This is a genomic window from Halorussus pelagicus (assembly GCF_004087835.1).
Lineage (GTDB): Archaea > Halobacteriota > Halobacteria > Halobacteriales > Haladaptataceae > Halorussus > Halorussus pelagicus.
The window spans coordinates 1116850-1173881 of the sequence record NZ_CP035119.1 but is presented as its reverse complement, the minus strand read 5'-3'; the positions used below and the strand labels follow the sequence as shown (position 1 = coordinate 1173881).

At 62.1% G+C, this 57032-nt stretch carries 57 protein-coding genes and 1 tRNA gene (2 of these 58 only partly in view); 33 read left to right on the top strand and 25 right to left on the bottom strand.

The features are described 5' to 3' along the window. Positions 1 to 42 carry the start of a polyprenyl synthetase family protein gene (locus EP007_RS06010; protein WP_128476784.1) on the bottom strand. The gene continues 801 nt to the left of window position 1, outside the view, so only the first 42 of its 843 coding nucleotides appear in the window; it begins with the start codon at positions 40 to 42; its stop codon lies beyond the left edge, outside the window. 158 nt (positions 43 to 200) lie between these two features. On the opposite strand from EP007_RS06010, the gene EP007_RS06005 reads away from it, so the two are divergent. Then, complete coding sequence (locus tag EP007_RS06005) at positions 201 to 1253, top strand: thrombospondin type 3 repeat-containing protein (RefSeq protein WP_128476783.1); 1053 nt, start codon at positions 201 to 203, stop codon at positions 1251 to 1253. 54 nt (positions 1254 to 1307) lie between these two features. Here EP007_RS06005 and EP007_RS06000 read toward each other — a convergent pair whose 3' ends face one another. The 3 genes from EP007_RS06000 to EP007_RS05990 all read right to left on the bottom strand — a co-directional run bounded on the left by EP007_RS06000 (position 1308) and on the right by EP007_RS05990 (position 4327). After that, positions 1308 to 2258, bottom strand: coding sequence for an electron transfer flavoprotein subunit alpha/FixB family protein (locus EP007_RS06000; protein ID WP_128476782.1), 951 nt, complete (start codon positions 2256 to 2258; stop codon positions 1308 to 1310). Next, a complete protein-coding gene (locus EP007_RS05995) occupies positions 2255 to 3046 on the bottom strand; it encodes an electron transfer flavoprotein subunit beta/FixA family protein (RefSeq protein WP_128476781.1) in 792 nt (263 codons plus the stop codon). Before EP007_RS05995 ends, EP007_RS06000 begins: the two co-directional genes overlap by 4 nt. Before the next feature lie 78 nt (positions 3047 to 3124). Next, positions 3125 to 4327, bottom strand: coding sequence for a helix-turn-helix transcriptional regulator (locus tag EP007_RS05990; RefSeq protein ID WP_128476780.1), 1203 nt, complete (start codon positions 4325 to 4327; stop codon positions 3125 to 3127). 130 nt (positions 4328 to 4457) lie between these two features. Between EP007_RS05990 and EP007_RS05980 the strand changes: the two genes are divergently transcribed. Further along, entirely contained in the window at positions 4458 to 5735 is a 1278-nt protein-coding gene (locus EP007_RS05980) for a DUF7094 domain-containing protein (RefSeq protein WP_449405017.1), read from the top strand. A 79-nt stretch (positions 5736 to 5814) separates the two neighbouring features. Continuing rightward, positions 5815 to 6300 (top strand): type IV pilin, encoded by a 486-nt coding sequence (locus EP007_RS05975; RefSeq protein WP_243700453.1) that lies wholly within the window; start codon positions 5815 to 5817, stop codon positions 6298 to 6300. 47 nt (positions 6301 to 6347) lie between these two features. On the opposite strand, the gene EP007_RS05970 is transcribed toward EP007_RS05975, so the two are convergent. Next, complete coding sequence (locus tag EP007_RS05970) at positions 6348 to 6974, bottom strand: methyltransferase domain-containing protein (RefSeq protein WP_128476777.1); 627 nt, start codon at positions 6972 to 6974, stop codon at positions 6348 to 6350. Positions 6975 to 7186: 212 nt separating this feature from the next. Here EP007_RS05970 and ahaH point away from each other — a divergent pair, with 212 nt between their 5' ends. From ahaH to EP007_RS05900, 14 genes are all read left to right on the top strand, one after another. Further along, positions 7187 to 7519 (top strand): ATP synthase archaeal subunit H, encoded by a 333-nt coding sequence (ahaH, locus tag EP007_RS05965; RefSeq protein ID WP_128476776.1) that lies wholly within the window; start codon positions 7187 to 7189, stop codon positions 7517 to 7519. Further along, the gene (locus tag EP007_RS05960) at positions 7506 to 9695 is read left to right on the top strand and encodes a V-type ATP synthase subunit I (RefSeq protein WP_128476775.1); all 2190 of its coding nucleotides are present in this window, start codon (positions 7506 to 7508) and stop codon (positions 9693 to 9695) included. Before ahaH ends, EP007_RS05960 begins: the two co-directional genes overlap by 14 nt. Before the next feature lie 189 nt (positions 9696 to 9884). Next, positions 9885 to 10154 (top strand): F0F1 ATP synthase subunit C, encoded by a 270-nt coding sequence (locus EP007_RS05955; RefSeq protein ID WP_128476774.1) that lies wholly within the window; start codon positions 9885 to 9887, stop codon positions 10152 to 10154. Between the two features lie 24 nt (positions 10155 to 10178). Further along, positions 10179 to 10760 (top strand): V-type ATP synthase subunit E, encoded by a 582-nt coding sequence (locus tag EP007_RS05950; RefSeq protein WP_128476773.1) that lies wholly within the window; start codon positions 10179 to 10181, stop codon positions 10758 to 10760. Further along, positions 10757 to 11818: a V-type ATP synthase subunit C gene (locus EP007_RS05945; RefSeq protein WP_128476772.1), complete on the top strand. Its 1062-nt coding sequence runs from the start codon at positions 10757 to 10759 to the stop codon at positions 11816 to 11818. The genes EP007_RS05950 and EP007_RS05945 overlap by 4 nt, the downstream gene beginning before the upstream one ends. Then, a complete protein-coding gene (locus EP007_RS05940; RefSeq protein WP_128476771.1) occupies positions 11815 to 12156 on the top strand; it encodes a V-type ATP synthase subunit F in 342 nt (113 codons plus the stop codon). Before EP007_RS05945 ends, EP007_RS05940 begins: the two co-directional genes overlap by 4 nt. Next, complete coding sequence (locus EP007_RS05935; protein ID WP_128476770.1) at positions 12153 to 13919, top strand: ATP synthase subunit A; 1767 nt, start codon at positions 12153 to 12155, stop codon at positions 13917 to 13919. The genes EP007_RS05940 and EP007_RS05935 overlap by 4 nt, the downstream gene beginning before the upstream one ends. 4 nt (positions 13920 to 13923) lie before the next feature. Then, on the top strand, positions 13924 to 15339 hold the full coding sequence (locus tag EP007_RS05930; protein WP_128476769.1) for an ATP synthase subunit B: 1416 nt from the start codon (positions 13924 to 13926) through the stop codon (positions 15337 to 15339). Between the two features lie 402 nt (positions 15340 to 15741). Continuing rightward, positions 15742 to 22482: a PKD domain-containing protein gene (locus EP007_RS05925; RefSeq protein WP_166035460.1), complete on the top strand. Its 6741-nt coding sequence runs from the start codon at positions 15742 to 15744 to the stop codon at positions 22480 to 22482. Positions 22483 to 22603: 121 nt separating this feature from the next. After that, complete coding sequence (locus EP007_RS05920; protein WP_128476767.1) at positions 22604 to 23302, top strand: V-type ATP synthase subunit D; 699 nt, start codon at positions 22604 to 22606, stop codon at positions 23300 to 23302. A 73-nt stretch (positions 23303 to 23375) separates the two neighbouring features. Next, positions 23376 to 23771, top strand: coding sequence for a DUF6276 family protein (locus EP007_RS05915; RefSeq protein WP_128476766.1), 396 nt, complete (start codon positions 23376 to 23378; stop codon positions 23769 to 23771). Between the two features lie 100 nt (positions 23772 to 23871). Then, positions 23872 to 24081 carry a DUF6684 family protein gene (locus tag EP007_RS05910; protein WP_128478518.1) on the top strand — a complete coding sequence of 70 codons (210 nt, stop codon included), beginning with the start codon at positions 23872 to 23874 and terminating at the stop codon, positions 24079 to 24081. Positions 24082 to 24182: 101 nt separating this feature from the next. Next, the gene (locus tag EP007_RS05905) at positions 24183 to 24695 is read left to right on the top strand and encodes a TRAM domain-containing protein (RefSeq protein ID WP_128476765.1); all 513 of its coding nucleotides are present in this window, start codon (positions 24183 to 24185) and stop codon (positions 24693 to 24695) included. Positions 24696 to 24934: 239 nt separating this feature from the next. After that, on the top strand, positions 24935 to 25417 hold the full coding sequence (locus EP007_RS05900) for a Tfx family DNA-binding protein (protein WP_128476764.1): 483 nt from the start codon (positions 24935 to 24937) through the stop codon (positions 25415 to 25417). Between the two features lie 183 nt (positions 25418 to 25600). Here EP007_RS05900 and EP007_RS05895 read toward each other — a convergent pair whose 3' ends face one another. Continuing rightward, complete coding sequence (locus EP007_RS05895; RefSeq protein ID WP_128476763.1) at positions 25601 to 26431, bottom strand: hypothetical protein; 831 nt, start codon at positions 26429 to 26431, stop codon at positions 25601 to 25603. 106 nt (positions 26432 to 26537) lie between these two features. Here EP007_RS05895 and EP007_RS05890 point away from each other — a divergent pair, with 106 nt between their 5' ends. Both EP007_RS05890 and EP007_RS05885 read left to right on the top strand, forming a co-directional pair. Continuing rightward, complete coding sequence (locus EP007_RS05890) at positions 26538 to 27323, top strand: SDR family oxidoreductase (RefSeq protein WP_128476762.1); 786 nt, start codon at positions 26538 to 26540, stop codon at positions 27321 to 27323. 1 nt (position 27324) lies between these two features. Further along, on the top strand, positions 27325 to 28035 hold the full coding sequence (locus EP007_RS05885) for a Dph6-related ATP pyrophosphatase (RefSeq protein WP_243700452.1): 711 nt from the start codon (positions 27325 to 27327) through the stop codon (positions 28033 to 28035). Between the two features lie 113 nt (positions 28036 to 28148). Here the strand turns inward: EP007_RS05885 and EP007_RS05880 are convergent, their stop codons facing one another. From EP007_RS05880 to EP007_RS05855, 6 genes are all read right to left on the bottom strand, one after another. Next, a complete protein-coding gene (locus EP007_RS05880; RefSeq protein ID WP_128476761.1) occupies positions 28149 to 29789 on the bottom strand; it encodes a methyl-accepting chemotaxis protein in 1641 nt (546 codons plus the stop codon). 1 nt (position 29790) lies between these two features. Then, a complete protein-coding gene (locus tag EP007_RS05875; RefSeq protein WP_128476760.1) occupies positions 29791 to 30066 on the bottom strand; it encodes a hypothetical protein in 276 nt (91 codons plus the stop codon). Between the two features lie 345 nt (positions 30067 to 30411). Beyond that, positions 30412 to 30681 (bottom strand): hypothetical protein, encoded by a 270-nt coding sequence (locus EP007_RS05870; RefSeq protein WP_128476759.1) that lies wholly within the window; start codon positions 30679 to 30681, stop codon positions 30412 to 30414. Between the two features lie 75 nt (positions 30682 to 30756). Then, the gene (locus tag EP007_RS05865) at positions 30757 to 31809 is read right to left on the bottom strand and encodes a mannose-1-phosphate guanylyltransferase (RefSeq protein ID WP_128476758.1); all 1053 of its coding nucleotides are present in this window, start codon (positions 31807 to 31809) and stop codon (positions 30757 to 30759) included. 2 nt (positions 31810 to 31811) lie between these two features. Continuing rightward, positions 31812 to 32090, bottom strand: a complete 279-nt coding sequence (locus tag EP007_RS05860; RefSeq protein WP_128476757.1) for a DUF7091 family protein — start codon at positions 32088 to 32090, stop codon at positions 31812 to 31814. 40 nt (positions 32091 to 32130) lie between these two features. Beyond that, entirely contained in the window at positions 32131 to 32529 is a 399-nt protein-coding gene (locus EP007_RS05855) for a DUF7322 domain-containing protein (protein WP_128476756.1), read from the bottom strand. Positions 32530 to 32624: 95 nt separating this feature from the next. On the opposite strand from EP007_RS05855, the gene EP007_RS05850 reads away from it, so the two are divergent. Both EP007_RS05850 and EP007_RS05845 read left to right on the top strand, forming a co-directional pair. Further along, entirely contained in the window at positions 32625 to 33563 is a 939-nt protein-coding gene (locus tag EP007_RS05850) for a replication factor A (RefSeq protein ID WP_128478516.1), read from the top strand. Position 33564: 1 nt separating this feature from the next. After that, positions 33565 to 34251, top strand: a complete 687-nt coding sequence (locus tag EP007_RS05845) for an RPA family protein (RefSeq protein ID WP_128476755.1) — start codon at positions 33565 to 33567, stop codon at positions 34249 to 34251. A 252-nt stretch (positions 34252 to 34503) separates the two neighbouring features. Here the strand turns inward: EP007_RS05845 and hutH are convergent, their stop codons facing one another. The 4 genes from hutH to hutU are packed head-to-tail and all read right to left on the bottom strand — an operon-like array spanning position 34504 to position 40193. Then, positions 34504 to 36126 (bottom strand): histidine ammonia-lyase, encoded by a 1623-nt coding sequence (hutH, locus tag EP007_RS05840; protein ID WP_128476754.1) that lies wholly within the window; start codon positions 36124 to 36126, stop codon positions 34504 to 34506. Beyond that, a complete protein-coding gene (gene hutI / locus EP007_RS05835) occupies positions 36119 to 37396 on the bottom strand; it encodes an imidazolonepropionase (RefSeq protein WP_128476753.1) in 1278 nt (425 codons plus the stop codon). The genes hutH and hutI overlap by 8 nt, the downstream gene beginning before the upstream one ends. Beyond that, positions 37393 to 38385 (bottom strand): formimidoylglutamase, encoded by a 993-nt coding sequence (hutG, locus tag EP007_RS05830; protein WP_128476752.1) that lies wholly within the window; start codon positions 38383 to 38385, stop codon positions 37393 to 37395. The genes hutI and hutG overlap by 4 nt, the downstream gene beginning before the upstream one ends. Continuing rightward, positions 38382 to 40193, bottom strand: coding sequence for a urocanate hydratase (hutU, locus tag EP007_RS05825; protein WP_128476751.1), 1812 nt, complete (start codon positions 40191 to 40193; stop codon positions 38382 to 38384). The genes hutG and hutU overlap by 4 nt, the downstream gene beginning before the upstream one ends. A gap of 88 nt (positions 40194 to 40281) precedes the next feature. On the opposite strand from hutU, the gene EP007_RS05820 reads away from it, so the two are divergent. Next, a complete protein-coding gene (locus tag EP007_RS05820) occupies positions 40282 to 40926 on the top strand; it encodes a helix-turn-helix domain-containing protein (protein WP_128476750.1) in 645 nt (214 codons plus the stop codon). Positions 40927 to 41446: 520 nt separating this feature from the next. Here EP007_RS05820 and EP007_RS05815 read toward each other — a convergent pair. Continuing rightward, positions 41447 to 42457, bottom strand: coding sequence for a hypothetical protein (locus EP007_RS05815; RefSeq protein ID WP_128476749.1), 1011 nt, complete (start codon positions 42455 to 42457; stop codon positions 41447 to 41449). Beyond that, entirely contained in the window at positions 42454 to 43275 is an 822-nt protein-coding gene (locus EP007_RS05810; protein WP_128476748.1) for a mechanosensitive ion channel family protein, read from the bottom strand. Before EP007_RS05810 ends, EP007_RS05815 begins: the two co-directional genes overlap by 4 nt. Positions 43276 to 43401: 126 nt before the next feature. Here EP007_RS05810 and EP007_RS05805 point away from each other — a divergent pair, with 126 nt between their 5' ends. Beyond that, entirely contained in the window at positions 43402 to 43812 is a 411-nt protein-coding gene (locus EP007_RS05805; protein ID WP_128476747.1) for a ribbon-helix-helix protein, CopG family, read from the top strand. A 311-nt stretch (positions 43813 to 44123) separates the two neighbouring features. Beyond that, a complete protein-coding gene (locus tag EP007_RS05800; RefSeq protein WP_128476746.1) occupies positions 44124 to 45227 on the top strand; it encodes a hypothetical protein in 1104 nt (367 codons plus the stop codon). 10 nt (positions 45228 to 45237) lie between these two features. Here the strand turns inward: EP007_RS05800 and EP007_RS05795 are convergent, their stop codons facing one another. Then, a complete protein-coding gene (locus EP007_RS05795; protein ID WP_128476745.1) occupies positions 45238 to 45693 on the bottom strand; it encodes a DUF5814 domain-containing protein in 456 nt (151 codons plus the stop codon). A gap of 140 nt (positions 45694 to 45833) precedes the next feature. On the opposite strand from EP007_RS05795, the gene EP007_RS05790 reads away from it, so the two are divergent. Together EP007_RS05790 and EP007_RS05785 are read left to right on the top strand one after the other, a co-directional pair. Then, a tRNA-His gene (locus EP007_RS05790) sits at positions 45834 to 45906 on the top strand. A gap of 109 nt (positions 45907 to 46015) precedes the next feature. Further along, complete coding sequence (locus EP007_RS05785) at positions 46016 to 46822, top strand: HNH endonuclease (RefSeq protein ID WP_128476744.1); 807 nt, start codon at positions 46016 to 46018, stop codon at positions 46820 to 46822. A gap of 315 nt (positions 46823 to 47137) precedes the next feature. Here EP007_RS05785 and EP007_RS05780 read toward each other — a convergent pair whose 3' ends face one another. Next, complete coding sequence (locus tag EP007_RS05780; RefSeq protein WP_128476743.1) at positions 47138 to 47827, bottom strand: SOS response-associated peptidase; 690 nt, start codon at positions 47825 to 47827, stop codon at positions 47138 to 47140. Next, a complete protein-coding gene (locus EP007_RS05775; RefSeq protein WP_128476742.1) occupies positions 47827 to 49011 on the bottom strand; it encodes a CBS domain-containing protein in 1185 nt (394 codons plus the stop codon). The genes EP007_RS05780 and EP007_RS05775 overlap by 1 nt, the downstream gene beginning before the upstream one ends. Before the next feature lie 207 nt (positions 49012 to 49218). On the opposite strand from EP007_RS05775, the gene EP007_RS05770 reads away from it, so the two are divergent. The 3 genes from EP007_RS05770 (at position 49219) to EP007_RS05760 (ending at position 52361) form a co-directional block, all read left to right on the top strand. Next, positions 49219 to 50430: an RNA-guided endonuclease InsQ/TnpB family protein gene (locus EP007_RS05770; protein WP_128476741.1), complete on the top strand. Its 1212-nt coding sequence runs from the start codon at positions 49219 to 49221 to the stop codon at positions 50428 to 50430. 90 nt (positions 50431 to 50520) lie between these two features. Continuing rightward, positions 50521 to 51453, top strand: coding sequence for an ATP-grasp domain-containing protein (locus EP007_RS05765; RefSeq protein ID WP_166035458.1), 933 nt, complete (start codon positions 50521 to 50523; stop codon positions 51451 to 51453). A 2-nt stretch (positions 51454 to 51455) separates the two neighbouring features. Then, positions 51456 to 52361, top strand: a complete 906-nt coding sequence (locus EP007_RS05760; protein ID WP_128476739.1) for a zinc metalloprotease — start codon at positions 51456 to 51458, stop codon at positions 52359 to 52361. A gap of 31 nt (positions 52362 to 52392) precedes the next feature. On the opposite strand, the gene EP007_RS18115 is transcribed toward EP007_RS05760, so the two are convergent. Beyond that, complete coding sequence (locus EP007_RS18115; protein ID WP_281062935.1) at positions 52393 to 52515, bottom strand: hypothetical protein; 123 nt, start codon at positions 52513 to 52515, stop codon at positions 52393 to 52395. A 129-nt stretch (positions 52516 to 52644) separates the two neighbouring features. Here EP007_RS18115 and EP007_RS05755 point away from each other — a divergent pair, with 129 nt between their 5' ends. Then, entirely contained in the window at positions 52645 to 53019 is a 375-nt protein-coding gene (locus tag EP007_RS05755; RefSeq protein WP_128476738.1) for a cupin domain-containing protein, read from the top strand. Between the two features lie 15 nt (positions 53020 to 53034). Here the strand turns inward: EP007_RS05755 and EP007_RS18110 are convergent, their stop codons facing one another. From EP007_RS18110 to EP007_RS05745, 3 genes are all read right to left on the bottom strand, one after another. After that, complete coding sequence (locus tag EP007_RS18110) at positions 53035 to 53160, bottom strand: hypothetical protein (RefSeq protein ID WP_281062934.1); 126 nt, start codon at positions 53158 to 53160, stop codon at positions 53035 to 53037. A 251-nt stretch (positions 53161 to 53411) separates the two neighbouring features. After that, positions 53412 to 53924: a hypothetical protein gene (locus EP007_RS17760; RefSeq protein ID WP_208023558.1), complete on the bottom strand. Its 513-nt coding sequence runs from the start codon at positions 53922 to 53924 to the stop codon at positions 53412 to 53414. A gap of 20 nt (positions 53925 to 53944) precedes the next feature. Then, positions 53945 to 54235 (bottom strand): UPF0175 family protein, encoded by a 291-nt coding sequence (locus tag EP007_RS05745; protein WP_128476737.1) that lies wholly within the window; start codon positions 54233 to 54235, stop codon positions 53945 to 53947. A gap of 128 nt (positions 54236 to 54363) precedes the next feature. On the opposite strand from EP007_RS05745, the gene EP007_RS05740 reads away from it, so the two are divergent. The 3 genes from EP007_RS05740 to EP007_RS05730 all read left to right on the top strand — a co-directional run. Then, entirely contained in the window at positions 54364 to 56418 is a 2055-nt protein-coding gene (locus EP007_RS05740; RefSeq protein ID WP_128476736.1) for a DEAD/DEAH box helicase, read from the top strand. 95 nt (positions 56419 to 56513) lie between these two features. Further along, a complete protein-coding gene (locus tag EP007_RS05735; RefSeq protein WP_166035456.1) occupies positions 56514 to 56804 on the top strand; it encodes a HalOD1 output domain-containing protein in 291 nt (96 codons plus the stop codon). Positions 56805 to 56885: 81 nt separating this feature from the next. Beyond that, positions 56886 to 57032, top strand: the start of a protein-coding gene (locus tag EP007_RS05730) for an SLC13 family permease (protein ID WP_128478514.1). It continues 1668 nt past the right edge of the window; the window shows 147 of its 1815 coding nt (coding positions 1–147); its start codon is at positions 56886 to 56888; its stop codon lies off the right edge, out of view.

The following is a 57032-nucleotide window of genomic DNA, read 5'->3' as shown; positions in this document are numbered from 1 at the left end:
ACGCTCCTCGACCATGGCCCTCCGGGACTCGGGATAATCCATCGGCCGGGACTCAGGACCGGCAAAACAAGTACGTGACGATACGTGGTGTCTCCTCGTCGTCACTTGAACGCGACTCGAAGCCGACGGTCGATACGAGACTCGATTTCCTGTGAACGACCGGAGAAGATATTACGGCCGACTAGCATGTCCAACAGGAGATGGTTCGGACTCTCCCCGCCGTCTGCTGTCTTCTCGTGGCGAGTGCGGTCGGCGTCGGCGTCGTCGATACGACGGTGACGAGCATCGACGGTGACGGTATCCCGGTCCTCGCCGAACTCGGTGCTGGAACGAACCCGCTGTCGGGCGACACCGATGGTGACGGCATCCCGGACAACCGCGAACGAGCGGTCGGGAGCGACCCGACCGCGACCAACGCGGACGCGGATGGCGACGGACTCGCAGACGACCGCGAGCGCGCGCTCGGGAGCGACCCGACCGACTCGGACACCGACGACGACGGACTCGGCGACGCCCGCGAGGTCGTCCTCGGCACGAGTCCCACGGACGCCGACACCGACAACGACCAGTTTTCCGACGTTCGGGAGCATCGCGTCGGGACCGACCCGACGAACCCGGACACCGACGGCGACAACCTGAAAGACGGGTGGGAGATACGCGACCGGACGCCCGAGGGGGCCGCTCTCCCCGACGCGAGCGCGTTCCGGATGGACCTTTACGTCCAGATAAACTACGCGAAGGGCGCGACGCCGATGGACCGCCGAACGCTCGACCGCATCGAGGAGCAGTGGGCCGCGATGCCCGTCGAGAATCCCGACGGGAGTACGGGCGTCTCGATACACCTCCGGAACGGGAGCTACACTGACGAACACTTCGTCTACGAGGGCGGCGACCCGACCCAGTTCGAACCGGAGTCGGCGGCGCTTCTCGGCGACCGGCGCGGCGTCTACCACCACGCGCTCGTGGTCTACTTCCACACATCGGTGGCCAGCAGAGGGAAGCTCGCCGGAAAGGGGGAAATCGGCGGCGACTTCGTCATCGTGGACAAAAAGCGACAAGGATGGGTTCGGCCCACCATCTTCACACACGAACTGCTCCACAACGTCGTCGGCCGCATCGAAGCGGACGGGCGGTGCAACGGCGACCCCCACCACTACTGCGACGGCGGTTGGTTGGAACCCGCGCCACGACAGTCAGACCAGTATCTCCCGGACCCACTCGGCGAGGAAATCGAAGAAAACGGATTCGAGTAAGTTAGCGGGCGAACGCCGACTTCGCTCACGAAGAGCGGAAAAAGACCGAAACCCTCACTCGAACTGCTCGATGAGTTCCGGAACGACCTCGAAGAGGTCGCCGACGATACCGTAGTCGGCGATGTCGAAGATGGGCGCGTTCGGGTCGGTGTTGACCGCGACGATGTTGTCTGCGCCCTTCATCCCGGCGACGTGCTGGACCGCGCCGGAGATACCGATGGCGAGGTACACCGTCGGCGTCACGACCTTGCCCGACTGGCCGACCTGCCGGTTCTTGGGAAGCCAGCCGTTGTCCACGATGGGCCGCGAGGACGCGAGGGTCGCATCGGTCGCTTCCACGAGGTCCTCGATGAGCGGGAGGTTCTCCTCCTCCTCGATACCGCGGCCGATGGAGACGATGAAGTCGGCTTCGCTGATGTCCACGTCGCCGCCGCCTACTTCTTCGAACCCGGTGACGGTCGAGCCAGCGTCGGCGTCGATGTCGGCATCGAACGCCGAAATGTCGGCGTCGCCGACGCCCTCCGCGGCGGGCCACTCCGCGCCCCGGATGGTGACGGCCTGCTGGTCGCCCGCCACGTCCACGGTCGTTTCGACCTTCGAACCGTACATCTCGCGGGTGACGGTCAGGCCGTCGTCGTAGTCGAGGGCCACCGCGTCGGTCACCAGCGGCAGGTCGAGGCGGTTGGCCACCGCGGGCGCGTAGTCGAGTCCGTTGACGCTGTTGGGCATCACGACGACTTCGGGGTCGAGTTCGGCGTGGAGCGCTTCGACCGCCTGCGCGTACACGTCGTGGTTGAACTCTTCGCCGTCCGCGACGGTGTGGATGGCGTCCACGCCCTCGCGGTTCAGGTCGTCGGCGAACGACTCGGTGTCGCCGCTCACGACGGCGACGTGGAGGTCGCCGCCGGTCTCGTCGGCGAGTTGACGGCCCGCGGTGAGCAGTTCGTAACTCACGTCGCGCAGGTCGCCGCGGCGGTGTTCGGCGACGGCCAGAATATCACTCATTCTGCCACCCCCAACTCGGTGAGGACTTCGGCAAGTTTCCCGGCCGTCTCGCTGGCGTCACCATCGAAGATTTCCACGTCGCTCTCGCTTTCGGGTTCGTACATCGAAGTCAAATCGAGGTCGCTCTCGATGGACCCCGAATCGAGACCGAGGTCGTCGAGGCTCTTCGGTGCGATTTCTTTGCTCTGGGCCTGTCGGATACCACGGAGGCTGGCGTATCGCGGTTCGTTGATACCGGTCTGAATCGTCAGGACCGCGGGTAGGTCGATGTCGGTGAGTTCCTCGACCCCGCCCTCCAGTTCGCGGTGAACGTGCGCGACGTTCTCCTCGTCGTCGTAGTCGAGCGCGTTGACGACCGCACCCCACTGGAAGCCGATTTCGTCGGCCAGCGAGACGCCGGTCGCGCCAAAGGCGTCGTCGCCCGCCTGCACGCCGGACAGGACGAGGTCGGGGTCTTCCGCTTCGACGACCGCTTTCAGCAAGTTCGTCTTCGTCTCCACGTCGAGGAGGTCAACGTCCTCTAGCGCGTCGTCCCAGACGCGGACCGCGCGGTCGGCTCCTTTCGCCAGCGCCATCCGGATGGTCTCTTCGGACCGCTCGGGACCGACGGTGACGGTCACGACCTCGTCGGCCGGGCCGTCCTCCTTCAACTGGACGGCCTCCTCGACGGCGTAGTCGTCCCATTCGTTCAGGTCGTACTCGAGGTAGCGCTCGTCTACCTCTGTGCCCGCTATCTCGAAGTCATCGGCGACTTCGGCGACCTCCTTCACAGTCACCAGAACCTTCATAATAGAAAGGTCGCCGTCTTGGGGGTAAACGTTTTCGAAACGAGCGACGCGAAACGACTGATAGGTTGGCGCGGGTTTCTAGCTCATCTCCGTCACGTCCTCGTCCGGGAGCGTGATGAGGTTCTCTCGGCCGATGCGAAGTTTGTCCACCTCGTCGTTGTCGTCCATCTTCGAGAGCAGTTGGGAGACCTTGGCGTTCGACCAGTTGGTTTCCTTGACGATTTGGCCCTGCTTCATCCGCCCGTCGTTGTCCCGTAGCAGGCGAAGGACCCGCTCTTCGTCGCTCAGCAACTCCGGCGCGGGTTCGTCGCTATCTCCGTCGTCCGCGTCTGCCGAATCGCCTTCGACGCCGTCGCTCGTCTGGGTCTCCGTCGCCGACGCCGGACTGTCGTCCCCGGACCCGCTCGACGACCCCGTGGCGGGCGTGGGGTCTACGTCGCGGCGTTGGGCCAGCGCGTATGCTCCGAAACTCCCCGTTAGGAGGACGAAGACGGCGACGAGACCGAACAGACTCGACCCTCCGGGGAAGAACCCTTCCGAGGGCGTTGGCGTCCCGATACTCTTCGGTGAGTACGTCACCTCGAAGTCGCCGCGAGTGAACTCCTGTGGACCCTCGTAGCGGAGGACGGTTCCGTTCACGATCTGTCCGCCCGACGGACTCGCACCCAAGATGTAGTAGTCGCTGGGCACCGTTATCACCAACGTCTGGTCCTCGCTCAGCGTCGGAAGCCACGTGTCCGACCCGACCCAGAACACGTCGCCGAGAACAATCTTGTTGTCGGTGAGTTGCGTGAAGTTCGTCCATGTGAACGAGAGCGTGAGAACGCCGACGCTGCCGTCGTTCCGAATCGCCGCCGACCGGCCGACTTCTCGGAGTTCCATCGAGCGATTCGACTCGGCGTTCACGCGCTCGACCACGCGCTCGAACGTGGGGGTAGTAAGTCCGGATTGGGAGCGTCCGTCCTCGTACTCCGACGCGAGTTGGCGGAAGGCCTCCGTCTCGTTGTTGTCCGCGAGGTGATACCGTGCCGTTACGTTCCACCGAGCGTCTCCGTTTTCCCGGAGTGTGATGTGCATTACCGTGTTTTCACGCACCGTCGCGTTCGACCCCGTCGAGGTCGTCACGTTCGCCGCGTCCGTCGTGTCCGTGACTACGGTCGCCCCCGAGGATGGGGAGAGCCGCATCTGGTCGTCCACTCTGTCTGCGGGCGAGTGGCTTGCCCCGACTCCGATTGCGGAGCCAACGAGGAGGACTACGAGGAGGGCGGCGAATAACCGCATACAATCGCGTGAATGCGCCGACAAGAAAATACTTTCCATCCGCAGATAAAACGTCAGCGGCGTCCGTAAAACGTCTCGCCTACTCTCGTCGGTTCTCGCCGCGTTTCACAGTTCCGGGGATATTTTAATCATGGGCCGTCGAGTACGCGTACGTATGCGATTCACCCCCGTTATGTTGGCATTGCTGCTCGCCCTCTCTCCCGGAGCAGTTGCGTCGGCACCGACCGCGCCAACGACGGTCCAAAACCCGGCGTCGGTCGCTTCGGCCGAAAGCGACGTGTCGGTCGCTCCGAGCGATACCGACACTGTCGGCATATCGACTAACGGCAACACGTCGGCGGTTATGACTCTCGGGACCGCTCCCGCGAGGACGGCGTTCGATTCGCCGTCGCTCTCGCTCGGAAGTTCGCTCTCCATGGACCGCAAGGAGTTCGAGACGCAATTCGACGCGAACGTGCTCGACCGTCAGGTCCGGTCGGCCGCGACCGTCGAGAAGCGCAAACAGATTCTCAACCGGTATCGCTACCGCATCGAGAATCGCATCATCTCGCTGAAGGCCACCGAACAACAGGCCACCCGAGAGTTCTCGAACGGAACGATTTCGAGGAGCGAGTACCTGCGAACGCTCGGCTATATCGACTCGAAAGCGCATCAAACTCGTCGCGCGATAGATACACTGGAACAGCAGGCGAGTCGAACGCAGTTCGGTTTCTACGCCCGTTCGTTGAAGACGAAGATGGTCGAACTGGAGGGTCCGGTCCGCGACCGAATCCGAAAATCGATGCAGGGTAAAACCGATCCGACGCGAATTCACGTCTCGACCACCGCTAACGGAGTCGTCCTCTCGATGGTTACGAACGGACAGTACGTCCGAGAAGTACATCGGATGGATAACCGCGACCCGAGCGTTAGCAGTCAGATATCTATCGACGAGGCCTATCGGAACGTAGTCAATCCGCGGTTCCCGTGGGCGACCATCGAGGAAAACCGACTCTCGGAGGCCAAGCGCCGCTACCCCTCGCTCAACGTTCTCCGATTCAGATACACGCACCCTCACGGTGATTTGACGGCGTACGTCGATAGAGGGACCGAGAAAATCTATCACACGGTGCAGTACAAACAGCTGACCGGCCAGACGCCGCTTCCGACGGGACCGTCGGTGAGTAACACCTCCAACAATGTTACGATCACCGCCGACCGCACGTACGCTGGCGGGCCGCTCCGCGTCAAGCTCACGAACGCCACGGGCGACCCGGTCCAAGGTGACGTTACGGTCAACGGCGAGCGTATCGGGCAAACGAACTCCGAGGGCCTCCTCTGGACGCTCTCGCCCGCCGAACAGTTCGAGGTCAGCGCGACCTACGACTTCCATCGGGTCAACGTGACGACGACGCCGGTCAAGTCGTAACGCGGCCGTCTCCGCTCGTCGGTTCAACTTCTCGCTCTCGGCCGAAGGTTAAAGCGTGAAGCCGGGACGAAGCCTCCCCGTGTCCAAGTGCGAACCGTCCTCCACCACCGACCGCGCGATGTCGCCCATCCTCGGTGTCGTCCTCCTGCTCGTCGTGACTGCGGCGCTCGCGGGGACCGTCGGGAGTGTCGCGCTCAGTACCTCGATGCCGTCCGATCCGTCGCGCGCCGCCATCGACCTGCGACTCGACGCCGACGAGAATCGCGTCACGCTACTCCACCGCGGTGGCGACGCCCTCGACGTGAACGCGCTGTCAATACGGGTTCGCATCGACGGAGCCGCGCTCGATGCTCAGCCGCCAGTGCCGTTCTTCTCGGCGGACGGATTCCGGCCCGGACCGACCGGCCCGTTCAACAGCGCGGCCGACCAGCGGTGGACCGCGGGCGAGACGGCGAGTTTCGCGCTCGCGGGGACGAACTCCCCGCTTCCGTCGTCCGGAAAGACGGTGACAGTGGCGATTTCGGTCGATGGAGTGGTTATCGCGGCGGTCGAGGAGGTGGCGTAATCGGAACGTCGCGTGCGTTCCGAGAAAATCGACTCGTTGCGCCCGACTTACCTGCCGTCGGGGTCTCGCGCAACGGTCGTGATTGCGATGTCGGGGTCGTAGGTCGGTCCCATCTCGCGGTGTTGGATGTCCGTGTAGCCTGCCTCGCGGAACATCCGGTCTGCCTCCTCGCGGTCGTAGAACAGCATGATTGCGTCGGCGACTTTCTGCATCACCGACGACTTGGGGTAGTTCGGGCCGACGACCAGCACCCGTCCGCCGGGCTTGACCACGCGGCGCATCTCCCGCAGGGCGACGACCGGGTTCGGCCAGTATTCGATGGACCCCGAGGACCACACCACGTCGAAGGCGTCATCGCGGAAGGGGAGGCGCTCGGCGTCCCCGCGGTGGAAACTCACCGGGTCGTGTTTGCCAAGTTTGTCCCACGCCTTCTCCAACTGGTGGACGCTCTGGTCCAGACCGTGGACGTTCTGTGTGTGTTTGAGCAGTCCTTCGGTAGCGAATCCGGTGCCACACCCCACGTCCAGCACGCGGTCGCCCTCGGAGATGTCGAGCATCGCCAGCGCCTCGTCGCGCATCTCCTCGTTCCAGATGAAGGGGTTGACGGTGTCGTACACCTTCGAGAGGTACTTGTAGAAGAGCCGGGCCCGGCTCTTGTCTTCGAGGATACCCATTACTCGACAGTTCGTGCCGCTAGCCAAATAATCCTGCTATTCGCGGCGGTTGCCTGAGCGAGAATAGTCAAAACTACTATACGTACCGTAACTGTTCGGCACGTACCACGTCGGTCGAGCGTCTGCGAGGGGCGCGACACCGTAGCGCGGCGTCGGAAAAGGTCGTTCCGCAAGTAGTATATAGGCGCTTCTGCAACTTTCGCGTGATTAGTATGCCGAGGCCAGAGGTTCTCGAACGAATCAAGGAGGCCGAACAAGAGGCCGACGACATCGTCGCCGAGGCCGAAGAGGAGCGCGAGCAGCGCATCTCCGACGCTCGGGAAGAGGCGGAGCAGATCCGCCACGAAGCCACGGAGGACGCGTCCGAGCTTCACGACGAGCGTCTCGCCGAGGCCCGCGAGGAAATCGAGACCGAGCGCGAGAAGGTTCTCGCCGAGGGCGAGAGCGAGCGTGAAAAACTCGAATCGCGGGCGCGAGGGAACGAGGAGGAAGTAACCGACTACGTGGTAGACCTGTTCGAGGAGGCGGTGCATGCTCAGACCTGAACAAATGAGCAAGGTGTCCGTGACCGGCTCGCGCGCCGTCATGGACGATGTCATCGAAACCGTCCACGAGCTGAATCTGGTTCACCTCTCGGACTACGACGGCTCGTGGGAGGGCTTCGAGCAGGGCAACCCCGTCGAAGGGGCCGACGACGCCTCCGAGAAGCTCGTCACCGTCCGGTCGCTCGAAAGCATCCTCGACCTCGACGAGGAGGACGCCGGACCGAGCCGAATCGTCACCGACGAGGAACTCGACGAGGAACTCGAATCCGTCCGCACCGAGGTCAATGAACTCGACGACCGCCGGAGCGAACTCGAAGACGAACTCCGCGACGTGGAGGAGCGCCTCGACTCGATGAAGCCCTTTGCGGACCTCGGTATTGACCTCGACCTGCTCTCGGGCTACGACGCTCTACAGGTCGCGGTCGGCCACGCCGACGAATCGGCGGTCCGCGACGCGCTCGCCGACGCCGACTCCGTCCGCGAGTTCGGCACGTTCGCGGGCGAGAACACCGTCGCGGTCTTCGCACATCCCGCCGACAGCGCCGATGAAGACGCGCTCGACGAGATTCTCGTCGGCGTCGATTTCGCCTCGCTGGAGGTTCCGGACGCCGAGGGAAGCCCCGAGGAGTACGTCGATAAACTCCAACGCGAGCGCCAGAAGCTCGAATCGAACCTCGACAGCGTCGAGAACGAGGTCGAACAGCTCAAGCTCGACACTGCTGGCTTCCTGCTGGCGGCCGAGGAGAAGCTGACCATCGACGTTCAGAAGGCCGAAGCGCCACTCAACTTCGCAACGACGGAAAACGCCTTCGTCGCGGAGGGATGGATTCCGACCGAGCGCTACACCGAACTCACCACCGCGCTCGGTGATACGGTCGGTGACCGCGTCGAGATTGACGAACTCGAACGCGCTTCTTACGACGCCCGCGAGTCACTCGGCCACGAGGAACCGGCGACCCACGACGAGTCCACCGGCGGCGAAGTCGCCGCCGACGGCGGCACGACGATGGACGGCGACCAACCGCCGGTCGTGCAGGACAACCCCGGCGCATTCAAGCCCTTCGAACTGCTGGTCGAGACGATCAACCGACCCAAATACTTCGAGTTCGACCCGACGGTCATCCTTTTCCTCACGTTCCCGGCGTTCTTCGGGTTCATGATTGGCGACCTCGGCTACGGACTCCTGTACATGGGAATCGGCTTCTGGCTGTACAGTTCGTTCGATAACGAGGCGTTCAAGAGCCTCGGCGGCATCGCGCTGTGGGCGGGTGGCTTCACGGCGCTGTTCGGTGTCCTGTACGGCGAAGTGTTCGGTCTGCACCAGCTCGGCGAGTGGGTCTGGGGCGGCCATCCGCCGATTAAGAAGGGTCTCCAGCCCGTTAACTCCGACTACGCGCTGACGTGGCTGGTCGTCTCGATACTCGTTGGACTCCTCCACATGACGGTCGGCTACCTGTTCGGCTTCATTGAGGAACTGAGCCACGACCCGGTTGACGCCGTTCTGGAGAGCGGCTCGTGGGTCCTACTGTTCGGGGGTATCTGGACGTGGATACTTAGCACGCAGGCCAGCGGACCGAAGCCCGATTTCCTCTTCAGCATCTTCGCTGGAGAGCCGTTCGCGCTCGGCTTCAGCGGCTTCTCGCCGCAAGTCGGGACACTCGGTCTCGCTATCGGTCTCGTCGGGATGGCGCTCTACGTCGCCGGTGAGGTCAAGCACCTCGGCGGTGCCGGACTCCTCATCGGTCTGCTGGAGAGCCTGAGCGTCCTCTCGGACGCGCTGTCGTACACCCGGATTGCCGCGGTCCTGCTCGCCAAGGCGGGGATGGCCTTCGTGGTCAATCTCCTGTTCTTCGGCGTCTACGTCACCGGCGAGGGAAGCCACGCTGAATGGCACTTCGGCATCAACCACATGCCCGAGGTCGGGACGACGTACCACGGCTACGAGGTGACGAGTCACATGTTCGGTGGTATGCTCCACTCCGGCATCGGTGGCGTGCTCATCGGCTTGCTCGTGCTTGTCGTCGGGCACCTGCTCGTGCTGGCGCTCGGTGTCACGAGTGCCGGACTGCAGGCGGTCCGTCTCGAATATGTCGAGTTCTTCGGCAAGTTCTACGAAGGCGGCGGCGAGGAGTACGAACCGTTCGGCTACGACCGGTCGTACACCACGCAGGACTGATTTCGTTCTTTTCTTTCGATTTACAGGAATCGGTCGTTTCGGCGCGATATTCTTTGGTAGTTGGTATCATAAACACCGGTTTGAGCGGTCCAGAACGGCGTCGCTGCCGAACTCTTTTGGGAAGCTTTATGACTACAGTAGCGGGAAATACGACTGTCCGGTTACGAGAGCCACAGAAGAAACAGAACCATGCTCGAACTTGCACCTGCATTCGTCGACGCGGTAACACTTGCACAGGAAACCGGTGCCGCCTCCGGTCCGGTCATCACTAAGAACGGGATGGCTGCGCTCGCAGTCGGTCTCGCGGCGCTCGCCGCGGGATACGCCGAGCGCGGTATCGGTAGCGCAGCCATCGGAGCCATCGCCGAGGACGAGAGTCTCTTCGGTACGGGCCTCATCATGACGGTCCTTCCCGAGACGCTCGTCATTCTGGCGCTGGTCACGTTCTTCGTCGGTTAAACAACCCCTTTTCCCTCTTGATCAATGAGCTTGGACACGGTAGTTGAGGATATTCGAAACGAGGCCCGCGAGCGCGCGAAGGAAATTCGTTCCGAGGGCGACGAGCGCGCAGCAGAGATTATCTCCGAGGCAGAGAGTGACGCCGAAGAGATACTCGCGGAGCAAGAACGGGAAACCGAACAGACAATCGCCCAAGAGCGCGAGCAGAAGCTCTCCAGCGCGAAGTTGGAGGCCAAGCAGAAGCGTCTCGAAGCTCGCCGCGACGTGCTACAGGACGTTCGCGGCTCGGTCGAGGACCGCATCGCCGCTCTCGAAGGCGACCGGCGCGAAGAACTGACGCGCGAACTTCTCGACGCCGCCAGCGAGGAGTTCGAGGATGGCGACACCGTCCACGTCTACGGCAAGCCCGAGGACGACGAACTGCTCACCGACCTCGTCGCCGAGTACGACGGCTACGAGTACGCTGGCGAGTACGACTGCCTCGGCGGCGTCGTCGTCGAGAGCGACCAGTCTCGCCTCCGCGTGAACAACACGTTCGATTCGGTGCTGGAGAGCGTCTGGGATGACAACCTTCAGGACGTTAGCAACCGCCTCTTCGAGCAATGAGCGTGAAAGAGACGAAAGGCACCTCGAACTACGAGTACGTCACCGCTCGGGTGCAGGCCCGGCGAGCGGCGCTGTTCGACGACGAGGACTACCGAAAGCTCGTCCGAATGGGTCCCAGCGAAATCGCCCGCTACATGGAAGAGACCGAGTACGAGAGCGAAATAAACGCGCTCGGCTCCCGATACGACGGCGTGGACCTCATCGAACACGCGCTCAATCAGAATCTCGCCAAGCACTTCAACGACTTGCTCGAGTGGGCCGACGGCCGACTGTACGAACTCATTGCCCGGTACCTCCGGAAGTTCGACGCGTGGAACGTCAAGACGGTCATCCGCGGGATTTACTCCGACGCCGAGAGCGAGGCCATCGCGGAAGACCTCATCTACGCTGGCGAGTTAGAGCGGTCGTTCCTCGACCGATTGGTCGAGGCCAGTTCCATCGAGGACGCCGTCGAGATGCTCGACCGCACGCGCTACGGCGAGGCGCTGGCCGAAGCGTACGAAACCTACGAGCAGACCGACGTACTGATTCCGCTGGAGAACGCGGTTGACCGCACGTACTACGAGGGTCTCATCGAGGGCGTCACCCGGTCGGACAACCGAGCGACGCAGTTGTACGTCGAGTTCCTGCAGTCCGAAATCGACTTCCGAAACGCGCGCAACGCGCTCCGTATCGCGCGGAGCGGCGCGGACCTCGACCCCGTGGACTACTTCATCGATGGCGGACAGTTGTTCGATGCGTCGGAACTGTCGCAGTTGTCCACGAACGTGGACGAACTGATAAGCTTCATCCGCGATAGCACGTACGGCGACAACCTCTCGACGGCGCTCGACGAGGTTGAGCGTGCAGACAGCCTCATCGCCTTCGAGCACGCTCTCGACGCCGCACTGCTGGAGTATTCCGACCACCTCTCGCACGTCTTTCCGCTGTCGGTTTGTCCGGTGCTAGCCTACGTGCTGGCCAAAGAGCGGGAAGTCGATAACATCCGCGCCATCGCCCGCGGCCGCGAGGCCGGTCTGAGCGAGCGCGAAATCGAGAACGAACTGGTGATGCTATGAGTCAGGAGATCGCCGTCGTGGGCAGTCCGGAGTTTACCACCGGATTCCGCCTCGCTGGCGTCCGGAAGTTCGAGAACGTCCCCGAGGACGAGAAGGAGACGGAACTCGACGACGCAGTGACCCGCGTTCTCGACGACGACGAGGTCGGCATCGTCGTGATGCACGACGAGGACCTCGACTACCTGTCCCGGCAGGTCCGGCAGAGCGTCGAGACGAGCGTCGAACCGACGATGGTCTCCATCGGCGGCGGCGCGGGAAGCGGCGGACTGCGCGACAAGATCAAGCGTGCAATCGGTATCGACCTTATGGACGAAGACGAACAAGGTGACAACGAATGAGCCAAGCAACTGATTCCGACGTTGTCCGAGAGGACGGCGTCATCGAGAGCGTAAGTGGACCGGTCGTGACCGCCACTGACCTCGACGCCCGGATGAACGACGTGGTGTACGTCGGCGAGGAAGGGCTGATGGGTGAGGTCATCGAGATCGAAGGGAACCTGACGACGATTCAGGTGTACGAGGAAACGTCGAACGTCGCACCGGGCGAACCGGTCGAGAACACCGGCGAACCCCTCTCCGTGGACCTCGGTCCCGGCATGCTGGACTCCATCTACGACGGCGTCCAGCGCCCGCTGACGGTCCTCGAAGACAAGATGGGCGCGTTCCTCGACCGCGGTGTGGACGCACCCGGTATCGACCTCGACAAGACGTGGGAGTTCACTCCCGAAGTCAGCGAGGGCGATACGGTCGAACCCGGCGACATCCTCGGCATCGTGCCCGAGACCGAGAGCATCGACCACAAGGTCATGGTCCCGCCGGACTACGAGGGCGGTGAAGTCGTCTCCATCGACAGCGGTAACTTCGACGTGGAGGAGACGGTCGTCGAACTCGACAACGGCGAAGAGATTTCGATGCGTCAAGAGTGGCCGGTCCGCGAGGCCCGACCCAGCACCGACAAGAAGACGCCCCGAACCCCGCTCGTCACCGGTCAGCGCGTGCAGGACGGCCTGTTCCCGCTGGCGAAGGGCGGGACCGCGGCGATTCCGGGTCCGTTCGGGTCCGGCAAGACCGTGACCCAGCAGCAGCTGGCGAAGTGGGCCGACGCCGACATCGTCGTCTACATCGGCTGTGGCGAGCGTGGCAACGAGATGACCGAGGTCATCGACGACTTCCCGAACCTCGAAGACCCCGTCACCGGGAAGCCGCTGATGTCCCGCACCTGCCTCATCGCCAACACGTCGAACATGCCCGTCGCGGCGCGCGAATCCTGCGTGTACACGGGTATCACCATCGCGGAGTTCTACCGTGACATGGGGTACGACGTGGCGCTGATGGCCGACTCCACCTCGCGGTGGGCCGAGGCCATGCGCGAGATTTCGTCGCGTCTCGAAGAGATGCCCGGCGAAGAGGGCTACCCCGCGTACCTCGCCGCGCGCCTCTCGGAATTCTACGAGCGGGCCGGATACTTCGACAACATCAACGACACCGAGGGGTCTGTCACTGTGGTCGGCGCGGTCTCGCCGCCCGGCGGTGACTTCTCGGAACCCGTCACCCAGAACACCCTGCGTATCGTCAAGACGTTCTGGGCACTCGACGCGGACCTCGCCGAGCGCCGTCACTTCCCCTCGATCAACTGGAACGAGTCGTACTCGCTGTACAAGGAACAGCTCGACCCGTGGTTCGTGGAGAACGTCGCCGAGGACTGGCCCGAACAGCGCCAGTGGGCGGTTGACGTGCTCGACGAGGAAGACGAACTGCAAGAGATCGTTCAGCTCGTCGGTAAGGACGCGCTGCCGGAGGACCAGCAACTCACGCTCGAAGTCGCCCGCTACATCCGCGAGGCGTTCCTCCAGCAGAACGCGCTGCACGACGTGGACACCAACTGTCCGCCCGAGAAGTCCTACCTCATCATGGGCGCAATTCGGACGTTCAACGACGAGGCCTTCGACGCGCTCGACGCTGGCGTCCCGGTGGACGAGATCACGGACATCGACGCCGCGCCCCAGCTGAACCGCATTGCGACGACTCCGGACGACGAAGCCGACGAGTTCGTCGCGGACCTCGAAGACGACATCAAAGCACAGCTCCGAGACCTCTACTAGAACCATGAAAGAGTACCAAACGATTACGGAAATCAGCGGCCCGCTGGTGTTCGCGGAAGTGGACGAACCCATCGGTTACGACGAGATCGTCGAAATCGAGACGCCGAACGGCGACACCAAGCGAGGACAGGTCCTCGAATCGAGCGACGGTCTCGTCTCGATTCAGGTGTTCGAGGGTACCGAGGGTATCGACCGGAAATCTTCGGTCCGATTCCTCGGCGAGACGATGAAGATGCCCGTCACCGAGGACCTGCTCGGTCGCGTCCTTGACGGTTCCGGCAACCCCATCGACGGCGGCCCGGAAATCGTCCCGGACGAGCGACGAGACATCGTCGGTGCGGCGATCAACCCGACCGCCCGCGAGTACCCCGAAGAGTTCATCCAGACCGGTGTGTCGGCCATCGACGGCATGAACACGCTGGTCCGCGGTCAGAAGCTCCCCATCTTCTCCGGGTCCGGTCTGCCCCACAACGAACTCGCGCTCCAGATTGCGCGACAGGCGACCGTGCCGGAAGAAGAGGAAGCGGGCGAGGACGACGAAGGCTCCGAGTTCGCAGTGGTCTTCGGCGCGATGGGTATCACGGCCGAAGAGGCCAACGAGTTCATGGAGGACTTCGAGCGAACGGGCGCGCTCGAACGCTCGGTGGTCTTCACGAACCTCGCGGACGACCCCGCAGTCGAGCGGACGGTCACGCCGCGCCTCGCGCTCACCACCGCGGAGTACCTCGCGTTCGACAAGGGCTACCACGTACTGGTCATCCTCACGGACATGACCAACTACTGTGAGGCTCTACGCGAAATCGGTGCGGCCCGCGAAGAGGTGCCGGGCCGCCGTGGCTACCCCGGTTACATGTACACCGACCTCGCACAGCTCTACGAGCGTGCGGGTCGTATCGAGGGCCGGGAGGGGTCCGTCACCCAGATTCCCATCCTCACGATGCCGGGCGACGACGACACCCACCCCATTCCGGACCTGACCGGATACATCACCGAGGGTCAGATTTACATCGACCGCGACCTCAACTCGCAGGGCGTCGTTCCGCCAATCGACGTTCTGCCGAGCCTCTCGCGCCTGATGGACGACGGTATCGGCGAGGGGCTGACCCGCGAAGACCACGGCGACGTGTCCGACCAGATGTACGCCGCGTACGCGGAAGGTGAGGACCTCCGCGACCTCGTGAACATCGTCGGCCGCGAAGCACTGAGCGAACGCGACAACAAGTTCCTTGACTTCGCCGACCGGTTCGAAGAGGAGTTCGTGGACCAAGGCTTCGACACGAACCGCGACATCGACGAGACGCTGGACATCGGCTGGGACCTCCTGAACATGCTGCCCAAGGAGGCGCTCAACCGTATCGACGAGGAACTCATCGAAGAGCACTACGAAGGAGAAGACGCCGAAGAAGTCGCCGCGGACTGACGGCGTCGCTTTTCGTTTTTCGAGCAATCACTGTCGCAGTCGTATCTGTCGTGCTACGATTTCATCGCCGTTTCTCTGCACTCTAGGCTATAATAAGATATAAGTCATATACGAATCTCGAACTATCCAATGGGTTCAAAATCTAGAATAATTGCGGTATTATTCACCGCATTTCTAGTTCTTTCTTCTGTCGTATCGCCTGCCATGGCAATGAGTGCGTTCGTCTCTCCACAGAGTGCACCTGCCAGTAACGGACCAGCGAGTATCGCTACCGCCGGTAATACCGACTCGTCGGTCACCACGAACCAAGCACTCGGAGTCGCAAACGCGGACAGGCTAACGTTCGTCGCTGGAAACGGACATGTCACCGCGACGAACGCGTCCGCGTCGGTCGTCGGGCCGATGGCTGACCTCGATGACGACGGCCAGGCGGAACTCCCGTACGCCGACGACGGCACCGTAAAGTCAGTTGACGCCACCGGCGAAAATCGGACGTTGGCGTCAGGTGTCGCCGAGAGTCCGACGCTTCTCGGTGTCGGCGACTGGGACGGTAACGGTCGCGTCGGCGTACTCTACGCCAACGCCAGCGACGGCGACTCTCTCTATCGCGCCGAAGTCGGAACGACTCCCCAGCGGGTTCTCGACGTGCCCGCGTCGGCAGTTCTCGGTGTCACTACCTTTGACGCCGACAGCGACACGGACATCGTGTTCGTGGGCGAGTCAGGCGGTCTCAAGTATTTCGACGAGGGTCGCGTCCGAAGTACGGGGTACTACGATGTCGGTGCGACTGACGCCTTCGGTGCGGGGAGACCGGCCGACTTCGACGGCGATGGGCGTGCGCGCGTGCCAGTCGTAGACACCGACGGCAACCTCGTCCTCGTCGGCTACGACGGTGAGCGTCGAGTGGTGAGGGCCGATTACGACACGGCGGCGAATGCTCCACTCGCGGCGTTCGACTGGATGGGCGACGAGACGCCCGAAATCGTCCACGTCGGCGCCAACGGTCGGTTGCGATACGCCGCGTTGAACGGGACAGTGGATCTCGTGCGCGATGCGAACGGATCGGCGATCTCCGCCGACAGCGCGGTCGGTGTGAGTGGGTTCCCGCAGACGAACCGCACTCTCCCCGAGACGCCGAGTGCGCCGTCGCTCCTCACGCCGACGAACTCACTCACGAACGCCACGACCATCCACGAGATTACGTATCGAGTCGGAGAGAACTCGACGCTCGCGGGTGAGTCGGTCGCCAACGTCGAGGTACGGTATCAGAACGAAAGCGCCGACGTTCGCGGTGTCACCACCGCCGACGTTGTCGCGGGTATCGACCGTGACGGTGACGGCGCTATCGATTCGGGGCTGAACGCCACGGATAGCATCGATTCGGTATCGTCGGACGGTAACCACACGCTGAAATTCTCGCTCAACGGCACCGACGCCGCACAGGCCGACGACACGCTCGTCGTCAGATACGGAAACGTCACCAATCCCACCACTGCGGGCAAGTACGCGGTCGGAGTCGCAGTGGACGACGCGACGGAGAAATCAGGGTATCTCGACATCGACGCGCCGACGACCGGTCCGGTCGAGGCGACCGTGACGAGAGTCGGGCCGAACAAGATGACCGTCACGGCTCCGACCGTCTCGTCGGGCAACCTCCTGACTGCGGACCTCGCCGAGACGGCGGTAGCCGACGAAACCGGGGTGAGTCTCCATCGACTGAACGTGACGTTCGGAACTGACGCCCACACTAACGCCACGCTGACTCGCTCCGAGAACTTCTCCGTACCGGCAGTGGGCGATACCGATTCGAACGTGACTGGTCTGAGCCACTTCCGGTTCTCCGGGGACTCTCCGACCTCCGCCGACGTACGGAACGCTCGGGTTCGGTTCTCCGTGAGCGCCCAGAAGGTGTCGCAAGACCTCGACGAAGTGGGCCTGTACCGATACGCGAACGACTCGTGGACCCGGTTGCCAACGACGCTAATCGCGGTCAACGAATCGACGTACACGTTCGCCGCGGACTCGCCCGGTGTCGGTCAGTTCGCGGTGGCGGCCGAGGACGGACTTGAACAGGCACCCGACGCAATTCAGTCGGTCGAGATAATCGACGAACTTGACCGAGATGGCGACGGAAACGTCTCGGACTTCGCGCTCCGCATCGAGGCGAACACGAGCGTCGCCCTCGATAACGGAAGCGTCGGCGACCCCTACTACGAAGTCTACGTCGGCGGCGAGCGACGCCGGATTCTCGGCGTCACCGCCGAGAACGAGAGCAACGAGACCGTCGTTCTCAGCTCGCGGGAGTTGGACGCCGAGGCTGGCGAGCGTAACGTTCGCGTGGCTCTGTGGGACGATGATGAGTACGACGCTAACGAGTCCGGCCGAGATAAAGCCGATACGTGGTCCGGGACAGTCGCGTACGAACCGACGAAGAAAGACGCGACCACGAACGCCACGAACCTCAGTCTCGCTATCGACTCGGGCGACATCTACGAGGAGATGCACAACCGGTCGCTGAACGCCAGTTTCTGGGACGGGAGAGCGGGAACGTACGCCAACGAGAGCGCCGAACTCGTCCGCAAGGAACTGGAAACGAAAGTCGAATCGCTCTCGTGGGGACTGGTCGATGTCGGAACGAACGATAGCGCGGCTGAGCAACGCCAGAGCTTCTACAAGAAGTTAGAGAAGAAAAGCATCTCGAAGAGCTACGAGAAGCTAGACCCGAGACTGGCCAGTCAGTATTCGTTCACCATGAAGACCTTGTCGCACTCGCGGACGTTTGTCCATCTTACCACGTCGGCGGAATACTTTATCCGCGGCGCGCAGAGCGATGCCGTCGCACGTCATCTCGATGACCCCGGTTACAACGGCCGGAACTACACTCGCCTCCACGAAAACCTACAGGCGCTCTCTACGAACTCCGAGGAGTTGGAGTCGGCCAAGGCGACTAACGACACCGCTCGCGTGAACGAACTCCTCAAACAGCGACAGCACCTCCTCGAAGAGACGTACAAACTTGTTCCGGCGTACGCCGACGAGACCCACCAGAGCGTCGTTCAGGACCTCGCAGGGGAGGAAGACCTCCAGTCCTACGAAGTCACTCGACAGCTACTTGACCGTCTTCGTCTGGTACTCCAAGTGGACTACAGCTCCACGACCGAAGAGCTAACCGACAGTCGAGACACACTCGCCGGAACGAAAGACATGCCGACGAACGGGTGGACCGTCCAGTATTCGCTCCGGGACGCGCTCGCGGATTCGTGGGACGAGTACCTCGCTCACCCGAAAACGGGTTCACAGAACCTCGGCGAGGTGTTCGCCGAGGCACTCACCCCGAAAGAACTGTACTCCGACGCCGACCGGTACGGCGAATCGGTCGTCTACGACTCGATGGACGGGTTCGAGGACTACACCGTCTATCGAATCGATATCGACCCCGAGACGGCCGACCGCTCGAACCGGAAACTGTCGGTCAAACTCGCTAGACCGAACGCCAGAGTCTCCTCGTCGGCTGTCAGCACGTTTGACGCGGTACTGACCGGAGAGCCGCCGGAGGACGTGTCAACTGTCGAGGGGACCGAACTAATTCCCGTTGAGAGCGACGACGCGATTAGCCAGAAGCGAACTATCGACGCGACCAAGGATACGTACTATCTCACCGTTCGGTCGAACATCTCCATCGGGATGTACCAGCTACTCGCCACGACTAACCGGAAAGGAACGACGGGCGGTCCCGGTGGCACTGCGGTCGAAGTCCTCGACCGGCAGGGAAGCGACAGCCAGCGTCCCGCACTTACTCTCGAAGACGCCCCCGAGGCACAGCAATTGCGCCACGGCCAGACCGTTCATGTGAGTAGCGACGAGTCGGTCCCGCTCTCGTGGCATACGTGGGACGTTGCGAGCGACCCCGAAGAGTTAGAGTACAAGTACCGAGTCTCGAACGACACCGGAACGTCCGACTGGTCGTCGTGGCAATCAGTCGGCCCAACAGGAAACATCGACCAGTTCCTCTCGCTGTCGCCGGGCTATCACGATGTCCAGATGGTCGTCCGTGACCAGAAAGGCTACCGGACCGAGCGAATCGTCACGATCAAGACCGACGTGACCGCGCCCCGGATTTCGGTCTCGTCGGTCGGTAACGAGCGGTCGCCGCTCGTCCGGACGCTCGTGAACGAGCGGATTCGGTACGTCGAGTACCAGTATCACGACGCCAACGAGACCGGTAACTGGACCGACTGGCAACGAATCACCAACACCGAGGAACTCGGACTGCTCCCCTTCGAGGCCGGACCGGGTACCTACGAACTCCGCGGCCGGGCCGTTGACCTCGCCGGTCGGAAGAGCGACTGGAACGCGACCGTCTTCACGGTCAACGAGACGACGACGAATCACACGACGTTCCCCATCGAGAACCGAGACGGTAACGTGACCGAGAACGGGACGGTCGCCGGAAACGGGACGGTGAGTTTCAACGCGAGTAACGCTACTGGAAGTGACGGCGGATTCGACGGCTGGCGCGAAATCGACCTCGGTGTCGGCGGTATCGACGGTAACACCACGATGACGATTTGGGCGGACACGCGGCAGTTCCCCCGAGTTAAAATCGCGTCCATCAACCTGACCGCCGACGAGAATATCACCCTGACCGAACTCATCCCGCCACGACTCTGGGCCAACACCGAGATTATCATCGAGTTCCGGGGTGACGGAACCGCAGACCTCAAGCACATCAACCTCACGCGTGCGACCCCGATGTTCGTCAACGCGACGCCGAGTTCGCCTGCGGTCGGCGAAAACGTTAGATTCGAGGCCTCGACTGTCGAAGGCTACCGCGACCAGATTCGCTCCGTCGAGTGGGACGTAGACGACGACGGGAGTTACGAGGCGACCGGGTGGAACGTCAGTCGGTCGTTCCCCTCGAAGGGGACGAAAACGGTACGGATGCGCGGGACGAACACCCACAACGAGACGGTCGTCGTCACGAAGACCATCGAGGTGAACGCCAGACCCACCGTTACGGTCAATGGGACCGACACCGTCCGAACCTACGAAACTGCGACCGTCGAAGTTGTCAACGCGAGCGACTCCGACGGAACGGTCGTCGGCTACGAGTGGGACGTAGACGACGACGGCGTCTACGAGCGGTCCGGTCGCAAGGTCAATCCGGTCTTCGCGGACGACGGACCCCGGCAGGTGACGGTTCGCGTCACTGACGACGCGAACGGAACGGCGACTGCGACGCACACCGTCAACGTCACCAATCGTCCCCCGAGTTCGGCCGTGGACCAATCGGTCGTCCGCGCCGACGAACCCGTGACGTTGAGTGCGACCGAGACCACGGACATTGACGGGACGGTCGTCGGCTACGAGTGGGACACCGACGGCGACGGAAGCTATGAGACGACCGACGAGTCCGTTTCGGCGCAGTTCAACGAGACCGGTCCGACGAACGTCACGCTCCGAGTCACCGACGACGACGGCGCGACGAACACGACGACCGAGACGCTGACGGTCACGTATCCGCCGTCGGTCGAGATACGCGACCCCGGAAACGTCACCGAGGATACTCGGCAGACGTTCGAGGCGGACGCGACCAACCCCGACGGAACCATCGCCTCGTACGACTGGACGCTGGGCGACCTGACGGCGGGGTCCGGACCGACCGTCAACCACACGTACACGTCGGCTGGCTACTACACGATTACCGTCACGGTCGAAGGCCAGCAGGGCCTGACCGCCAGCGACTCGGTGAACGTGACGGTGAACAGTCCGCCGAGCGCCTATCTGGTGGCCAACGCGACCGTGCTAAACACCTCGGAAGCCGTCGAACTCGACGGCCGGTCCTCGCTGGACCCCAACGACGGCGACTCGCTCACCTACGACTGGACGTTCGGCGACGGGGCGACCGCGCCCGACTCGAACACTTCGGTCGTCCATCGCTACGACTCGGCCGGTGTGTACGACGCCGAACTGCGCGTCACCGACGAGTTCGGTGCCTCCGACAGCGCCTCGGTCAACCTCACGGTAGACGACGCGCCGACCGCGGCCGGGAACGTGACACCGACCGAACCGAACCCGAACGAGACCGTCACCTTCGACGCCTCGGCGTCGAGCGATCCGAACGCTAACGACTCGCTGACCTACGAGTGGGAGTTCGGCGATAACGCGACCGCGACGGGAATGAACGTCAGCCACGCCTACGAGAGCGGCGGCAACTACTCGGTGACGCTCACCGTGACCGACAGCTACGGGAAATCCGACACCGAAAACTGGACCGTCTCGGTGAACCACGCGCCGATTGCGAACGCGACGGCGACGCCGAGTTCGGTGAACGTGAGCGAGACGGTGACGTTCGACGCGTCGGGGTCGTCGGACCCCGACGGCGACGCGTTGACCTACGAGTGGGACTTCGACGGTGACGGGACGTACGACGCGACTGGCGTAACGGCGAGCCATTCCTACACGGAGACCGGAATATACGACACGACGGTAACTGTCACCGACGAGTACGGTGCAACTGCGATAGACACAGTGACTGTGACGGTGGAAGAGAGTATACCGACGAACGGACTTGTCGCCAACTGGGAACTTAACGGTGACGCGACGGATTCGGTGGGATCGAATGATGGTACTATCCACGGCGACGTGTCGTTTGTTTCCGGCAAGCAGGGCGAAGCAGCGTCGTTCGACGGCAGTGGCGACTACATCCGGTCGGACGACTTCAGTCCGTCCGGTGACTACACAATCGCTACGTGGGTCAAACCATCCTCTGTCCAGATTCAAGGTATTCTCGGAGATTCCATGACCGGGGACGGGTGGTTTTTGGAGTTGCGGGACACTGGCGAAGCTAAATTTGGCTTCAATGACGGCCACCCCAACGCGATTACCTCCGGTTTCGACTACCAGCCAAACAGTTGGTATCACGTCGTTGGCGTTTGGCGAAACGGCGAAGAGCAGGTTTGGGTAAACGGCAGATTAGTCGCAACTTACGACAATGGGGTGAAAAACGATGCAGGTGCGCTCCACATCGGTAGGCAGACTAACGGTGGTAGTGACTTCCACGGACTCATTGACGACGGCCGGTACTACAACCGTTCACTCAGCCAGTCCGAAATAGAAAATCTCTACAACACGACGAAGTAACACGTCTCCATCCCACCTTGACACAGACGCATGAGACGGCGCGTTGACGAGCTATCGTCCTCGTTCTCCCCGACCCAGACTGTAAAAGGTTAACCCCCTTGAGCCACAACCTCCCCCTAAGATGGCCAAGGACGTCAAACCCACTCGGAAGAACTTGATGCAGATAGAGGACCGCATCGAACTCTCCGAGCGGGGTCATGACACGCTGGAGAAGAAGCGTGACGGTCTCATCATGGAGTTCATGGATATCCTTGATCAGGCCCAAGACGTGCGCTCGGGCTTGGAGGACAACTACGAACTCGCCCAGCAGAAGATAAACATGGCTCGCGCGATGGAGGGCGACGTGACGGTCCGCGGTGCGGCAGCCGCGCTCAAGGAACACCCCGAAATCACCACCGAGTCCAAAAACATCATGGGCGTCGTCGTCCCGCAGATAGAATCCTCGAAGGTTCGGAAAGGACTCGACGAGCGCGGGTACGGCGTCCTCGGGACTAGCGCGCGCATCGACGAGGCCGCCGAGGCCTACGAGGAACTGCTCGAAAGCATCATCCTCGCGGCGGAGGTCGAAACCGCGATGAAAAAGATGCTCACCGAAATCGAGACCACCAAGCGCCGCGTCAACGCGCTGGAGTTCAAGCTACTTCCCGAACTCAAGAATAATCAGGAGTACATCGAGCAGAAACTCGAAGAGCAGGAGCGCGAGGAGATTTTCCGCCTCAAGAAGATCAAGGCCAAGAAAGAAGAGGAAGCGAAAGAAGAGCGCGCGGCCGCCGCGGCCGAGACCGAGGAAGCGGCCGAGACCGTCACGGCCGACGACTGACGATTTCACTTTTCTCGCCCGAGACTCGTCTCGCTCCACCGACGCTTTTTACCGCTCGCGCCTACGCTCCAGTATGACCTGTCCGTCCTGCGGGAGCGAGCAGTTAGTCGTCGCCGTCCCGGCCGACCTCCGAGAGCATCTGCCCGAGGCGAGCGAGCGCATCGCCGTCTGCACGCGCTGTTTGGCGCTCGACCAGACCGACGAAGCGCCAGCGGATGACCCCGATTTCGCCCGAATCAGCGACGCCTTTCCGACCGGCGAGGCGGGCGTCGCCATGGCGCTCGCGGTCGGGCTGTTGGACTCGCTGGCGCTCTACCGGAGCGAAATCGCGGCCCTGCTGGAGCGCGTCGAGCGGGGCGGTGCCGACCCCTTGCTCGTGCTGGATCGACTCAACGCCGACCCGGAACTCGACCCGCAGTTCGACGTGTCTCGACGGCGGACGCAGGCCGAGCAACTGCTGTACGACTGACCGGGCGCGACGTTGCGGACTAGCGGTCGCCGCTGCCACCATCGGCGTCCCCGCGATGGCCGCCGCCGTTATACCCGTTCGCGTCGTGCGTCCCTACGGCATGCCCCATCCAGTGTTCAACCGCGAGACGTTGCTGGACATCTCGGTGAATATCATCCCGCTGGTCATCATCCTCCTTTTCACGGCGTTCCTCCTGCTGTTCTCGCCGTGGTCCCAGAACATGTTTATCGAAGTCATCGCGCTCGGACTGCACGCCATCCCGTTCGTCTTCCTCGCAATTCTGACGTACGTCGCGGCCTACTACATCTGAAGGCCGAGGCAGAACTCGGCGTCTCGGGCATCGTCATCGACCGCTGAAAAGTGGTAAGACGGTACGTAAAGGTTTAGGTAGACCGGCCAGTACCCACACCCATGCCGGACTGTCCACTCGCTGAAGAGTGCCCGAGTTTTCAGGAACGTATCGAGGGAATGGGTTGCCAGCACTACGGCGACCGTGGCGGCGCAGAGTGGTGTCAACACTACAGCCAGCCGATCTCGGAACTCAAGACCGCGCCGGTCCAACCCGGCGAAGAAGTCGTGGTGGACGTGGAGGACATCCACGAGAGCGGCGCTGGCGTCGGTCGCACCGACGACGGCTTCATCGTCATGGTCGATGGCATCCTGCCCGAGGCCCGCGCGAAGGTGCGAATCACGAACGTTCACGGCAATCACGCCGAGGGCGAGGAACTCGAACGCCTTCCCGAAGAGGGCGAAGAAGCGGACGAGACGGACACCGAATCGGTCGAGGAGACCGACGACGCCGAGGAGAGTGACACCGACGAACGCGACGCCGAAAGCGATGCAGACGAAAACGACGCCGACGAGCGCGACGACAGCCCGTCCCGGACGAGACTCGGGAGCCGGGACAACTTCTGGGGGAGCTAACCCCGGAGTCGGCGGTCATCTGCGGTGGGGTGGACAGTCCCAACGATGCGTTTTCGCCGCAGTTCGTCGCGCTCGTCGTTCCTTCTCGGGCCTCTTCGTAGCGATTGCGGACGCTTTTTGCGACGCTTTCTCGTCGCACGGGTTCAGCCGCGCGACGCGGCGGGTTTTTTTCGTGCCGAGTGCGTACTCGCAGTCATGAACGCGCCCAACTCTGAACGCGACTCGGCGGGTGAGTCGCCGTGACTGACCGGTACGACGTGGACGAGATTCTCGACCGCGCGGGGTTCGACGCCGAAATCAGCGTCCTCACCCGACGACAGGCCGAGGTGCTGGCCCTGCGCGAGCGCGGGGTCGCGCAGGCGACTATCGCTGACCGACTGGGTACCTCGCGGGCCAACGTCTCCAGCGTCGAGGCTAGCGCCCGCGAAAACGTCCGGAAGGCCCGCGAGACGGTCGCGTTCTCCGAGGCGCTCCGCGCGCCAGTCCGGGTCGCCGTCGAGACTGGGACCGACCTCTACGACGTGCCCTCGCGGGTGTACGACGCCTGCGACGAGGCGGGCGTAAAGGTCTCCCACGCCGCGCCCGAGTTGATGAAGCGCGTGAGCGACGAGGCCGGAGACGCCGTCGAGGGCCGCGAGGTCCACGAGGACCTGCTCATCGGTGTTACGACCGACGGATCGGTGACGGTCCGGAAGTCGCGGGAAGTCACGCGCGAGACGTAAGACCGTTCTTTGCGTTCATTCGGTTCTATTACGGAGCGAACGCGCGAGCGGCTGTACAAAGAATTTATAAAACTAAGTGTCTATAATTGCACTTGAGCGTCAAGACGTGGCGTGATGAGCCTGTTCGACCATGCTCGAAAGGGCGTGGGGACAGGAACCACGTCTTCTGTCTACATCTACTAGTTAGCGTAGCCTCTCTAACTCGGCTTTAGCATCGTCGAACCCCTTATCCGCCAGCTTGATAATTGGGGTTATAGAGCTTGACGATGGGGGTTCCGCATCTTTTCGAGCCATACCGCCCTGATACCAGCATTGCACGCGCTGACTCGGCGAGTTTCCCTGCAACTCTGCCAAGTCTAACACTCTGTACTGTTCGGACTGTCGTTTCATCGCCGAAAACGCTTCTCCCCAGCGGTCTCCGCTATGTTGGGCGTGTGGCGCTCGGAGAAGCGGATTCGAGTAGTTGTACTCTCCCCTGTGTACCCTATACGAAAGATACGATGCAACGAGGTCAGCGAGCAGACTCTGTGGATAATAGGTTTCGGATTTTAAGCAGTGTGTGACCGACGGAATGGCGTCACGAAGTCCGCTCAACGCCTTGACCACTGGTTTTGCTTTCTGTTCTCCTCCGTCGATAATCGTGACGCAATCTTCGTACGGGTCGAGAACACTATCGACGAGTAACGCGGTGTGAACTGCTTCGATTTCGTGTTGTGTCTCTCTACTTTTTTGAATGTGATGATAACAGCGTAGTTTCCCCCGATAGCTTTTGATAACCCGTTCGAAAAACGCTTGATTCTCCTCGATTCCGATATTCCGTGCTTTGTTGCTAAACAGTTTGAACTCCGAGACACTCTCTTGGCGTGCAATCGCACTTAACCGGTCGAGGAGTTGGAACTCTTCGTCTCTCTCCGTGAGTTCGACCGCAACTGTAACTGTCGTCTCTTCACGGGTACTCGAATCAACTGCTACCGACGATTCCATCGCCGTTCCGGCAATCTCGAACGGTCGCACGTCTTACTAGATTTAGTTTACAAGTAGTATAAGTAGCTTTAATTCTGATTTCGGAACAATCACCGCCACCCCGAGACCTTTGACCTCGGCCTTCGAATCACCGGCTATGGACCTCGGATTGGACGGTAATTCGGCACTGGTAACGGCGAGTTCGAGCGGTCTCGGCCGGGCCTCGGCGAAGGCCCTCGCGGCCGAGGGCGCGAACGTCGCGCTCTGTGCGCGCGGCGAGGAGAAACTCCAAGACGCCAAAGAGGAGATAGACGCGGCGGGCGACGGCGACGTGGTCGCGGTCCCGACCGACATCACCGACCCCGACGAAATCGAGGCGCTGGTGGACGCGACCGTCTCGGAGTTCGGCGGTCTCGACCACGTCGTCACCTCGGCGGGCGGACCGCCGAGCGGCCCATTCCTTGAGACGACCGAGCGCGACTGGTACGAGGCCTACGACCTGCTCGTCATGAGCGCGGTCTGGGTGACCAAGGCCGCCCACCCGCACCTCGCGGAGAGCGACGCGGGCACTGTGGTCAACGTCACCTCCACCAGCGTTCGGGAAGCCATCGACGGGTTGGTCCTCTCGAACGCGGTCCGACGCGCGGTCATCGGTCTGATGAAGACCCAAGCCCGCGAGTTCGCGCCCGAGGTCCGCGTCAACGCGGTCCTCCCCGGCGCGCACGAGACGCCGCGGATTCAGGAACTCGTGGAGGCGTCCGTCGAGCGCGGCGAGTACGACACCTACGACGAGGGACTTGCCTCGTGGTCCGACGACATCCCGCTGGACCGCGTGGGCCACCCGCGGGAACTCGGCGACGCCGTGGCCTTCCTCTCCAGTGAGCGCGCGAGTTTCGTCAACGGCGTCGCCATGCCCGTAGACGGCGGCCGCCTCCGGAGTTAACGTGGCGACCACGGAAGCCGCCCCGACGGTCCTCTCGTGGAGCGGCGGCAAGGACGCCAGTTACGCGCTCTGGAAGATGGAGCAGGCCGAGACGGACGCGAACGTCGAGGTGGTCGAACTCCTGACGACGGTCTCGGCCGAGACCGGCCGCACCAGCATGCACGGCGTCCGACGCGACCTCTACGAGCGACAGGCCGCGGCGATTGGTCTCCCGATTCAGTTCGCCCACCTTCCCGCGGACGCCGACAACGACGAGTACGAGCAGGTCATGGCTGAAGTCACGGCCGACTACGCAAATCGGGGCGTCGAACGACTCGCGTTCGCCGACCTCTACCTCGAAGACGTGCGCGACTACCGCGAACAGCGACTCGCCGACGCCGAAATCTCGGGCTACTGGCCCGTCTGGGGCCGGGACACCGAAACGGTCGCCCGCGAGTTCGCCGACGCCTTCGCGGCCACCGTGGTCGCGGTGGACGACGACGCGCTCGACGCCGACTTCGCCGGTCGCCGGTTCGACGCCGACTTCCTCGCGGACCTGCCCGACGGCGTGGACCCCTGCGGCGAGAACGGCGAGTTCCACACCTTCGTCCACGACGGCCCGATTTTCGACGCGCCCGTCCCGGTCGAGACCGGCGAGCGCGTGACGAAGGAGGTCGGACACGGCGATAGCACGGTTCACTACTGCGACCTGCTCGCGGCCGAATCGCGCTGACTCCTTGCCGGGTCGATGCGCCCACTCTCCCAAGAGTTCGAACCTGCTGAGGAGTCGGGGACTGACCCGGAACACCACGAGCAGTTGTGCGCTGTGTCGCTGGCCCGCCGTACTTATCGGCTCTCGACCGACTCGACGCCGTTTCCGTCGGACGCCAGTGGCCGGTCGTCGCCGCTCTCGGCATCCGACGTGACGACCGAGTCGTCAGACGAAACGGCAGCATCGTCGGTCTCCATCTCGAAGTTTCCGAGGAGCGTGTCGAGTTCGCTCGACTTCTCCGAGAGCGTCTCGACTTCGGTCGAGACCTGACTCAGCGAGGCGGTCTGCTCCTCGGCGGCGGCCGACACGTTCTGGGCCTCGGCGGATGTCTCCTCGCTGATGCTGGCGACTTCGCTCGCCATCGAGACGACCTGTTCGGTCGTGGACGCCTGCTCTTCGGTGGCCTCGTGAATCTCCTGAATGCCGTCGTTAGCGTTCTCGACATCTTCGACGACTTCTTCGAGCGTCCCGAGGCCCTCGTCGATAGTTTCCATTCCCGTATCGACCCGGTCGCGCATTTCCTGCATGTCCTCGACAGTCTTGGAGGTCGAGTCCTGCACCTGATCTATTAGGTCGCTGATTTCCTGCGTGGCGTCACGGGTCTCCTCTGCGAGGTCTTTCACCTCGTTGGCGACGACCGCGAATCCCTCCCCGGCTTCACCCGCTCGTGCGGCCTCTATCGAGGCGTTCAACGCCAGCACGTTGGTCTGCTCGGCGATACCGTCTATCAGGTCCACTACCTCGCCGATCTGGTTCATCTCGTCGTCCAACTGTTCGACGGTCTCGACAGTCTCGACCGTGGTCTCTTCGATACGGTCCATCTCGTTCATCGCCTCGTCCGAGAGTTCTCGACCGGCCGAACCCTTCTGGGCGGCCTGTTCGGAGAGAGACGCGACCTGATTTGCCGAGGCGGCGACCTCCTCGATGGTCGCCGAGAGGGCACTCATCTCGTTGGTGACTTCATCGACGTGGTTCGACTGCTCGACCGCTCCCGCCGAGATGTCCGCGATGGATTCGGCGACCTCTTGGCTCGCGTTCTCGACCTCCTCGGCTCCGGCGCTCGCCTCCTCGCTGGCGTTGGCTACCTCGACCGAGAAGGCCTTGATTCGGCCGATAGTCCGTTCGAGGTTCACCATCATGTCGTTGAACTGCTCGGCGATGTGTTCCATCGCCTCACTGCGACTTTCCGTTTCCATCCGTTGGGTCAGGTCCCCGTCCGCGGCCTTCTCCATGACGCCACCGAACTCCGTAGCCTTCTGTTCGAGCGCGTCGGTGAACGTCTCCAACTCTTCCTCGCGTTCCTTGGCGTTCTGGCGGGCCGTTTCGGCCTGCTGTTCGGCCTGTTTGGCCGCTTCGCGCTGTTTCTCTGCTTGCTGTTTGGCTTGTTCGGCCTCTTTGCGGTCCTGTTCGGCCTCCTCGACGACCTCTTTCATGTCCTCGACAACTGCGAGCGTCGCGGTTCCGCCGATGGCGAACACGGCGACGGTCGCCGTCATCAGCGGAGCGGTCGCCAAGTTGAGCATTTCCTCGTAGAAGCCTGCCTTCTCGAACATCAGGCTCCCCGTCCACAGGGTACCGAGTCCGGAGGCGAAGACGAACGTCAACCAGAACGCCGCTTCGGTTTCGCTGTCGCGGTAGTTCAACAATCCGACGACGACTGCCCCGGCGAACCCGAGCATGCCAACCGCGTCGAAGAGCGGGGTGAGTCCGACCATCTCACGCCCCCTCCGTGTCGATGACTTCCTTCCGGCGCAGATACGCGGCCCAGAGGAACACGACCCCGGCGGCCCCGACGCCGACTCCGTGTTCGACGAAGTTCAAGACGACTCCGAACACGATACTCTCCAGATTTGTCGAGATCATGCCGACGACAAGAAGGACGTAGCCGACCGTGAACCACTTCGACTCGTCTCTGTACTGTGCGGCGACTGTCACCAACCCGATTAGGCTGACAACTAGTCCGACTACTTCGAGGGGTTGCAGTCCTGACATCCGTCGATCAGCGCTTTCCCATCCGGGCTGTGATAGCCCTGTTTTGTAATTTCGGTGTACCAGCGTCGATACGTGTCTCCGAGCGACCGCTTCGCGTGTTTGTCGAAAGCGTGTCCCCTCGAAGTTGCTTAGCCATTGGCTTCTCGAACCCCATGTGGCTACCATCAGATACCTTATTGATAAACCTATGGTGGTATTATCAATAGTAAGAATAGTTATTTACTGGCTTTATTTTTAAATTCTAAAATCGAGTAGCAATCTACTTTCCTTTCAAAAACGTCACTTCGGCTCGAACTGCGTGGGGTCTCGCTCTCGATGAACGGAGCGTCTGGCTTCGGATTGACCTCAGTTCTCTATCTTCTCGACGATTTCCTCGGCGTCGGACTCCGCTTCCTCCTCGGCGGTCCCGGCCGGAATCAGGACGCTCTCGACCAGCCAGTCGTCCTCGTCTTCGAGTTTTCCGGTCCGGACCTCCGCGCCCTCGGTCACGCTGCTGGCGGCGTTCTCGGCCCAATCGGGCGTCCGAATCGTCTCGAACTCGTCGGGGTCGCGGAACCGAACGTGGACGTAGTCGTCGGTCTCTTCCACGATGTCGCCGTCGGGTGTGTCGGGCATGACGACGAGCGTACGACGCCCGCCCCAAAAGTTCGACTGGCCGCGAGAGCAACGACGGGCTAAATCGGTCCTCGGTCAGAATCGACCCTGCTCGCGCAATGCCGCCACGACCTCGCGCACGCGCTGGGCCTCGTCTTTCGGCGCGACCAGCACGCGGTCGTCGTAGGCCGCGACGACCACCCCCTCGACACCGACCACGCTGACATGACTCCCGTCGTCGGCCGCGACGACGCTGTCCGCGGCGTCGATGGTCAGTCCGTCGCCCAAAACCGCATTCCCGTCGTCGTCGGTCTCGACCACGCGCTCCATCGCGTCCCACGCGCCCACGTCGTCCCACTCGAAATCGGCGGGCACGACGTAGGCGTCGTCGGTGCGCTCCATGACCGCGTAGTCGATGCTCACGCCGTCGATATCGGCGAATCCGCGCTCGGAGTCACCCGCCTCCAGCGCCGCGACGAGCGGTCCGAGCGGGGAGTCGCGCGCCTCCCGAAGCAGACTCTCGGGCGTCCACGCGAACAGCCCTGCGTTCCAGTAGAAACCCTCCTCCACGAATCGCTCGGCGGTCTCGCGGTCGGGCTTCTCGCGGAACTGCTCGATTTCGGCACGCTCGGCCGCCGAATCGCTCGGCTCGATGTAGCCGTATCCCGTAGCGGGCCGCGTCGGTTCGACGCCGAACGCGACCAGCCCCTCCGTTTCGACTGCGGTCCGGACCGCCCGCGTCGCACTCGGTGCGAAGTCGCCCGCGACGAGGTGGTCGCTCGGGACGCAGAGCAGGACGCACTCGCCGACCTGTTCGCGGATTCGGTGGGCCGCGTACACCAGCGCCGGGCCGGTGTCCTTGGCTTCGGGTTCCACGAGGACGCCCGCCTCGGGGACTGCCTCGCGCACCTGCTCGGCGTAGTCGTCGCCGGTCGAGACGTAGATTTCGTCGGCGAAGCCCACGCGGGAAACCGTCCGTTCGAGCAGGCTCTCGCCGGTATCGCCGCCGCCCAGCGAGAGGAACTGCTTGGGACGGTCGGACCTGCTGGCGGGGTAGAGTCTGGTGCCGGTGCCGCCAGCCATCACGAGCGCGACGACCGGTCGGCCGAGCGAATCGGCAGGGTCGGAGTCCGAATCGAACCCCGCCATCGTTACCACGTCTCGATACGGCCGTCGCGCACGTCTCGCAGGCATCCCTTGCAGTCGGGATGGTCGGCGTCGAAGCAGGCCGGGCGGCCCTCCGCGTCCAACTCGACGGCCCGGCGCTCGGCGTACCGCCGACAGACGATTCTGGCCTTCCCGTCGTCGTTCTGGGGCAGGTCGGCCAAGGCGGCCTGCCGGGCGCTGGCGTAGGCCCGCTTGGCGTCGCCGATCTGCCGTCCGGCGGACCGGAGTTTCGACCGGAGGAAGCTTTCGAGGCGGTCGTCCATGTGACCGCGTGTTGGTGGCCCGGCAAAATAGGTCTGTTCGTCAGGGGTCGTTCCGGCGCTTCCAGCGCCGGTAGATGACCGCGGCGACTCCGAACCCGACCAGTCCGCCGACCGTCAGCGCGCCACCGACCAGTAGTTGGCCGCGGAAGCCGAGGAGCATGGCTCCGAGCGAGAAGCTGAGGAGGGCCGCCTGAAGCAGGACCGCCAGTAATGCAAACGTCTTGAGCGTCTCCGGCGAACTTCCGTCGAGTCCCTTCCGGAACTCTCGGTCGGATTGCTCGTCTTCCGGCGACGGCGGGCCGAGGAACATTAGTTGCACTATCGCAGGCGAGAGGGATAGATGTATGGCCGATTCCCCGAGCGTGTCGTCCGGAACGTCCCCGAGCGAAACCGCCTCGAAGTGAGCGTCTACGGCGTCGAACGACTCTGCATCGTCCACTTTCACTTTCACTCTGGTTGCGTAGCTTTTTATATCGTAGCGCACTAACCCGTCGCATGTCTCCCGAAGAAAACGACGCGGAGACGGATTCAACCATGAGCGATGTGCGCCAGCACGCCGAAGAGATACGCGAACAGTTCTCCGAACAGTTAGACCTGACAGTCGAGGAAGTCGAGGACCGCCTCGACAACCTCGTCAACGAGTACCGAGTACCCATCGAGGAGGCGCGCCGAAGCGTCGTCAGCCACTACCTCGACGAGGCGGGACTCGAACGAGACGACATCCGCAGCGGCGGCGGGAGCGGCTCCGAACAGGTCAACGTCGAAGACGTGACCGAGGACGAGCAGTGGCTCAGCCTCACCGCGAAGGTCGTGGACCTCTGGGAACCCCGGAGCGACGCCGTCGGGCAGGTCGGCCTGCTCGGCGACGAGACGGGCACCATCAAGTTCACCAAGTGGGCCGATTCCGACCTCCCCGAACTGGAGGAAGGCGCGGTCTACCATCTCGGAAATCTCGTCTCCGACGAGTATCAGGGCGACTACTCGGTGAAACTCAACCGAACGACGACCATCGAGGAAACCGACGAGGACATCGAAGTCGGCGACGACACCGCCGAAGTCGTCGGCGCGCTGGTGGACATCCAGAGCGGGTCCGGACTCATCAAGCGCTGTCCCGAGGACGACTGCACGCGCGTCCTCCAGAACGGACGGTGTTCCGAACACGGCGATGTCGAAGGCGAGTTCGACCTCCGCATCAAGGGCGTCTTGGACGACGGCAGCGAGGTCACGAAGGTCATCTTCGACAAGGACGCCACCGAGGAACTGACCGGCATCGGCCTGCAGGAAGCACAGGACATGGCGATGGACGCGCTCGACACGACCGTCGTCGCCGAAGAGATGCGCGAGAAGACCCTCGGTCTCTACTACCGCGTCGCCGGACCCACGATGGGCCGGTATCTCCTCGCCAACGAGATGGAGGAACTGGACGGGCCGACGGATACTGAGGACGTTCTCATCCGAGCGAGGTCGATTTAACATGAGCGGAACACCCACCCGAGAAGTCGCACGCCGCGTCTTCGCCGACGAGTTCAACGACGCGACCCACACGTTCAAGGAGTCCGACGAGGAGCGAGCGCCGGTGTACGCCCTGTTGCCGACGGGCGAGCGAGCGAACCGCATCTTCGTCGTCGGCACTTTGACCGAGACCGAGGACGTGGGCGAGGACAGCGAATACTGGCAGGGCCGCGTCGTGGACCCGAACGGCGACCCGTTCTTCGTCTACGCGGGCCAGTACCAACCGGAGGCCGCGAGCATGCTCCGGGAACTCGAACCGCCCGCGTACGTTGCCATCACCGGCAAGCCCCGGACGTACGAGACCGACGACGGCAACACCAACGTCTCCGTGCGCCCCGAGTCCATCACGCGAGTTGACGCCGACACCCGCGACCGCTGGGTGGTCGAGACGGCCGCCCAGACGCTCGACCGCATCGAGGCGTTCGACGACGATACAAACGAGTACGCCCGGATGGCCGACTCGGAGTACGACATCCCGCTCGAACGCTACCGCGAATCCGTCATCTCGGCGCTCGAAAGTCTCCAAGACGAACCGAACGCGGACGAGACCGACGGTGAATCGGCCGCCGACAGCGACGACGACCCGACTGACGCCGACGAGACGGACGCGGCCGGTTCCGACGAACCGGAACCCGAACCACAGGCGTAGCCTGCGGTTCTGGCCGCCGCACTGACGAATTGGCGTACGCGAGATTTCGAGCGATTTTGGGGTGTAGACGACCGAACGTATAGGACAACAGCACCACGAGTAGCCTGACGAGCGCGATTCGACGGATGGTCAGCGTCCGGCCACTGGGCCACGCTGTCGCGGAGAGACCGACGAGACCCACCGCGTGAGCCGGTCGGCCGGAACCAACTGCGTGCCGTGGCCCAAGCGTCCATCGAAAGTGGACCGCGGGAACTACTCCACCGACTCGCCGAGCGCGTCCTCGATTCGCTCCGCCAGCAGTCCCGACGCGACGAGCGCGTCCGCCCGCTCGATATCTTCGTGGAGCGGTCGGTCTTCCACCAGCGGCGGCACCACATCGCGGACCGCCTCGTAGGCCGCGCCGGTGCCGACGCCGTGTTCGAGGTCGTCCCCGACGAACTCCGCGGCCTGCGCGCCACAGAGTAGTTCGATACCGACGACCGTAATCGCGTTTGCGACCGCGCCGCGGGCGTCGAACGCCGACTGGGCGCTCATGCTCACATGGTCCTCTTGATTCCCACTAACCGGGGTGTTGTCCATCGAGGGCCGTCCAGTCGCGCGATTCTCGTTGACCAGCGCCGCGGCGGTGTACTGGGCAATCATGTACCCCGAGCGCAGGCCGCTCCCCTCGGTGAGGAACGGCGGCAGGTGTGACTCCTGTACGTTCGGGTTGAGCATCCTATCGACCCGGCGCTCGCAGATGGCCGCGAGTTCGGTGACGGCGTTCGTCAGGTAGTCCAGCGGGAGCGCCAAGGGGTCGCCGTGGAAGTTCCCGCCCGAGAGGACCGCGGCGTTCTCGGTGCCCGAGGCCCGCGGGTCGGTCTCGTCGGCGTCGAAAATGAGCGGGTTGTCGGTCGCGCTGTTGAGTTCGACCTCGACGGCCTCCCGGAGGTGGGCAATCGCGTCTCGGACTGCGCCGTGGACTTGGGGCAGACACCGGACCGAGTAGGCGTCCTGCACCCGGTCGCAGTTGCGGTGGGACTCCACGATTTCGGAGTCGGCGGTGAGTCGCTTGACGTTCCGGGCGCTCTCGGCGTGGCCCGCGTGGGGTCGGACCGAGGCGATGGAGTCGTCGGACGACGCCGTCGTGCCCATCGTCACCTCGGTCGTGAGCGACCCGGCCACGTCGGCCGCCCGAACCGCGCGCTCGGCGTCCACGACCGCCAAGGCCGCAAGACCGACGGTCAGTTGGGTCCCGTTGATGAGCGCGATGCCTTCCTTCGCCCGGAGCGTCAGCGGTTCGAGGTCGGCGGCCGCGAGCGCGTCCGCGCCGGTCAACCTCTGGGTCTCGCCGTCCACTCGGACCTCCGCCTCGCCCTCGCCGACCAACACGAGCGCGAGATGCGCGAGCGGCGCGAGGTCGCCGCTCGCGCCGAGGCTTCCCCGCGACTTCACGACGGGGTGGACTCCCTCGTTGAGCATCGCCGCGAGTTGGTCCACGACCACCTCGCGGACGCCGGAGTGACCCTTCACGAGCGCGTTGAGTCGCCCGAGCAGGAGCGCGCGGACCTCCTCGCGGTCCAACTCTCGACCCGCTCCGGCGGCGTGGCTCCGGACCAGATTGAGTTGCAGTTGCTCGATATCCTCGCGGGGGATGCGCTCGTCCACGAGTTCGCCGAACCCGGTGTTCACGCCGTAGACCGCTTCGCCGCTCTCGACGACCTCCTCGACGCGCTCGCGGGCGGTCCGAACCTTCTCGCGCGCGCTCTCGGGGACGACCACGGGCGCGTCCTCGCGGGCCACGCGGGCAACGTCCTCGGGCGCGAGCGTTTCGCCGTCGGCGCGGACCCTCTTGGGGTCCGGTTCAGGGTCGGTGCCGTCGTTCGACTCAGTCACGATGGACCACCTCCCCGTCCTTCAGGACAGTCTCGACGGTATTCATACCGAAGTTGTACGGGACGTGGACGTAGCTCGGCGCGTCGAGAACCGCCAAATCGCCGGGCGACCCCTCGCGCAAGGTGCCGACCGACTCCGGCAGGTCGAGCGCGGCGGCCGCGTTGGTCGTCGCGGCCCGCAGGGATTCGGCGGGAGTCATGCCCATCTCGACGCACGAGAGCGCGGCCGCGAAGCCCATGCTCTGGCTGTAGCAGTTCGGGTTGAAGTCAGTCGCTATGGCGACGTTCGCTCCGGTCTCGATGAAGGCCCGCGCGTCGGCGTACGCCGCCCCGAGACCGAACGCGGTGCCGGGGAGCAGGACGGGAACCACGTCGCTCTCCACGAGCGCCGCGATGTCGTCCTCCGTCGAATGGAGCAGGTGGTCGGCGCTCGCGGCCCCGATTTCGGCCGCCAACTGCGTGCCGCCGATGTGGGCCAACTCCTCTGCGTGGACCTTCGGGGTCATTCCCGCGTCCGCTCCCGCTTCCAGCACGCGTCGGGACTGCTCCACGTCGAAGACGCCCTCCTCGCAGAACACGTCGCAGAACTCGGCAATTCCTTGCGACTCGACCGCCGGAATCTGGTCGTCCACGACCTCTTCGACGTACTCGTCGGTGTCCCTTCCCTTGGGCACGGCGTGGGCACCCATGAACGTCGCCACTACGTCCACGGCGTGGCGGTCGTCGGCCCGGTCGATGATGTCGAGCATCCGGAGTTCGGTCTCGGTGTCGAGACCGTAGCCCGATTTAATCTCGACGGTCGTCGTCCCGTGGGCCAGCATCGCGTCGAGGTGGCCGAGCAGATTGTCGAGCAGGCGCTCGTCTCCGGCCTCGCGGGTCGCTCTGACCGTCCGGAGGATGCCGCCGCCGTCCTCCATAATCTCCTGATACGTCTTGCCGCGCAGTTTGGCCTCGAACTCGTCGGAGCGGTCGCCCGCGAACAAGGCGTGAGTGTGGGGGTCCACGAACCCCGGAATCACGGACTTGCCGGTCGCATCGACAGCGTGGACCGCGTTCTCCGGCGGGAACTCCCGTTTCACCGGCCCGGAGGGACCGACGCGAGCAACCTCGCCGTCCTCGATTGCGATGGCGGCGTCCTCGTAGATGCCGAGGTCGGCCGCGGCATCTTCCCGACTCGGGTCCTCGCTCTCGTCGGCGCTCGTGCTCTCGTCCTCGCTGGATTCGAGCGTGACGATTTCGGCGGCGTCGTGGACGACTGCGGTGAGCGTCATCGGTTCCCTCCCGCGTCCTCGCTCTCCCCATTCCGCCCGCGCTCGCGCTTCGGGCGGGCGCTCAGCAGGTGTGCGATTGCTCGCGCTCCGGCGGTCGCGGTCAGGTTCGCGCTCCCGGATTCGAGTCCCGGCGCGCACTCCACAACCTCGAACCCGGCGAGTCGGTCTTCGGCACCCGCGAGTCGGAGCATCCGGAACAACTCGCGGGTCGAGACGCCGCCGGGCGTGGGCGCGCTCACGCCGGGCGCGGCCGAGGCCTCAAGCACGTCCAAGTCCACGCTGACGTAGATTCGGTCCACGTCGCCCATCGCGTCGAGCGCGCGGTCGATGGTCTCTATCGGGTCGTCGCCGACCTCCTCGGCCGTGACGACCTCGTCGCCCTTCTCGCGGACGTACTCGGCGTATTTCGTGGAGGTCTCGAAGTGGCGCGCGCCGATGCAGGCGTAGGCGTCGAGTCCGTCCTCGTAGAGTTGTCGGTAGGGCGTCCCGCTGGTCGGTCCGCGGTCCTCCCGCACTTCTCGCACGTCGAGGTGTGCGTCGAAGTTGATGACGCCGAGGCTTCCATCGTCCAGCAGGGGCGCGGCGTTCGGGTACGTCATCGAGTTGTCGCCGCCGAGGAAGACGGGGAAGGCGTCGGTGTCGTGGACGCGTTCGGCGATGGTCCGGACACGGCTTTGGAGGTCGGCGACCGACTGCTCGTCGGGGTCAGTGTCACCGAGTGTTACGTCGCCGAGGTCGGCCACGGAGCCGACCGGCCCGGCGTCGAAGTGGTGGGTCTTGGTGCCCGCGAGGTGCTGGCGGAGGGCCGCCGGACCCTCGCTCGCGCCTTTTCGACCGATGACCGCCCGGTCGAACGGTTCCCCGACAAGCACGGCGTCGAAGCGGTCGGCGTCGTCGATACTTGCCAGTTCGACCACATGGCCGAACTGTTCGTCGTTGCGGTCGGTTGAGGGTCCCATCCAGTCGAAGGTGTGTCTGCAGTCGATCATTTTCGGTCCCGCATCGGTACCGCGACGTTCGATTCCTCGGCCTCCGCGAGCGCTTCCTCGTAGCCAGCGTCGGCGTGGCGAATCACACCCATGCCGGGGTCGGTGGTGAACACCCGCCGGGCCTTCTCAGCGGCGAGGTCCGACCCGTCCAGCACGACGTGGTTGTTCGCGTGGAGCGCGTTGCCGATGCCGACGCCGCCGCCGTCGTGGACGCTCACGATGTCGGCCCCGGCCGCGCAGTTCAGCAGGGCGTTCAGAATCGGCCAGTCGGCGATGGCATCGGACCCGTCCTTCATCGCCTCGGTCTCGCGGTTAGGGCTGGCGACGCTCCCGGCGTCCAAGTGGTCGCGGGTGACGACCACCGGGGCGGAGATTTCTCCTTCGGCGACCAGTTCGTTGATTCGCAGAGCGAACCGGGCGCGCTCGGTCAGGGTCTCGTCGCTCCCGCCTTCGCCGTCCCCCGTCGAGTAGCCGAGCCAGCAGACCCGCGAGGGAAGCCCCTGAAACTCGACCTGCTCTTGGGCGAGGTCTATCCAGCGATGGAGGTGGTCTTTCTCGGGGAACAACTCCTTGACCGCCTCGTCGGTCCGACGAATGTCCTCGGGGTCGCCCGAGAGCGCGGCCCACCGGAACGGTCCCTTCCCGCGGCAAAACAGCGGCCGGATGTACGCCGGGACGAAGCCGGGGAACTCGAACGCATCCTTCTTGTCGCGGTGGTCCTGCACCTGCCCGCGGATGTTGTTGCCGTACTCGAAGGCGACTGCACCTTTTTCCTGCATGTTCAGGATTCCCTCGACGTGGCGCTCCATCGTGTCCAGACTCTCCTCGACGTACGTCTCGGGGTCTTCCTCGCGGAGTTCGTCGGCCTCCTCGACGCTGTAGCCCGAAGGGTAGTAGCCTTCTAACTCGTCGTGGGCACTGGTCTGGTCGGTCACCACGTCGGGCACGAAGCCGCGCTTCAACATCCCTTCGAGCATGTCGGCGGTATTGATGTGGACACCGACCGAGTAGGGTTCGCCCTTCTCGGCCGCCTCTCTGGCCTTTTCGATGGCCTCGTCCAAGTCGTCGGTCTTCTCCTCGCAGTATCCTGTCTCGATGCGGCGGTCGATGCGCTCCTCGTCTACTTCGGCGGCGATGCAGACCCCGTGGTTCATCGTGACCGCGAGCGGCTGGGCACCGCCCATCCCACCGAGACCGCCCGTGACGACGATTTTCCCGCGCAGGCCGTCGTTCTCCGGATAGTGCTGTTCGGACAGTTCCGCGAGCGTTTCGTAGGTGCCCTGAATGATGCCCTGCGTGCCGATGTAGGCCCACGACCCCGCGGTCATCTGGCCGTACATGATGAGGCCCTCCGCCTCCAACTCGTGGAAGTGGTCCCAGCCGTCCCACTTCCCGACGAGGTTCGAGTTGGCGATGAGGACTCTGGGGGCCTTTTCGTGGGTCCTGAACCGACCCACCGGTTTGCCCGACTGGACGAGCAAGGTCTCCTCGTCGTCCAACTCGCGCAACTCGGCCAGAATCGAGTCGTAGGCGTCCCACGACCGCGCGGCCCGCCCGGTCCCGCCGTAGACGACTAACTCCTCCGGTTTCTCGGCGACCTCCGGGTCGAGGTTGTTGTTCAACATCCGGAGCGCGGCCTCTTGGCGCCACCCCTCACACTCGATGTCGGTACCGGTCGGCGCTCCCTGATACTCTTTCCACTGCTCGCTCGGTTCGCCGACGCTCCACTCGGCGTCGTCGGTTTCCTCGGTGGCGCTCTCGGCGTCGCCTCGTTCGTCGCCGGTCGATTCCGTTCTACCTTCGCTCATGATACAGTGTTCGGGCGCGAGACGCAAATAGCTGAATACCGCCTAACGGAGGGTGTTTTAAATAGTATCGGTCCCGAACCGTCACACGATGCACGAAGCAGTCCTCGGAATCGAACACCCCGGCGCATACGCGGCCGCCACCGCGGGCACCGACACCACGGTCGAACTCTGGTGCAACGACCACTGTGACTTGCTTCACGTCGGTGGCGAGGGCGGCGAGGCGGTCGTCGCCCACGTCGAGGAAGCGGTCGGCGTCCGCGAGCGAATCGCGGAGGGCGACGAGCGGTTGCTTATCACCGACGAGTGTCTGAAGGCGCGCGAGGAAGACCCCATCGAGACGACGCTGGCGGCCCACGACTGCCTGCTGGTGCCGCCGCTCCGCTACGCCGAGGGCCGCAAGTGGTGTCGCGTGCTGGCGCTGGACTCGGCGAACCTAACGGCGTTCTACCGCGACGTGGCCGCCGACTTCTCGGTCGTCGTAGACTCGAAGCGCGAGGTGGCGTCGGTCCGGGCCGACCGACCCCTGCTGACGCTCGACTCGGCGCTCCCGGACCTCTCGCCGCGCCAGCGCGACGCCCTCCTGACCGCCGTCGAGATGGGCTACTACCGGATTCCGCGCGAGACGACCACGGCCGACCTCGCCGACGAGTTGGGCGTCGAGCGCCGCACCGTCGAGGAACACCTCCGGCGCGCCGAGAACAAACTCCTGCGGTCGTTCGCTGGTTCCATCTAGCGATATTACTATCATAAATGAACGTAGAGGGTTGCGCGCTAACTGGTCAATTCTTCGGCTGGGCCGCATCTGGCGGACAGTTCTGCGGAATCCAGCACGCGACCTTCCTTCGAGAGCGCCTGTAGCTTGAACTCGGTTGGAGTGTCGTGTGGGAAGGTAAAATCTGCGTTCTCACCTGTCCAAGATTGTTTCGCTATCTGTTCACCATCAACGCTCACCACAACTGAATCGACCGGACGGTCCGACACGATATTGTATCCAACTGAAACCGTCGTCTTATTCACCCGAACGCCGAGAATATTTAGGGTCTTGTTCGGGGGAGTTTGCGCTGTTCCCGTACAGATTGTCCCTGACTCAGAACCTCCGGATGCTTCGATTGGCGTATTTAATCTGTAGTAGACCGCGCCTGTGCTCCCAGCAATTGTAACTCCCCCGGCCGCGAGGATTTGCCTCCGTGTTAGCTCCATATTTATAATTAATTATTTTATATTAAAATTAACTAAGTGAAAATGGCTATGGGCTAAGGATCACCAACTACACGAGTTTCCCAGGTAAGATTCGGGGGGAAATCCTCTTTATGAGAGAATGGTGAACGAAGAACCGTGGTCGCGTTGAGCGTATGTTTGCCTGTAAGATTGTTTAGATCAAGCTCAGTATAATGTTCTCCGGCTTCTCCAAGATCAATCCCGCCAGTTTTCGGTCCAAGAGTTCCGTCTTCTACCCAAACTTCGCCATTGATTCCGACTTCGACATCGGCGACACCTACTGTAGCTCCTGCTCTAACGTATGCACCGTTCACTGATTTCGAATTCGAGGGTGAGATCTTAGTGATCTCTTGGTTTTGATCTTCACTATTAAGCCCTGACTCGATGAGCTTTATTTTACCTTCTGGATGCCAGTAGTCGTTGTTTGACTCTGCTTGGGACCAGTGCCAAAAGAAGTAAACGTGGTTGCCGCTGCTATCTGTGCTATTCGCTCGGTACAGGGCTAATGCGTGATCCGTATGCGCTACTGTCCACGTAGGTGATCCGCCTTTAACTTTGTATTCATCATTCCACGCCTTAATGAAATCAAGGTGTGGTGTGTCTGATGGTCTGCTCCCACCCATTGTTGAGACATCATCAGACTCCGAATCTGATGTAGCACTTTTGGGAGTTATTTGTGCTGCTGCCGTCGCCCCATATCGTTTCTCCATTTGCTGAGCGTAACTCTGAAATTCAGATTTCGAAAGAGCATTTTGCTCAGTCAGTTCGATAGTTCGAGACTCAGACACTCTTGATGTATCTGCAGTCGCGGTATCCGAAGTGGAAGAGTTTCCTTGGCTTCCATCCGAAGCACCGCTGCTCCCGGCGGTTCCCAAAACCGCCGCAGAGGACGCAATCGTTTTGAGGACTGTTCTTCGTCCAGGTGTCATCTTTCTAACCACAAACCGAACTAAGAAACATGGGTTAATAAATTCTTTGTCACCTAGAATTATATAATAGCCTATTCTAATAAAATTATTTAGTTTATTTCTTGGGATTGTGGTCATCTATCGATGTCTGCCTCGTTCAACCGGCGATTCACACGCTGGAAGTAGTTCGACCGGATAGTGACGAACGCCTCCCGCGAGGGTTGGTCTATCCAGTAGCGGGCCTGCACCCCCGCGCGGCCGTTGTCGAGTTCGACCACGCGGACCGTCGGCGTCGGCCGGTCGAGGACGTTCTCGCTGGCTTTGGCCTCCTCGACGAGGATGGACGCGACTTCGCCGAGGTCGGCGTCGTCGCCGACGTGGAACGTGTGAGAGATTCGGCGCGGCGACTTGGCGACGGCGTTGACCACGACGTTGGTCGCCAGTTGGGAGTTGGGCACGGTCAGCAGCTCGTTGTCGAAGGTTCTGACCCGCGTCACCCGAAAGCTGATGTCCTCGATAACGCCCTCCTTGTCCTGCCAGCGAATCCAGTCGCCGATGTTGAACTTCGGGTCGGTCACGATGAAGACGCCGCCGACGAGGTTCGCCGCGATGTCCCGACTGGCGAACCCGACCGCGACCGTCAGCGCGGCGACGACTGTCGGCGGAAGCGACAACAGGTAGCCGTAGTCGGTGGTGTCGAGCGCGAGTCGGAGCGCGGTCAGCACCACGACGACGTGGAGCATCTTCACCAGCGCGCTGGCGACCGTCTCCGGAATGTGCTGGGTGGCGAGCGCGCGCTCGGCTATCGGGAGAACGACGCGTCGCCCGACCGCGTACAGTACGGCAAACAGGACGACCAACACCGCGAGGTCCCGAAGGAGTTCGAGATAGCCGCCGAGCGGGCGGTCCGAGAAATCGACCTGTAGCAGGGCGAGTGGCACCGCTGGCGTCGTCACTCCGAGGACGACGACGCGAATCCGTATAAAATCTGGCCGGAAGACGGACGTGGGTCTCCGCGGGCCGCTCGCTTCGCCAATCTCCGACCAATGCTTAAGTGGTATCGCGCGAGACGTATCACCAAGATGGGTAACAAGAACAAGACGATCTCGTTCCGGGTCAACGAGGACTCCTTCGAGACTCTCCGGGAGATAGCCGAGGAGCGAGATATCTCGCTGTCGGCGGTGTTCCGCGACTACGTGGACACCCTCGTCGCCCATGACGGCCGGGTTTCAGTCGTCCCCGACGCCGAGCGCGGCGATGAGACCGAGGGAAGCGAGTTCCCGCCGAAAGTCGAGGTGCCCAAGAGCTTCGTCCGCGAACACGAACGACTCGAACTGGAAGCCGAACACCTCCGCGAGCAGTTACAGGAGTACAAGCAGTACGCCAATCGGCTTCAGGAAAAGGTCGAAGAGAGCGACGACGCCGAGGAGGTCGTCCACCTCGATGAACTCGACGACGACCTCGACGGCGACGAGACCTATCGGCTCGGATAGCTAAAATATACTTACAGATAAACTCTACCCCATGCTAATTATAAAAAACCGTATATAGATAAACCGTAATAAAAGAAAATGATATTGATAAAATAACCGCGATAAGATTCAAACCTGCACTTACACCTGCGAAAATACCGGCAACTATGTATATTATTATAAAAGATAAACAAAATATGGTAATGTATGTCCACAAGACTGATGAGTCACTTGATTTTCCCATAGGACTAGAGAGTCTTTCTCTAAATAAATAAATTTTGGTTGAATATGTATATAGTACATTATACTTCCTGTCAATAGAAACTATTTTATTGCAGGGGCTACAGTTTTCAGATATTTTTGGAAAGAACCAAACAAGAAGGAAAGTTATTAAAAGTGCTGGCGTTGGCATCGCTGCAATGAGTATTCCCGGTATGTCAGCAGCAAGAGAAATAACTGAAAGAGCAAAAGAAAAGTTAGAGAAAGAATTCCAAAAATTAGTCAAAAAACATGGAAAGCCATCGATAGAGAGAATGACAGTGATTTCTGATGGAGAAACAATTCTGTTTAATGAAAAACACAAACAAAAGGTCTCATCAGTAAAATCCGAAGGATATGAGACTATTCAGGTTGAAACCATTCAGTTCAATGATGGATATTCGACGACCTTAATATCGGCTGTTAGTGATCAAGAAGTTCTGGTTCTTTTCGGGAAAAAACGCTTCCGCTTTGTATTGACCGATGAAATGGTTCAAACCGCCAAATCATCTTCTCAGGAAAAGCTTCGGAAGATTGAGGAAAAGAGTCCGGCTAATACGACTGTTACGACCGCATCTTCTCTTCCCTCATTGGCGAAAGGGGAAGGACTATCAATTGGAACGGCAAGTGGCGGAAATAGCCGATACCTTGGTACTACGAACCCTGTCACTGCACCTGCTGAGTCGAAATATAACGTCGGAGAGAATAAGGTCGGGTCTGCTGTGAGTGCTCGATACGCGAGTTATAATGTAGGCGCCTACGCTAAGGTTTATCAAGATGTGAAGATAGAAGATAGTGGAACGATTGAAATATCATTTAATGGGGTTCTGAACGGGATAATAACTGCAGTGATTGCAGATGCAACTCTCGACTTTAATGGATACATAAAGAAAAAAGGAACAGATAATAAAAAGAGACATGAAATTATAGACATGTCGAAGATAGCGGAAGCGCGTTCGATAAACAAGCAATACTCTCCTAGTAATCCAGGCCCTGGCGGAAATTCAGGTTCTCTCTTCCGAAATGTTGAACCTGGTACTTACGAAATTGGGATTGAGTTGAAAACGATCATTACTGCGATTAGTGTGTCTGCTGCGACGATCAACTTCTACCCTAAGTTTAGTACCTTTGACTTCAACAACTACTGCAACTATAATTATATTAGTGTGAATTTCTAACCATAATCTTCTAATTAGAAAGCTGGTTCTTCTTCCGTCTCGCGTTCGACTCCATCTCACTGTTCCCCTCGACGCTCGCCAACTCCTCGACGGCTTCCAGCGTCCGCACCGAGTTGTCGAGGAACGACAGCACGTCGCCGGGGTAGGCGTACACCATGTAGTCGTCGGTCATCACGTCCACGATAGCCTCGGGACCCAGTCCCTGCTCGCGCAGGTCGAGGAGATAGCGCATGAACTTGCGCTCGGGACAGCCACAGTACGGGTTGCTCTGGCAGTCACAATCCAGAAAGTCCTCCGCGAAATCGAGTATCCGCTCCTGAGTCGTGTCGTCCAACTGCGCGAGGTTCTCGCCCTGAAACAGCATGTCGAGGGTCGCGCCCTTGAACGCGCCTTTCGGGATGTTGGTCTCCAACTGCGACCCGATTTGGCGGTGGTTTTTGACGTAGATTTTGTCCGTGATGGCCACGCTTGCCCCGCAGTTGGGCGCTGGCGCTAAAAAGCGTGTCGTCGGCAGCCCCCGATTTCGACTGGAGACTGTCACCGTCTGGCAGTATCGCAGAGAGTCGTAACGTATTTTAATTGCGAGCTACTACCAGTAAGTGCGTGTCCGGGTTGGGGTAGTGGACCATCCTTCAGCCTTGTGGAGGCTGAGACGCGGGTTCGATTCTCGCACCTGGACTGTTAAATTTTCTAACATTATTCGCGGGCTGTTCTTTGATTCGTTAACCGAAAGCGATGATGAGTCGTACATTTATTTATGACTATAGTGACTAAATAGACTACAACTGATGCACTCCTGTCCAACATGTGGTGACGAGTTCGAAACGCAGCGTGGCATGAAAGTACATCATAGCCGAACACATGGAAATACGCTCCCGAACCGCACATGTTCGAACTGTGAAATCGACTTCTACTGTGAGTACGAAAATAAATACTGCTCCGAGAACTGCCGACAGCAGTCACAATCGTTTGAGGGGAAGTCGAACCCGAACTATCGCGGTAAGAAACAATCGACTGACTGTCTCCTCTGTGGCGAAAGCTTCCAGTATTACGAATCAGCAAAAGAGGGACTGTACTGTTCGGACTGCGTTGAAAACGAATCGTGGCGTGATGTGCCCGAGTTACGAGGTGAGCAGAATCCACGATGGAAGTGTGGAAAAAGACAGCTAAACTGCGAAGTTTGCGATAGCTCTCTTGCCCGGTATCCGAGCGAAATATCCGGGAATGTCGTTCTTTGTAGCGAGGAGTGCCGGACCGATTGGCTCTCCGAACAGTTCACCCAATCTGGTCATCCCAACTGGAAAGGTGGAGGAAACGGCTCGTACGGAAGCGGTTGGAATGCAACACGTCGCCAAGCTCTCGAACGTGATGGCTACGAATGCGCACGCTGTTCGAAGCCAAAAGACGAAATCGGTCGAAATCCGGACGTTCATCACATCATTCCTGTCCGATTATTTGCAGAGTCTGATAACCACAAGAAAGAAGACGCTCACTTTCTCGATAATGTCGTGTCCCTCTGCATTAGCTGTCACCGAAAAGCGGACTTCGGAAAGATTCAGAAGACGAAACTCAAAGAGTTCGTAATTAGCTCGTAGAACTCGAAGATGTTACATCCCGACAATCGTTTCGACCGTTGCGAAACGGCTTCAGACCTCGTCTAATTGGTGTACAATTGTCTCCTTCCGCGAGGAACCCGGCCCATAACAAAGTCCGAACCGGCCGTCGGCCGTAGATGCGCCCGACGGCTCGGGCGTGACGTGCAAGCAGACGGCCCACCCCCGGCGATGCCGGAGGCTCTGGTGGCGGGCTGGCCTCCCGTCGTCGTGTCACCAACCCTCCCGCGAAAGTTCTCGTTCCGGCGGCCGTGAACTCTGCAACCTTTCCTTTCGAGTCGAACCGTGAGTCGCGGCTTAGAACTCGTCCAGTCCGGTCTGTACGTCCTCCTCCGCGGGGACCTCCTCGATTAGTTCCGGACCGTCGTTTGCGGGGTCGTTGACTCCCGACGAGACCGGGTAGGCGTGCATCTCCGCGGCGGGATACGGGTCGAGCAGGTCGGCGAGGTCTGACTCCGAGTCGGCGTCGAGCCACCGCCGTTCTTCGCCCGGCGAGAGCATCACGGGCATTCGGTGGTGGACCTCCGAGACCACCGCGTTCGGTTCGGTCGTGACGATGGTGAACGTCGCGTTCCGGTCGTCCGGCCCGTCTTCGAGCGGTTCCCAGAGTCCGGCGAACGCGAAGGGGGCGCGGTCCTCGCGCTCGATTCGGTAGGGCTGTTTTCCGGTCGGAGTCGGCTTCCAGTCGTAGAAGCCGTCCGCGAGGACGAGACACCGGCGTTCGGCGAACGCTTCGCGGAAACTCGGCTTCTCGGCCAGCGTCTCGGCGCGGGCGTTGATGTGGCCCGACGAGGGCGAGTCGTCGCTCCACGACGGCACCAGCCCCCACGTCGGAAACCGGATGGCGTCGGGGTCGTCGTTGCGGACTACGGGGTGGTCTTGCCCCGGCGAGACGTTGTATCGCGGTTCGAGCGGGCGCGTCGGTTCGGCGTCGAATCGCTCGCGGACCAGTTCCGGGTCGGCGAACAGTGAGGTTCGTCCACACATTATCGGGAGGCCCGTTCGGTCTCTCGCACTGGCTGTTCGCTCGGCGTGACGCGGTCGGCCCGGCCGCTCTTCTGGATGATGTCGAAGGCGGTCATCAGGTCGGTCCGGGAAATCAGTCCCGCGAGTTCGCCGTCGGCGTCGATGACCAGCAGGCGACCGATGCCGTGTTGCTGTATCCGCTCGAACGCGCTCATCGCGTCGTCTGAGGCCGGAACCGTCTTCAAATCACTGGACATCACGTCCCGGACCGTGTAGGCGTCGCGTTCGACTTCCGAGACCCGTCGGGCGTCGTCGAGGGTCACCATACCGACCAACTCGCCGTTCTCCAAGACGGGGTAGCCGGTGTGGCGCTGGCGGAACATCGTCTCCATCAACTCGGCGACGGAGGTGTCGGGCGCGACCGTTTCGAGGTCGTCTGCGTGGGTCATCACGTCTCGGACGCGCACGTCTCGAAACGCGGCGTTCATCACGGTCTGTTGGGCCTCGCTGGTCGCCCCGATGTAGATGAAGAAGGCGATGCCCGCAAGGAGGAGGTTCGCGCTGAACAGACCGACCAGACCGAGGACGATGGCGAACAGCTTTCCGACTTCCGCGGCGGTCTGGGTCGCATCGGCGAACGGCCGGTTTCGCGCCAGTAGCGCCCGGAGGACGCGCCCGCCGTCCATCGGGAAGCCCGGCAGGAGGTTGAACGCCGCCAGCGCGAGGTTCATCAGCGCGAGGTAGCCGAAGACGAACTGGACGGTCGGCACTCCGCCGGTCACGAGGACGAGAAGGTAGGAGACGACGCCGAGCGCGATGCTGACTGCGGGACCGGCGATAGCGATGGTGAACTCCTGTTTCCACTCCTCGGGCGTCTCGGTCAGTCGAGCGATACCGCCGAAAATCCAGAGCGTGATGGACTCGATGGGGAAGCCGTACCGCATGGCGACCAGCGAGTGGCCGAGTTCGTGGAGGACGACGCCGACGAACAGGCCGACCGCCGCGGCGGTACCGAGTATCCACTGGAGATTCCCGGTGGTCAGCGCCGTGCTATCCAGACTCGTGCCCCAAAGCATGTTGAGGCTCCCGACCAGCGTTCCCACCTGCGAGCCGATGAGCCACGCGAACACCGGCAGGATGAGCAGGAACGTCAAGTCGAGTTTGATCGGGATGCCGAACGCCCGACCGACCGTGAAGCTTCTCATGCGTATGCGTATCCGTGGCAGAGTATTAACAGTGGGGTTCGGCGTCGGTGGCGTTCGGAGCGCCGACAGAGCGGTCAGCACTGGTCCCGACGACTGCCTCTCACTGGCGGTTTCTCACCCGGTTTCACGACCCCTCTGGCGAGTAGTCTTATCTCTTGCGGCCAAGCCAAAGTATTCAAGAGGCCCCCGGAGACAGTCACGTACAACGTGGCAGACACCGAATATTGCAGACGGACCGCAGTCACCGGACTCTCCGTGTCTCCGACTGACGCCCCACGGCTGCGAGAGTTGGTCGAAGCGTGGAAACGCGGGTGCCAACTCGCGGTCAACGAGGCGTGGGGTGTCTGTCACACGCGAAGCGAAGTCCAGCAACTCGCGTACGACCGCTTGCGCGAGGAGACCGACCTCGGGAGCCAGCACGCGGTGTTGGCGACCCACCGCGCGGCAGAGGCGATTAAGCGCGCCCACCAGCGTGACGCAGCCAAGCCCGAGTTCACGAGTCCGACCGTCGCGTTCGACACCCGGACGATGACGGTGTTCGACGACCGGACCGTCAGCCTCACGACGACGGGCGAGCGCGTCCGGTGCGACCTGAAACTCCCCGCAGACGACGGCTACCAGTCGCGCTACCTCGACGACGAGGACTGGGAACCCGCCAAGAGTACCCTCCACTACCGCGACGGCGAGTTCACCTTCCATCTGGGCTTTCGGACGCCCCGGCCCGCAATCGACCCGCCGACGGAGGGCGCGACGGTCCTCGGCGTCGATCTGGGCGTCGAGAACCTTGCCGTTACTAGCACCGCGCGCTTTTTCGACGCGGGCGAACTGAACCACCGCCGCGAGGAGTTCGAGCGAGTGCAGGCTTCGCTCGAAGCTACGGGTACCCGGAGCGCCGCTCGGACCCTCCGGCAGGCGGGCAACCGAACCGACCGCTTCGTCCGCCAGCGCCTCCATGAGGTCGCCAACGGCATCGTCGCCGAGGCCGAGCAGTACGACTGCGAACTGGTCGCCTTCGGCGAACTCGACGAGGCCATCGACCTGCTTCCCGAGGCCGACCCGTACCACGAGTGGCTCTTCGGGCGACTTCTCTCGTTCGTGGAGTACCGCGCCGCCGAGCGCGACATCGCGGTCGTTGAGGTGAACCCCGAGTATACCAGCCAGCGCTGCATGGAGTGTGGGTTCACTCATCCGCAGAATCGGAATCTGGAGGACAACCAGTTCGAGTGCTTGAAGTGCGAGGCGTCGGCCCACGACGACTACAACGCCGCCAAGAACATTGCGTTCCGGTGCGTGCGGCGCGGTCCGCTGTCGTCGCGGGGTCTCGGCGCGGCGGCGTGTGCGCTCCAGTCGGGGTTGGTGACGCCCGACGACGGATTCACGCCCTACGCGGAACTGTCCGAGGCTCCGCGGTCGGGCTGATTGCATCCGGGTCCGAGTACTTCGACTTCCAGCTCCTGTACGACGTTCCGAACAGTAAATTTTTAAGCTGTAGCTCTGAACTCACTTGACGTGACAATCGTTATCATTGGGTACGGCGAGTTACGGGAGTTCGAACTGCTTGCCGACGCGGCCGAGCGACAGGGCGGTGAAGCGGTCATCTGCGACGTTCGGGACTGGCCGGGCGAGGTCCCGCTCACGGTTCGGGTCGGTGGCGACGAGACGGTCCTCGGGACGAGTCTCACCTACGACGAGGTGTCGGGCGTCTACGTCGATTCGTACAACCTCTTTCGACCCTACGACCCGCGGTTTCGAGACGAGTTGGATGACGACCTGCTTCCGGCGCTCAGTCAACTCCGCGAACATCGCAGTATCTTTGAGAGCCTTTCGCAAATCTTCGAGCATCACGGTGCGAACGTCGTGCCGTCGCTGTCGAAACAGCGATGGCAGGACCGAAAGCCGTGGCAACTCCACCGATTCGCCCGAGCGGACCTCCCGATTCCGGACACGGTGTTCACCAACGACCCCGAGGAAGTCCGGGCGTTCTTCGAGAGCCACGACCGAGTCGTCTACAAGCCCGTGACGCGCGGCGGGATGCCGCGCGTCATGACTGAGGACGACCTGACGGACGCGGCGCTCTCTCGTCTCTCGACTGCCCCGGTCCAGTTTCAGGAGTTCGTGGAGGGCGTGGACCTCCGAGTCTACGTCCTCGACGGCGAGGTGGTCGGTGCCGCCCGCTACGAGAGCGACCAGTTCTCGTTCAAACTCGACAAGCAGGACGGCGAGGAGGTGGACGCTCGCCCGGCGGAGGTCTCCGAAGTGGTCGAAGACACCGTGACGCGGGCGGCCGACCTCGCGGAACTCCGGTTCACCGCGGCCGACGTTCGGCGGCGTCCCGACGGCTCGTACCACCTTATCGAGGTGAACGAAGCGCCCCGGTTCGCGCTCCCCGACGTGAAAGCCGACCAGAACGTCGCGGGAGCGCTCGCGGCGTATCTCGCCTAGCGATGAACGAGCGAATCGAACGCGAGGAGGCGTCCGTCGGTTATACGTGGGGCGTCGCGGAGGGCGACCGCTACCTCCGAAATCCCGACGGGGAACTCAAGCGGGTCTCCGACGACGCGTTCCGGTTGGTCGAAGCGCTCGGCGAGGGGAGCATGACGAAAGCCGATCTCGATGGCGGCGCGCTCCGGTTAGTCGAGGAACTTGAAGAGGAGGGGTACCTCCGTCCGGACGCGCCCGTCGTCCGGTTCGTCCCGCCGGACGACATCCCGATTCTCCCTCAAGCACTCGCGTTCGTCGTCCTGTTCGGCCTCGGAATCTACGCCGCGGTCTTGGAACGACCCGAACTCCGACCGACGCTGGGACTTCGAACGACGGAGCAACTGCTCGCTCTCGGCGGTCTCGTCGTCCTCTCGCTGGCCATCCACGAACTCGGCCACTACCTCGCGGGTCGGTCGCACCTCGACCCGTCGATCCGAATCGGTCGCGTCAACGGCGTCATCCCGGCGGTCATTACCGATACGACCGGCGCGTGGCTGTTGCCGCGCAACCGCCGACTGTGGATCAGCCTCGCTGGACCGGTGGCGGAACTCGGGTGGATGGCCGTCGTTCTCGCCGTCCACTACCTCTGGTTCCCGGACAGTCTCGTGTTGGGGTCGCTCGTCGTCGTCATCGTCGGCCACATCGTCTTCAGCGTCAACCCGCTCATCCACGGCGACGGCTACTGGCTCCTACTGGACGCGTTCGGTATCGTAGACCTCCGAAATCGCGGCATCGAGAGTCTCAAGCGGCTCGATCCGACGCCCGCGGCGGCGTACGTGCTGCTCTCGTACGGGTTCGGTGCGTTCATCGCGGTCGCGTCGGTCCTCTCGCTAGCGGGGTCGGCGGGACTCCTCGACGTTCCGTGGTGACCGAAAAAAGACGTGTCGTAAGCGGAGCGAGTTATCCGCCGAACCAGGTGATCGGCGTCGAAACAACGGTGTTCGTACGGTTCTCGACATCTTCCACGTCGCTTTCGTTGAGGTCTTCGACAAAGTGTTTCATGGTATTGCTCCACTTACCCATACATATTAATACAATAAATAAATTTTTATATATATTATAGTATAAATAGATGAATAAAATCCTGGGCTTGAATTTTTGACGGAGCGAATCGGGGACTCATTTTTACCACTTGCCCGCGTAGCCTCGGGCATGAGTCAGCAAGCCAAGCCACTCATCCGCCGGAGCGACGACATCGAGTACGAAGACGTGGCCGCGGCCGACGGGATGTCCAAAGGCGTCCTGATAGACGAGGAACGCGGCGCGCCGAACTTCGCCATCCGCCGGTTCGAACTCGACCCCGGCGCGTCGGTGCCCGAACACACCAACGAGGTCGAACACGAACAGTACGTCCTCTCGGGCGAGTACGTGGTCGGCATCGGTGACGAAGAACATACCGTCAGCGAAGGCGATTCGCTACTCATCCCCGCGGGCGTCGTCCACTGGTACAGAAACGAGGGAGACGACCCCGGCGCGTTCATCTGCGCCGTGCCGAACGGCGACGACGAGATAGAACTGGTCGAGTAGCGGGCCGCAGCGTCGTTACTCGTACTCCGGAAGCGAGACGAGGGCCTGAATGTCAGCGGAAATCCACGCGTCGGCGGCCGACTCGTCCGCCATTCGGACCGTCGGCGCGCCGTCCGCGTCGTCGTCTATTTCAAGCGTCACTTGTTCGTCGAACCGCTCGGGTAACCGCGTGTTGTGTCTCCCCCTCATACTTGGTCGCTCTGTGCGCACTCGGCGCTTACCACGAGAGGGTCTTTGTTATTTGCCGGTTGCCCGAGCGGTATTGTAGGAATAACGCCGTCGCGCGACGGTTATCGTCGGCTTACTGTCCAGTATGGTCGCGTTTCTGGTGGCCGTCGTCGCTCGTTTGGCGCTACTGTGCCGATTCACGTCCTGCCGTTACGGGTTCCTCCTCACGATAGACGGTCGAAGAGGTCTCGCTGGTCGTCGTCAGAAAAACGGTATCCATCTTCCTCTCGCAAATCGTTGATGACACTCTCCACCTCTGAAGCGGTATCAAGAGATCCCTTCGTGACTGCAGCTTCGAGTAGAAGTTTTAAATCCCAAACCTCGACGCCACGTTGTGCGGCCATCTCTCCGGCGTGACGGTCGTCAGTGAGTAGCCGTTCATCGCGATGATGCGCGACGGCGAGGCATTCCGCATCGGTAAACGATAGTGACGGATCGACAATTTCGTCCGCAAACTGGAGTTCCGATTCAGTCACCGGCCGGACGTGAAGCCATCCACCACGATATCCTTTGATGTCGTCGATTTGTTCGACGAACTCGTAGCCAGCAACATCGTCTCGATGTAACTCGTCGAACACCGAGGAAACGGTCGCTACTTCGTCGAAAACCTCTGGCAAGAGCCCGACCCGTTCGATTTTCGCCAACGAACTCAGTATGTTGTTGTCTACGACGACCATTCGAACTTGCTCCCTGTCGGTTATAATCCGTCCAGTCGCCCGTCTCGGTCCTCGTCGCTAAGGAACCCGATATCGCGGCCGATTCCTCTCTCTCGAAGTAGTTCCTTGAACTGCTCCGGACTCCGGCCTGCAATCTCCGCGGCCCGATTGAGGGTTACGTCGCCGGTTTTGTACTGTTCGACGGCGAGTTCGATTCGGAGTTCCGGACGTTTGTCTAGTAGCGCTCGGAGTGCTTCTTCGAGGAACTCCTCCTCCGAATTGAAACGTCCGGACCTTCGCAGGAGCTCAATATTTTCTTTAACGTCGATCATGGCCGGTCTGGTTTCCTTGTTGGCTTTTTTGTCCTCAGGCTAATAAACGATGAGGTGAACCTACACTCTTCGTCTCTCGTACCCACAGTTCCGAACCGCTCAAATACCGCGAGCTATTACTCCTGACCGTGTCGAAGCAGGTCCCGCAGGTAGACGCGCTGTTCCTCCACGAGTCGTCCGGCGACTACGTCGCGGTCGTGAATCGGGACGACGAGCGCGTCTTCCGAGCGAAACTCGAGTTGAAGGAGACGAACGCCGGACCGCGACCCGGCAAGTTCCGCGTCAAGCGCGGTACCAGCGAGGAACCGCGCAGTCCCGACCAGTTCGTGGAGATAGCGCGCAGAGCCAACCGCATCCGCATCTCTCAACAGACCTCGAAGGCCGCCCGCGAGGAGCTTCAGGCGATGCTCGACGCCTACCAACTCGACGCCAAAGTAGTCCGCACCTGCCGGTTCTGCGCGTCGAGCGGCCACTACTCGCCCATCACCTCGGACACGGCGGTCGATACCGGCGACGAGTACATTTGTCCCGACTGCGCGAAAGAGGAGTTGGAGCGTCAACTCTCGTTTCAGGGGAACATGACCCGAGAGGCGCAGGACCGACTCGAAGACCTCCTGCTGGAAGTGCAGGACCTCGAACGCATCACCAACCTGCTCAAGGGGCAACTCGACCCCGACCTCACGAAGTTCGACGAGATAAGCGCCAACGTCGAGGACGTAGAGAACATCCGGGTCGATTCGCTGTCGCTGCATCCGGGCATCCAGAACCTGCTGGAACCGCGCTTCGAGGAACTGCTCCCGGTCCAGAGCCTCGCGGTCCAGAACGGACTGCTCGACGGCGAGGACCAACTCGTCGTGAGCGCAACCGCGACCGGGAAGACGCTGGTCGGCGAGATGACCGGCATCGACCGCGTGCTGAATGGAGAGGGTAAGATGCTCTTTCTCGTGCCCCTCGTCGCGCTCGCCAACCAGAAGCATGAGGACTTCGAGGACGAGTACGGCGACCTCGTGGACGTGACCATCCGCGTGGGCGCGAGCAGGGTTCGAGACGACGGCCACGCCTTCGACCCGAGCGCCGACGTTATCGTCGGCACCTACGAGGGCGTGGACCACGCACTCCGGACCGGCCGCGACTTGGGCGACATCGGGACCGTCGTCATCGACGAGGTCCACACCCTCAAAGAACAGGACCGGGGCCACCGCCTCGACGGTCTCATCGCACGCCTCAAACACTACTGCGAGACGCGCGCGAGCCAGCGAACCGACTACGGAGGTGCCCAGTGGGTCTATCTCTCGGCGACGGTCGGCAACCCCTCCAGCCTCGCTGAGTCGCTGGAAGCCAACCTCGTGGAGTACGAGGAGCGACCCGTTCCACTGGAACGCCACGTCACGTTCGCAGACGGCAAGGAGAAGCCCGACATCGAGAACAAACTCGTCAAGCGCGAGTACGACACCAAATCCTCGCAGGGCTATCGGGGACAGACCATCATCTTCACCAACTCCCGGCGGCGGTGTCACGAGATTTCCCGCCAGTTGGAGTACAGTTCCGCGCCCTACCACGCCGGACTCGACTACGGCCGCCGGAAGAAAGTCGAGCGTATGTTCGCCGACCAAGACCTCGCGGCGGTCGTCACGACCGCCGCGCTCGCGGCCGGGGTGGACTTCCCGGCGTCGCAGGTCATCTTCGACACGCTCGCCATGGGCATCGAGTGGCTCTCCGTCCAAGAGTTCCACCAGATGCTCGGCCGGGCGGGGCGTCCGGACTACCACGACCGCGGGAGAGTGTACGTCCTCGTGGAACCCGACACGGCCTACCACAACAGCATGGAGATGACCGAAGACGAGGTGGCGTTCAAACTCCTGAAAGGCGAGATGGAGAACGTCCAGACGCTCTACGACGAGAGTTCCGCAGTCGAGGAGACGCTGGCGAACATCACGGTCGCGGGCACGGAGGCCAAGCGCCTCGGCGACCGGATGATCGGCGAGATTCCGACCAAGCACGCGCTCGGGAAACTGCTGGAGTACGGGTTCATCGACGGTCTCGAACCCACCGACCTCGGGCGGGTCGTCACCAGCCACTTCCTCGCGCCCGACGAGGCATTCAAGATTCTCGACGGGGTGCGGAAGGACGACCACCCCTTCGAAATCGTCGCCGAACTCGAACTTCACGGCGAGGAGGAGTGAACGGCGCTCTCTGTTTCGGTCTCTCGACTCGGTTGCGGTCCGTCTGACGTGCGTCTGACGGGCTTTCATATTCGACACTCGCCTATACCGTTTCGATGGCGACAGCAGACGGCAACCGACTCCGTCGAGAGGGTACCCCGGTCTACGAGACGCGCAGAGACGGGGACGCCCCGATCAGTCAGACGATAATCGAGGCGGTCGCTTCGGTCGAAGGAGTAGACCCGACCGACAGCGACCTCGAACTGTACGAGGCGGTGGACCTCGAAGCGCTCGACACGCTCTTTGACCGGCGGTCGTCCGACGCCCACTGGCAGTTCGAGTTCACCATCGACGGGTATCTGGTCGTCGTCACCGGCGACGGCTGGGTCTCGGTGTGGGACCCCTGAGGTCGTCGCCTCCGGAAGTCCACATCATTTTTCTTCCCGCCGCGAGTCGTAGGTGACGTGGCACTCTCGCTGACGCCCGGCATCATCGTCGTGTTTCTCGTCATTCTCGTAGCGCTGGTGCTGTTTGCGACCGAACCGATTCCCATCGACATCACCGCCATCGGCATCATGGTGGCGCTGATGGTGCTGGAACCGTGGACGCAGGTCTCGCCCGCCGAGGGCGTCTCG

What these genes read in the sequence shown, in the direction of transcription:
- EP007_RS06005 (WP_128476783.1), top strand. Translation starts at nt 201, where the DNA reads ATGGTTCGGACTCTCCCCGCCGTCTGCTGTCTTCTCGTGGCGAGTGCG.
- EP007_RS06000 (WP_128476782.1), bottom strand. Translation starts at nt 2,258, where the DNA reads ATGAGTGATATTCTGGCCGTCGCCGAACACCGCCGCGGCGACCTGCGC.
- EP007_RS05995 (WP_128476781.1), bottom strand. Translation starts at nt 3,046, where the DNA reads ATGAAGGTTCTGGTGACTGTGAAGGAGGTCGCCGAAGTCGCCGATGAC.
- EP007_RS05990 (WP_128476780.1), bottom strand. Translation starts at nt 4,327, where the DNA reads ATGCGGTTATTCGCCGCCCTCCTCGTAGTCCTCCTCGTTGGCTCCGCA.
- EP007_RS05980 (WP_449405017.1), top strand. Translation starts at nt 4,458, where the DNA reads ATGGGCCGTCGAGTACGCGTACGTATGCGATTCACCCCCGTTATGTTG.
- EP007_RS05970 (WP_128476777.1), bottom strand. Translation starts at nt 6,974, where the DNA reads ATGGGTATCCTCGAAGACAAGAGCCGGGCCCGGCTCTTCTACAAGTAC.
- ahaH (WP_128476776.1), top strand. Translation starts at nt 7,187, where the DNA reads ATGCCGAGGCCAGAGGTTCTCGAACGAATCAAGGAGGCCGAACAAGAG.
- EP007_RS05960 (WP_128476775.1), top strand. Translation starts at nt 7,506, where the DNA reads ATGCTCAGACCTGAACAAATGAGCAAGGTGTCCGTGACCGGCTCGCGC.
- EP007_RS05955 (WP_128476774.1), top strand. Translation starts at nt 9,885, where the DNA reads ATGCTCGAACTTGCACCTGCATTCGTCGACGCGGTAACACTTGCACAG.
- EP007_RS05950 (WP_128476773.1), top strand. Translation starts at nt 10,179, where the DNA reads ATGAGCTTGGACACGGTAGTTGAGGATATTCGAAACGAGGCCCGCGAG.
- EP007_RS05945 (WP_128476772.1), top strand. Translation starts at nt 10,757, where the DNA reads ATGAGCGTGAAAGAGACGAAAGGCACCTCGAACTACGAGTACGTCACC.
- EP007_RS05940 (WP_128476771.1), top strand. Translation starts at nt 11,815, where the DNA reads ATGAGTCAGGAGATCGCCGTCGTGGGCAGTCCGGAGTTTACCACCGGA.
- EP007_RS05935 (WP_128476770.1), top strand. Translation starts at nt 12,153, where the DNA reads ATGAGCCAAGCAACTGATTCCGACGTTGTCCGAGAGGACGGCGTCATC.
- EP007_RS05930 (WP_128476769.1), top strand. Translation starts at nt 13,924, where the DNA reads ATGAAAGAGTACCAAACGATTACGGAAATCAGCGGCCCGCTGGTGTTC.
- EP007_RS05925 (WP_166035460.1), top strand. Translation starts at nt 15,742, where the DNA reads ATGGCTGACCTCGATGACGACGGCCAGGCGGAACTCCCGTACGCCGAC.
- EP007_RS05920 (WP_128476767.1), top strand. Translation starts at nt 22,604, where the DNA reads ATGGCCAAGGACGTCAAACCCACTCGGAAGAACTTGATGCAGATAGAG.
- EP007_RS05915 (WP_128476766.1), top strand. Translation starts at nt 23,376, where the DNA reads ATGACCTGTCCGTCCTGCGGGAGCGAGCAGTTAGTCGTCGCCGTCCCG.
- EP007_RS05910 (WP_128478518.1), top strand. Translation starts at nt 23,872, where the DNA reads ATGCCCCATCCAGTGTTCAACCGCGAGACGTTGCTGGACATCTCGGTG.
- EP007_RS05905 (WP_128476765.1), top strand. Translation starts at nt 24,183, where the DNA reads ATGCCGGACTGTCCACTCGCTGAAGAGTGCCCGAGTTTTCAGGAACGT.
- EP007_RS05890 (WP_128476762.1), top strand. Translation starts at nt 26,538, where the DNA reads ATGGACCTCGGATTGGACGGTAATTCGGCACTGGTAACGGCGAGTTCG.
- EP007_RS05880 (WP_128476761.1), bottom strand. Translation starts at nt 29,789, where the DNA reads ATGGTCGGACTCACCCCGCTCTTCGACGCGGTTGGCATGCTCGGGTTC.
- EP007_RS05875 (WP_128476760.1), bottom strand. Translation starts at nt 30,066, where the DNA reads ATGTCAGGACTGCAACCCCTCGAAGTAGTCGGACTAGTTGTCAGCCTA.
- EP007_RS05870 (WP_128476759.1), bottom strand. Translation starts at nt 30,681, where the DNA reads ATGCCCGACACACCCGACGGCGACATCGTGGAAGAGACCGACGACTAC.
- EP007_RS05865 (WP_128476758.1), bottom strand. Translation starts at nt 31,809, where the DNA reads ATGGCGGGGTTCGATTCGGACTCCGACCCTGCCGATTCGCTCGGCCGA.
- EP007_RS05860 (WP_128476757.1), bottom strand. Translation starts at nt 32,090, where the DNA reads ATGGACGACCGCCTCGAAAGCTTCCTCCGGTCGAAACTCCGGTCCGCC.
- EP007_RS05850 (WP_128478516.1), top strand. Translation starts at nt 32,625, where the DNA reads ATGAGCGATGTGCGCCAGCACGCCGAAGAGATACGCGAACAGTTCTCC.
- EP007_RS05845 (WP_128476755.1), top strand. Translation starts at nt 33,565, where the DNA reads ATGAGCGGAACACCCACCCGAGAAGTCGCACGCCGCGTCTTCGCCGAC.
- hutI (WP_128476753.1), bottom strand. Translation starts at nt 37,396, where the DNA reads ATGACGCTCACCGCAGTCGTCCACGACGCCGCCGAAATCGTCACGCTC.
- hutG (WP_128476752.1), bottom strand. Translation starts at nt 38,385, where the DNA reads ATGATCGACTGCAGACACACCTTCGACTGGATGGGACCCTCAACCGAC.
- hutU (WP_128476751.1), bottom strand. Translation starts at nt 40,193, where the DNA reads ATGAGCGAAGGTAGAACGGAATCGACCGGCGACGAACGAGGCGACGCC.
- EP007_RS05820 (WP_128476750.1), top strand. Translation starts at nt 40,282, where the DNA reads ATGCACGAAGCAGTCCTCGGAATCGAACACCCCGGCGCATACGCGGCC.
- EP007_RS05815 (WP_128476749.1), bottom strand. Translation starts at nt 42,457, where the DNA reads ATGACCACAATCCCAAGAAATAAACTAAATAATTTTATTAGAATAGGC.
- EP007_RS05805 (WP_128476747.1), top strand. Translation starts at nt 43,402, where the DNA reads ATGGGTAACAAGAACAAGACGATCTCGTTCCGGGTCAACGAGGACTCC.
- EP007_RS05785 (WP_128476744.1), top strand. Translation starts at nt 46,016, where the DNA reads ATGCACTCCTGTCCAACATGTGGTGACGAGTTCGAAACGCAGCGTGGC.
- EP007_RS05780 (WP_128476743.1), bottom strand. Translation starts at nt 47,827, where the DNA reads ATGTGTGGACGAACCTCACTGTTCGCCGACCCGGAACTGGTCCGCGAG.
- EP007_RS05775 (WP_128476742.1), bottom strand. Translation starts at nt 49,011, where the DNA reads ATGAGAAGCTTCACGGTCGGTCGGGCGTTCGGCATCCCGATCAAACTC.
- EP007_RS05760 (WP_128476739.1), top strand. Translation starts at nt 51,456, where the DNA reads ATGAACGAGCGAATCGAACGCGAGGAGGCGTCCGTCGGTTATACGTGG.
- EP007_RS18115 (WP_281062935.1), bottom strand. Translation starts at nt 52,515, where the DNA reads ATGGGTAAGTGGAGCAATACCATGAAACACTTTGTCGAAGACCTCAAC.
- EP007_RS05755 (WP_128476738.1), top strand. Translation starts at nt 52,645, where the DNA reads ATGAGTCAGCAAGCCAAGCCACTCATCCGCCGGAGCGACGACATCGAG.
- EP007_RS17760 (WP_208023558.1), bottom strand. Translation starts at nt 53,924, where the DNA reads ATGGTCGTCGTAGACAACAACATACTGAGTTCGTTGGCGAAAATCGAA.
- EP007_RS05745 (WP_128476737.1), bottom strand. Translation starts at nt 54,235, where the DNA reads ATGATCGACGTTAAAGAAAATATTGAGCTCCTGCGAAGGTCCGGACGT.
- EP007_RS05735 (WP_166035456.1), top strand. Translation starts at nt 56,514, where the DNA reads ATGGCGACAGCAGACGGCAACCGACTCCGTCGAGAGGGTACCCCGGTC.